This window comes from Peribacillus cavernae, assembly GCF_003989135.1.
In the GTDB taxonomy this organism is placed as follows: domain Bacteria; phylum Bacillota; class Bacilli; order Bacillales; family DSM-1321; genus Peribacillus; species Peribacillus cavernae.
In genome coordinates, this window is sequence record NZ_RYZZ01000007.1 from 515,464 (window position 1) to 573,134 (window position 57,671).

Genomic DNA, 57,671 nt, shown 5'->3' on the forward strand with positions numbered 1-57,671 from the left:
AACAGCAGATATTCTGAAAGAGCTTGGCTCCAAAAAAGACAAGCAGATTCTTGTCGGTTTTGCGGCAGAAACTGAAAACGTGGAGCAATATGCCATTGGCAAGCTTCAAAAGAAAAACATAGACATGATCGTTGCAAACAATGTAGCTGCTGAAGGAGCCGGATTTGGCACCGATACAAATATTGTAACGCTTTTTAAGCGGGATGGCAGCAAGACCGAGCTGCCGAAAATGAGCAAGACCGATGTTGCAAAAAATATTTTAAGGGAAGTAAGCAGGATGCTGAAAAAGGAATGATGGAGATCATGAATATTGCATCTGTAATCGTAGATGTTCCAGCGAAACAAACGGACAGGGAATTTGACTATTCCATTCCTGATAAATGGATAAATGTCGTCAAGCCGGGAATGAGAGTAATTGTGCCGTTTGGACCAAGAATGGTCCAGGGCTTCGTTACAGGGCTGAAAAATGAAACAGAACTTAAAAAGCTCCGGGAAATCAAGGAAATTCTCGATTTGGAACCAGTCCTGAATGAGGAATTGCTAAGGCTAGGGAACTGGCTTACCGACGAGACGATGTGTTTCAGAATCACCGCGCTCCAAGCAATGCTGCCAGCTGCGCTGAAGGCAAAATATGAAAAGGTGCTGCGGATTCATGAAGGCAGGAAAGAACTCGTCGACGAAAGGGTACGGGCGGCTTTCCGGGACAGAAAGTTCATTTCGTGGAAGGATGTCCTGCAGGAAGACAATGCAGCCCTTTTTCAAAAGCAAGTCCAAAAAGGGAATCTCGAAGTTATATATTATGTCAAAGACAAGCTGAATAAAAAAACAGTCCGTTTCGTCGAACCGCTCTTAACAAGTGAAGAATTGGCCCAATATGCGGGCACTCTTGCTGCAAGTGCGAAAAAACAATATGAAGTGCTTCAATTTTTCATCGAAAATCCGGGTAAAATCCAGCTCCGCACTTTGCTTGAAGCAGTAAAGGCCTCGAACGGAACGATAAAAGCACTGGCCAAAAAGAATATATTGGCAGAAAGAGATGAAGAAATATACCGTGACCCTTATGAAAACAGGGTATTTGATAAGACATCCCCTTTCAAGCTGACAGAAGAGCAGTCAGCGGCCTTAAGGCCGATTCAAAAAAGTATAAAAGAAAATAGCCATGACGTTTTTTTATTATACGGTGTGACAGGGAGCGGGAAAACGGAAATCTATTTGCAGGCGATTGATGCAGTCATTAAAAAAGGCGAAGAAGCGATCATGCTTGTCCCGGAAATCTCGTTAACGCCGCAAACGGTCAAAAGATTCAAAGAAAGATTCGGCGAACAGGTCGCTGTGATGCACAGCGGCTTGTCCATAGGGGAAAAATATGATGAATGGCGCAAAATCCACCGTAAAGAAGTGAAAGTGGTAGTCGGCGCAAGATCTGCGATTTTTGCCCCTTTTGAAAACCTTGGGGTCATCATCATCGACGAAGAGCACGAATCAAGCTATAAACAGGAAGAAACTCCGCGTTATCATGCTCGGGATGTAGCGATACAGCGGGCAAATCAGCATAACTGCCCGGTTATCCTTGGAAGTGCGACACCGGCTTTAGAATCTTTTGCAAGGGCAAAAAAAGAGATCTATCAGCTTTTGACCTTAAGTAAAAGAATGAACAACAGCCAGCTTCCTCAGGTTGAGATCGTCGATATGAGGGAGGAACTGCGTGCGGGCAATCGTTCGATGTTCTCTGAAAATTTGTTTGCTAAGCTAAAGGACAGGCTGCAAAAAGGGGAACAAACCGTCCTGTTATTGAATAAGCGAGGACATTCATCTTTTGTGATGTGCCGAAGCTGCGGCCTGGTGATCAATTGCCCGAATTGTGATATATCATTAACATATCATCGTTTCAATGACTCCTTGAAATGCCATTATTGCGGTCATGAAGAAGATATACCCAAGACGTGCCCCGAATGCGGAAGCGATCATATTCGTTTCTTTGGGACCGGTACACAAAAAGTGGAGGAAGAGCTGGTCAAGATTCTTCCTGAAGCAAGGGTAATCCGGATGGATGTTGACACCACTAGCAGAAAAGGGTCGCACGAACGGCTGCTGAATCGTTTTCAGGAAGGCCATGCCGATATTCTGCTCGGCACCCAGATGATTGCCAAAGGCTTGGATTTCCCGAATATTACGCTTGTCGGCGTGCTTTCGGCTGATACGATGCTGCATCTTCCTGATTTTCGCTCATCGGAAAAAACATTCCAGCTTTTAACCCAAGTGAGCGGACGTGCAGGACGCCATAAATTGGCGGGGGAAGTGGTGATCCAAACCTATACCCCTGAACATTACAGCATCGAGCTTTCAGGCATGCAGGACTTTGATGCCTTTTATGAGCGGGAAATGCATATAAGAAGGCAAAGCCTTTATCCGCCTTATTACTATGTTGCCCTTATTAACATTTCCCATGAAGACTTAATGAAGACAGCAGCAACGACTGAAAAAATCGCAAAATATGTAAGCGCCGGACTAAGTCCGGAAGCAATGGTATTAGGGCCGGTTGCGTCACCGATCAGCCGGATCAAAAATAGATATCGTTACCAATGTTTGATAAAATACAAACGTGAGCCGCAATTAAAACAACTGCTGCGGACGCTTCTTGAGCACTATCAGCAGGAAACAGCGCAAAATCATTTGCAAATTTCCATCGATTTGAACCCGCAAATTATGATGTAAAAATATATAATGTTTTAGTTAGCTCCCTTTAATAGGCGCTTGCGCTTTTCGTGTAGGAGGATTAAGTATTTTGGCTATTTTACCGATTGTTTTGTTTCCGGATAAGATTTTGAAACAAAAATGTGCGAAAGTAACAAGTTTTGATAAAAATTTGGCTAAGCTGTTAAATAACATGCATGAAACGATGCTTGAGGCAGATGGGGTCGGTCTTGCTGCGCCGCAGATTGGCGTGAAAAAGCAGATTGCCGTTGTCGATATTGGTGAGGATGAGAATATCATCGAAATGATCAATCCTGAAATCCTCGAAAGTTCTGGGGAACAGACAGATGTGGAAGGCTGCCTTAGTTTCCCCGGCGTTTACGGGGAGGTCACCCGTCCGTATAAAGTGAGAATCCGTGCCCAGGATCGCAAAGGGGGAACCTTTGAACTTGAATCCGAGGATTTTCTTGCACGAGCGATCCAGCATGAAATAGACCATTTGAACGGTGTGTTATTCACAAGCAAAGTTTCGAAGTATTTGACCGAAGAAGAAGTAGAAGGGTATGAAGACCAATGACAAAAATAGTCTTTATGGGTACACCGGATTTTTCTGTTTCGGTGCTGCAACGAATCATTTCAGAGGGCTATGACGTGATCGGAGTGGTTACGCAGCCTGATAGACCGGTAGGGAGAAAAAAGGTATTGACTCCGCCGCCTGTAAAGGTCGAGGCTGTAAGGCATGGAATTCCGGTATACCAGCCTGAAAAAATAAAAGAAAAAAAAGAGATGGACAAGATTATTTCTTTACAGGCAGATTTGATTGTCACGGCTGCTTTCGGACAAATTCTTCCGAACGAACTGCTCGCTGCTCCCAAATTCGGCTGCATCAATGTCCACGCTTCCCTGCTGCCGGAGCTTCGCGGCGGAGCACCGATTCATTATTCGCTCTTGCAGGGGAAAGACAAAACAGGCATCACGATTATGTATATGGTTGAGAAACTGGATGCCGGCGATATATTGACACAGGTGGAAGTAACGATTGGGGAAGACGATAATGTGGGGACCCTGCATGACAAACTAAGTGAGGCCGGTTCCGATCTACTATCAGAAACGATTCCGAAGCTGTTAAATGGAGAGCTTGTGCCTGTTGAGCAAATTCACGAAGAAGCAACGTTTGCGCCCAATATTAAACGTGAACAGGAAAAAGTCGACTGGAAACGGAACGGCGAAGACATTTACAACCATGTCCGCGGCTTAAATCCGTGGCCCGTTTCTTACACATTGCTGAACGAAGATATCGTAAAAATATGGACAGTCAAAAAGTATATACAGGATAAAACCGGCGATCCCGGGGAAATACTGGCTGTCGAAGGGGACGGGCTTCTTGTCGCAACCGGCAATGAGACGTCGATTTTGATTACCGAGCTGCAGCCTTCGGGAAAGAAACGGATGAAAGCAACGGACTATTTGCACGGCGCGGGCTCTTTTATCCAGCCAGGTATGAAGTTAGGAGAAAGTAATGAAGCAAAATAAAAAGACCGTTCGGGAAATAGCACTCGATGTTCTTGAGTCGGTAGAGAAAAACCAGTCTTACAGTAACTTACTGTTGAATGCAATGATTCAGAAGCATCAATTAAAGGGATCGGACAGCGGTTTGCTGACCGAAATCACTTATGGTACGATCCAAAGAAAGATGACATTGGATTATTATTTGCAGCCCTATATTAAGAATCAGAAAAAAACGCTTCCCTGGGTGGTAAATCTTCTTCGTCTTTCCCTTTATCAAATGGTGTTTTTAGATAAAGTGCCAGACCATGCGATTCTTTTTGAAGCCGTCGAGATCGCTAAAAAGCGCGGGCATAAAGGAATTTCATCGATGGTCAATGGCGTATTGCGGAATATCCAGCGAAAAGGGGTTCCTTCCCTCGATGCAATCGAAGATGAAGTGGAGCGGCTTTCAATTGGAACCAGCCATCCTTTATGGCTGGTAGAAAGATGGATCGCACAATTCGGTTTTGAAAAAACAAAGCAAATGTGTGAAACCAATCTAACGGCTCCTTCGCAAACAGCCCGGGTGAACCTTAGAAAAATTTCACGTGATCAACTTGTCGGTGCGTTAACAGAAGAAGGCTACCAGGTTGAGAAAAGCATGGTGGTCCCCGAAGCGATTCACTGCTTCAGAGGGAATTTGGCCCACTCTGAAAGTTATCAATTAGGCTTTTTAACGATTCAGGATGAAAGCTCGATGCTTGTTGCACATGCAATAGCCGCCAGCGGCAACGATATGGTATTAGACTGTTGCGCCGCTCCCGGCGGCAAAACGACCCATATAGCGGAAGGCTTAACAACCGGACAGGTAACAGCCCTTGATCTTCATGAACATAAAGTAAAATTAATCAAGGAGCAAGCTGAGCGTCTTGGTTTACGAAATATTAAAACCCATGTTTCCGACAGCAGGAAGGTACAAGAAATTTTTCATAAAGAAGGCTTTGACCGGATCCTTATCGATGCCCCGTGCTCCGGACTCGGAGTGATGAGAAGAAAACCGGATGTGAAATATACCAAGTCGGAAGAAGATATCATAAGGCTCTCCAGTATACAGGAACAGCTTTTGGATGCCGCGGCGCCCCTTTTAAAAAAAGGGGAGACATTGATTTACAGTACTTGTACCGTTGATAAGCAAGAAAATGACCGCGTTGCCGCTTCATTCTTGGCAAAACATCTTGATTTTGAACCCGATGCTTCTTTGGGGTCGAGAATGCCTGATGAGGTTAAGCCATTCGTGCAGGAAAACGCAATCCAGGTGTTACCGCAATATTTTGGCAGTGATGGATTTTTCATCGCCAGCTTTAGGAAGAAGGTGCAATAATGGCAGAGATTACAGCAACAAAGAAAAACAAAGCAATAGCGCAGCAAAAGCCATCGATTTATTCACTTGAATTACATGAGTTAAAGCAATGGTTGACAGAAAATGGGGATAAAGCTTTCCGGGCGGACCAGGTTTTTAACTGGCTTTATAAAAAGCGGGTAACTAGCTTTGAAGATATGTCCAACCTGTCTAAATCATTACGTGATAAGTTAGAAAGTCAATTTACAATCACTACCTTGAAAACATTAATACAGCAAACATCAAAAGACGGAACGATGAAATTTTTATTTGAACTTCATGATGGGTTTTCCATCGAAACGGTTTTAATGCGCCATGAATATGGAAATTCCATCTGTGTAACCACCCAAGTGGGCTGCCGGATAGGCTGTACATTCTGTGCCTCAACTCTTGGCGGCTTAAAACGTAATTTAGAAGCAGGAGAAATCGTTGCCCAGGTCGTAAAAGTACAACAGGCACTTGATGAAACGGATGAAAGGGTCAGTTCGGTCGTCATAATGGGGATAGGGGAGCCTTTTGATAATTATGATGAAATGCTTTCATTCCTGAAAAACATCAATCACGAAAAAGGACTGAATATCGGCGCCCGCCATATTACCGTTTCCACAAGTGGAATCATCCCAAAAATCTATAAATTTGCCGATGAAAATTTGCAAATCAATTTTGCCGTGTCACTCCATGCTCCAACAACTGAATTGAGAAGCAAGCTTATGCCGATCAACCGGGCATACAAGCTTCCTGACCTAATTGAAGCCGTGAAATATTATACGAATAAAACCGGACGGCGCGTCAGCTTTGAATATGGGTTATTCGGCGGTGAAAATGATCAGGTGGAACATGCGGAGCAGCTTGCAGAGCTCATTAAAGATATCAAATGCCATGTTAACTTAATACCGGTTAACTACGTGCCTGAACGCAACTATGTAAGAACACCTCGTGAGCAAATCTTTGAATTTGAAAAAACGCTAAAAAACCACGGAATCAATGTAACAATTAGAAGGGAACAGGGTCATGACATTGATGCAGCATGCGGCCAGTTGCGTGCGAAGGAGCGTAAAGAAGAAACGAGGTGAGCCTATTGAAAGCAGTATTTAGAACAGACCGCGGGAAGATCCGCCAGCATAATGAGGATAATGGCGGGATATTTATCAATCCGGAAGGTGTCCGCTTTGCCGTTGTTGCAGATGGCATGGGCGGACACCGTGCCGGGGATGTCGCAAGCTCGATGACTGTTGAACATATACACAATACTTGGAATGAGACCGTATCGGTTAACACGCCGCAGGAGGCAGAAAGCTGGCTGAGGGAGAAAATCGAACACGTAAACAGGAAGATTTTCGAGCATTCCGAACAAAATTCTGAATACCAGGGCATGGGGACGACCATCGTCGCAGCGATTTGCACCGATAAATTCGCCACGATAGCCAATATCGGCGACAGCCGCTGTTACTTGAATAATGAAAGCGGATTTAAGCAGGTGACCGAAGACCATTCTTTGGTGAATGAGCTCGTCCGTTCCGGTCAAATCACCAGGGAGGACGCTGAACACCACCCGCGGAAAAATGTTTTAGTGCGTGCGTTAGGTACCGAAAAAAATGTGGATATGGATATATCGACCATCGTTTTTGAAGAAGGCGACGTGCTGCTTCTTTGCTCAGATGGCCTGTCTAATAAAGTATCAGAAAAAGAAATGGTCGAAATTATTACAGCGGAAACAAATTTGGAAGAAAAGGCGGATTCTTTCATTGAACTGGCAAATCTATATGGTGGTGAAGACAATATCACCCTTGTCCTTGTCCAATTTTATGACGAAAGTGAAAGCGGGTGAAGCCGATGTTAATTGGAAGAAGAATTAACGGCCGATACAAGCTTTTAGACATGGTAGGCGGCGGTGGTATGGCCAATGTTTATCTTGCGATGGACATGATTCTTGAGCGGGAGGTTGCATTGAAAATCCTTAGGATGGATTTTTCGAATGATGAGGAATTCATCAAGCGTTTCAATCGGGAAGCCCAGTCTGCAACCAGTCTTGCCCACTCGAATATTGTCAGCATTTATGATGTCGGGGAAGAAGACGATATCTATTATATTGTCATGGAATATGTGAAGGGACTGACCCTGAAACAATACATACAGAAGTACTATCCGATACCTGTTGAAAAAGCGCTCGATATTATGAAGCAAATAACCGATGCTATTTCGCATGCCCATCACAATGGGATTATTCACAGGGATATCAAGCCGCAGAATATTTTAATAGATGACAGCGGAAATGTGAAAATAACAGATTTTGGCATTGCGATGGCTCTAAGTGCGACAAACATCACACAGACAAACGCGGTGCTTGGGTCTGTCCATTATTTATCCCCGGAACAGGCGAGGGGAGGCATGGCCAATAAAAAATCAGACATTTACTCGCTCGGTATCGTGATGTTCGAGCTAATGACCGGACGGTTGCCCTTTTCTGGAGAATCTGCCGTATCAATAGCCCTAAAACATCTGCAAACGGAAACTCCATCCCCGAAACGATGGAATCCCGACATACCGCAGACTGTCGAAAATATTATTCTAAAAGCAACGGCAAAGGATTCGTTTTATCGATATGACAGTGTTGACGATATGCAGGATGATATCAGGACAGCTCTTGATCCTGAGAGAAATAACGAAAAACCGTTTGTCATTCCTGAAGATGCTGAAGCAACAAAAGCAATTCCAATCATTACGAACGATGATTCAATCTCAGGCATTGATGAAACAATCACACGCAGACCCTTGGACGAAGAAGATACACAGCAGGCGATAAAAACGAGTAAGAAGAAAAAAGATAAAAAGCAAAAATCTAAGGACGGCAAGAAAAAAAGCAGACTGCCTGCTATTTTGGTTTCTACCTTTTTATTATTAATCATTCTTGGAATTTTGGCGATTACCGTTTTCCCTAATGTGTTCGCTTCCAATGAAATCACCGTACCGGACGTGAAAGGCGAAGAATTGGATGATGCCATTTCACTGCTGGTGGAGGCAAAATTAAATCTGGGAGATACACTTGAACTCGAAGACGAGGAAATTGCAGAGGGAAAAGTAATCAAAACTGATCCTGAAAAAGGAGATGTAGTTAAAGAAGGGACAGAAATCAATATTTACCAGAGTATTGGCAAAGAGAAACTGGAAGTTACCGATTATACCGGTAGAAATATAGAAGATGTAAAACCGCTGCTGACAGGGATGGGATTCAAAGAGGTCATTGTTACAGAACAATTTGACAACAGCGGCAAGGGGACGATTCTTTCCCAGAATAACCCGACACCTGGCACTGATGTGGTTGTTTCAGAAACCGTTTTTGATGTCACTGTCAGCAAAGGCCCCGATAAAATCACCTTGAAGGATTTAACGAAATTCAACAAAGAAAGCCTGCAAGTCTACGCAAACGAAGTCGGGATTATCATCAGGGAAAAAGAGGAATACAATGATTCGATAAAAGAAGGCATGGTGATTTCCCAAATTCCCGGGGCCTATACGAGGATTGACAAAGGCAGCACGGTAGAAGCGGTGATATCGAAAGGGAAAGAGGAAATCCCTCCAAAAGTGGTAACAAAGGAGATCGTGATTGAATATGTTCCCGAGGTCCCGGAGAAGCCGCAGGAAATTCAGATTTTCATAGAGGATATGACTCGGGACATGACCGAGCCGATTGAAACATTAAATATAACGGAATCAACTAAAAAAACGCTGGAATTTACCGTTACCCATGATCGAAAAGCAGGCTTCAAGGTGATGCGCGATAACAATGTGATCATGGATGAAGTGGTTCCATATCCTGAGTGACTATAAAGTAGAAGGAGTGAAGCTATGCCTGAAGGCAAAATCATAAAAGCACTTAGCGGTTTTTACTACGTCCTTGACGGTGAACAAACAATCCAGTGCCGCGGCCGCGGCCTGTTTCGTAAAAACAAGGTAAACCCCCTTGTAGGTGACTATGTCGTCTATCAGGCTGAGAATCCGGCAGAGGGATATATTTTGGAAATTAAGGAACGCAAAAACGAGCTTGTCAGGCCGCCGATTGCGAATGTGGATCAGGCCATCCTTGTATTTTCAGCGGTTGAACCAGACTTTAGCTCAAACCTGCTTGACCGATTTTTAGTGCTGATCGAAGATAATGAAATCGAACCGGTCATCTGCATAAGCAAAATGGATATCGTCCCGGATTCGAAACGTCCCGGGTTAGAAGAATATGTGAAGGATTATGCAGCCATGGGGTACCCAATATTGACAACATCCTCGGTCACGACTGACGGGACCCTGCTGCTCATGCCCTATTTGCAGAATAAAACGAGCGTATTTGCCGGCCAATCAGGCGTCGGAAAATCTTCCTTGCTTAATGCGATCAATCCGGAGCTTGGATTAAAGACGAATGATATTTCCTCTCATCTTGGGAGAGGTAAGCATACGACAAGGCATGTAGAGCTAATCCATATCGGGGCAGGCCTTGTGGCAGATACTCCTGGCTTCAGTTCACTTGAGTTTTTGGAAATCGAAGCCGAGCGGCTCTCCTACTGCTTTCCGGACATATATAAAACAGGTGAGAAATGTAAATTCCGCGGCTGCCTTCACGATAAGGAACCGAAATGCGCCGTGAAAAAAGCAGTAGAGACGAGTGAAATCAGGCCATACCGTTATGAACATTACCTGCAGTTTCTAGAGGAAATCAAAGAGAGAAAGCCGAGGTATTAATTATGGTTAAAATAGCGCCATCTATTTTATCCGCTGATTTTTCAAAACTTGCTGAAGAAATACTCGATGTCGAAAGAGGCGGAGCTGATTATATCCATATTGACGTCATGGACGGTCATTTCGTACCGAATATAACGATCGGGCCACTAATCGTCGAAGCAATACGCCCGGTTACCAAGCTGCCCCTCGATGTCCATTTAATGATTGAGAATCCGGACTCTTATATAGAAGCATTTGCAAAAGCTGGAGCGGATTATATTACGGTGCATGTCGAAGCGTGTTCCCATCTTCACCGTACGATCCAATTAATCAGCTCATTTGGAATCAAGGCAGGAGTGGTACTGAATCCAGCAACCCCAGTATCAGCCATCCAGCATATCGTTACAGACATTGACATGGTTCTCTTAATGTCTGTAAACCCAGGGTTTGGCGGCCAAAAATTTATCACTTCGGTCTTACCGAAAATTGCCGAAGTCAAACAACTCGCAAAGAAAAATGGAGTCAGCATCGAAATTGAAGTCGATGGCGGCGTGAATGAAGAAACAGCAAGGCTATGCGTTAATCATGGAGCGAATGTTCTCGTTGCAGGATCCGCTATTTATAATCAGCCTGATCGAAAAAAAGCGATAGAAGCAATCAGGGGGTAGACTCTGCCAGAGGAAGCTTGCGAGCTTCCTTTTAATTACAGATAAAGTATAACTTTTTCAATGTGGAATGATGCATGGATGTGGCGGGTGTTAGTTAACGTGCCTTAAAACAAGGCGCTTCTGCTTTTTTTTTTTAGCAAAATGGAAGGTGATAAATAATGAGGATCTGCATATTAGCTGGCGGACCGACGGAATCTTTACCAGATCTATCTACATATAATGATAATGATATAGAATCCCTATGGGTTGGCGTGGATAGAGGTGTACACACATTGCTGGAAAACGGTATCACCCCCCACGCAGCTTTCGGCGATTTTGATTCGGTCTCTGAAGTCGAGCTGCAGACAATCAGGGAGGCAATGGAGGAGGTTCATCTTTATCCTTCCGAAAAGGATGAAACCGATCTTGAAATTGCCTTTGATTGGGCTGCCCGCCAAGCTGCTGATGAACTTTACATTTTTGGGGCAACCGGCGGGCGTTTGGATCATTTATTAGGGAACATTCAGCTCTTGCTCAGAGAGGAAATAGTAAAAAAACATGCCCGCACAGAAATATGTATTGTTGATAAGACAAATATATTAACGGCCAAACTGCCGGGTGTCTATAAACTCGAAGTGATCCCCGATAAAAAATATGTTTCCTTTGTCCCGGTGACTGGGGAAGTGAAAGGCATTACCCTGCATGGTTTCAAATATCCGCTGGAAAATTGCCAAATTAAGATCGGGTCGACCTTATGCATAAGCAACGAACTAATTTCTGAATCTGGTACTTTTTCATTTACGGACGGCATATTATTGGTGATAAGAAGCAGTGATTAGAAATCACGCTCACGGCTATCATCAAATATAATATTTCACGGAATCAGCTAATAAGCTTGTCTCGTATGAAAAAGTTTCACTAATAGGGAAGAGTGGGATATACAGAGGAGGGGCACTATGAAATTTTATACAATCAAACTGCCAAAAGTGCTGGGAGGCCTTGTTCGGGCGATGCTTGGCGCATTCAAAAAAGGTTGAAAAAAAGCTTACTTTAACGTAACACCCTATCCAGGGTGTTATTTTTATGCTCTTTACAAGGCGCTTGCGCTTTTCTACCTAGATAAGAAAGTATAATTTTTTCAATATGAACGGGTGTCTAGCTCCAGCGCCTAGCCCCTCGAGGTCATAAGTCAATCACAGCAAGAAGGAAAGAACACCTTCTTTCTGTGCTTGCCTTATGCTTGTCGGGGCTGAACAAGGCGCTTGCGCTTTTCTAAATAAAAAGGCATCCTTATATAAGGATGCCTTGAACATTATACGCGTTCTACTTTGCCGGATTTAAGGGCTCTTGCAGAAACGTATACACGCTTAGGTTTACCGTCAACTAAAATACGAACTTTTTGAAGGTTAGCGCCCCATGTACGCTTGTTTGCATTCATAGCGTGGGAGCGTTTGTTACCAGAACGGGTTCTTCTTCCTGTAATCACACATTGACGTGCCATGTTTAAATTCCCTCCTTACTACCGCAAGCTTAAGTTTCACTTTATCTTAAGTCTTTTTAGAAATACCTTAATAATTTATCATATCTATTTTCATATTGCAATACTCGTGCCAAATAGTTTCAAGAAAAAAACCTTTACATACTCCATGGAGAACTGATTTATTAGTATACTGTGCGACTATTTCTTTTAATACAAGGGACGATATAGTAAAATATGTGTAACCAAGGAGATTTTCAGGAGGGGGAACGTATTATGTCCATCGAATTACAAACGAAATTCGGGCAAATTGATATATCCAATGATGTTATTGCGACCATTGCCGGAGGAGCGGCTGTTGATTGCTACGGTATAGTAGGAATGGCTTCCAAAAAGCAATTAAAAGACGGCATTGCCGAAATATTGAGAAGAGAAAACTTCACTAAGGGTGTGATCGTTCGCCAGGAAAACGATGAAGTACATATTGATATGTTCATTATCGTGAGCTATGGAACGAAAATTTCCGAGGTTGCACATAATGTCCAATCAAAGGTAAAATACACCCTGGACAAAACGGTCGGATTAGCTGTGGAATCAGTAAACATCTTTGTACAGGGAGTCCGTGTGACGAACCCTTAGGACTAGGAGGAAAGTTTTGTGTCGATTACAAGCTTGAATGGAAAACGATTTGCAGAAATGATCATACAGGGTGCCAACCATTTGGCAGCCAATGCTAAGATGGTTGATGCATTGAACGTTTTTCCAGTGCCGGATGGTGATACCGGGACAAACATGAATTTGTCGATGACTTCCGGAGCAAAGGAAGTTCAACATAATGTTCAGGAACATATCGGGAAAGTAGGAATATCATTGTCACGGGGGCTGCTGATGGGCGCCCGCGGAAATTCTGGTGTCATCCTGTCACAATTGTTCCGGGGATTTTCAAAATCGATTGAAAGTAAGGCTGAAATCAATAGCCACGAATTTGCGAGTGCGCTTGAAGCTGGAGTTGAAACCGCCTATAAAGCAGTCATGAAGCCCGTTGAAGGGACAATTCTTACTGTCGCCAAGGACGCGGCTAAACAGGCTGTTACATCCGCGAAGAAACAAACGGATATCATTTTAGTGATGGAGGAAGTCGTAAAGGAAGCAAAAGCCTCACTTAGCCGGACGCCTGATCTTCTTCCTGTCCTGAAGGAAGTGGGCGTCGTTGACAGCGGAGGCCAGGGGCTCGTGCTTGTATATGAAGGTTTCCTTGCTGAGTTAAAAGGAGAGCATCTCCCTGGATCGCCTTCAAACATCCCGACCATGGACGAACTTGTCAGCGCAGAACATCATATGAATGTCCAGGGCCACATCAATACAGAAGATATCGTCTATGGATATTGTACGGAATTCATGGTCAGGCTGGAAGCTGACAAGCTTGCCGTGAAATCTTTTAATGAAGAAGCGTTTCGCAATGATTTAAGTGAGTACGGCGATTCTTTATTGGTTATTTCAGATGATGATATCGTAAAAGTACATATTCACTCTGAACACCCGGGGGACTGCTTGAATTATGGACAGCAATACGGCAGCCTGATTAAGCTGAAGATTGATAACATGCGTGAACAGCACTCCAGCATTGTCGGCGAAATGCATGCCCCGCTTGAGACCGGCGTTAGCCCGGCGCCTAAGGAAAAAAATGAATACAGCGTCGTTTCCGTAGTGATGGGCTCCGGATTGAGCGATCTTTTCAAAAGCATTGGTTCAAAATCCGTGATTGAAGGCGGACAAACGATGAATCCGAGTACGGAAGATATCGTCAGGGCTGCTCGTGAAGCAAATGCGAAAAATATTATCATTTTGCCAAATAATAAGAATATCATTATGGCAGCCGAGCAGGCAGCCGATGTGGTGGAGGCGAATGTAATCGTCATTCCTTCCCGAACCGTGCCTCAGGGAATGGCAGCACTTTTGGCTTTCAACCCTGCTGCAAGTCCAAAGGATAATGAAACCGCAATGAAAGATGCACTTTCACATGTGAAGACAGGACAAATCACTTATGCTGTACGCGATACAAGCATTGAAGGACTTGAAATTGAAACAGGAGATTTCATGGGTCTTGCCGATGGAAAAATAAAGGTAAAAAATAAGAACAGGCTTCTTGCCGCAAAGGATCTCCTTGCACAAATGATCGATGGAGATTCAGAAATTCTCACCATTCTCTATGGAGAAGATGCAGCCCGTGAAGAGGTTGACGAGCTGGCTGCATTCTGTAACGAGACCTTTAAGGATCTTGAAATAGAAATTTATAACGGAAAACAACCATTATATTCTTATATTTTCTCGATTGAATAAGGCGGAAAAACCTGCTGCACGCGTCATTAGACCGTGCAGTTTCTTTTTTTATTGTGTATGATAGATTAGGGGAATACTTTCCCTCTATTTCTATGCTAGTAATTCGGTTGAATTTCTATTGAGCTATAATTTAGGGGGCAAGAGACCATGAAATATAAAAGTGTATTCGACATTATCGGCCCTGTAATGATCGGTCCTTCCAGCTCGCATACAGCTGGTGCAGCAAGGATCGGGAGGGTTGCGCGTAATTTATTTGGAAGAGAGCCAAAATGGGCGACCATCTCTTTCTATGGTTCGTTCGCCAAAACATATAAAGGGCATGGAACAGATGTAGCTATCGTAGGCGGTTTGCTCGATTTTGACACATTCGACGAGAGAATCAAAGAATCGCTTACAATAGCAAGACAGAAAAAAATTAGAATCAAGTTTATAGAAGAGGAAGCAGTTACCGATCATCCCAATACCGCGAAAATAATGATGGGTGATGAAAAAGGAGAAATGGAATTAGCCGGTATATCCATAGGTGGTGGAAAGATCGAAATTATTGAGCTGAATGGCTTTGTACTGAGGCTTTCCGGCCATCATCCAGCCATACTTGTCGTTCACAACGACCGCTTTGGAACGATTGCCAATGTTTCGAACGTGTTGGCTAAACACCAAGTAAATATTGGCCAAATGGACGTTTCCCGTAAAGAAATGGGGAAGATGGCTCTAATGACAATCGAGGTAGACCAAAATATCGAAGAGTCTGTACTAGAGGAAATTTCAGCTCTTCCAAACATTGTCCAGGTAACAAGAATCGTCGAATGATGAAGTGTAAAGATATGAAAACGTTTACCTTTGAAAACGAAGCACAAGGAGGGAGGAAAATAAATGTTCCGCAATGTTGCTGAACTAGTTGAATTGGCAGAATCAAAAAACCAAAAGATATCCCAAATCATGATCGAGCAGGAAATGGAAGTTACAGGTAAAACCGGTGAGGAAATTTTGCGTCAAATGGAAGTGAATCTTGATGTAATGGAACAGGCGGTTGAACGCGGCCTTAAAGGCGTAAAGTCGCATTCCGGCCTGACAGGCGGAGATGCTGTGCTGCTTCAGGAATATATTAAAAAAGGGAACTTTCTGTCGGGAGAGCTGTTACTGGACGCAGTCAGTAAAGCTGTTGCTACAAATGAAGTAAACGCAGCAATGGGTACCATTTGCGCCACCCCGACTGCCGGTTCAGCGGGGGTCGTGCCCGGGACATTATTTGCCGTGCAGCGGAAGCTGAATCCGACCCGTGAACAAAAGATAGAATTTTTATTTACGTCAGGCGCTTTTGGGTTTGTCATCGCAAACAATGCGTCTATTTCCGGAGCTGCTGGCGGATGCCAGGCCGAGGTTGGCTCTGCTGCAGGGATGGCATCGGCAGCAATTGTTGAAATGGCTGGCGGCACTCCCGCGCAAAGCGCAGAAGCAATGGCAATCACCCTTAAGAATATGCTTGGCCTAGTTTGCGATCCTGTAGCAGGACTGGTTGAGGTTCCATGTGTGAAACGGAATGCAATGGGTGCAGCCAATGCGATGGTTGCCGCGGATATGGCTTTAGCGGGAATAACGAGCCGGATTCCGTGTGATGAAGTGATTGGAGCCATGTTCAAGATTGGTCAATCCATGCCGTCAGCTTTAAGAGAAACTGCACAGGGAGGGTTAGCGGCAACACCGACGGGCCGGGAATTAGAGGCGAAAATCTTTGGGCTGCCGCTTATGAAAAAGTGATTTCACATCTAGAGGATCCGATAACTGCAATAAAAGGAATAGGCGGTGAAACAGAAACTTCACTTAATGAAATAAATATTTATACGGTATCCGACCTTATGGAACATCTTCCCTACCGCTATGAAGATTATCGGTTGAAAGATTTAGAGACAACCAAGCATGAGGAGAAGGTCACCGTTGAAGGAAAAATTCACAGCCAGCCAACATTAGGGTATTTTGGCCGGAAAAAATCGCGGCTCACCTTTAAATTGCTTGTTGGCCGTTATTTAATTACCGTTACCTATTTCAATCAGCCATACTTGAAAAATAAATTGAACATAAATGATATCGTAACTGTGACAGGCAAATGGGACCGTCACCGCCAGTCGATCAGCGGCAGTGAATGCCAACTCGGCCCTTATCGGAAAGAAAAAGAATTTGAACCGGTCTATTCAACGCGGGGCAGCCTGACAGTTAAAGGGCTGCGCCGTTTTATAGCCAAAGCTTTTTCGCAGTACGGAGAGCATATTGAAGAAAACCTGCCTCAGCAAGTGTTGGATAAATACAAGCTGCCGCTGCGTAAAGATGCACTGCGCCGAATGCATTTTCCTCTCTCTGCAAATGATGTGAAACAGGCGCGGAGACGTTTTGTTTACGAGGAGTTTTTATTCTTTCAGCTCAAAATGCAGGCAATACGAAAAGTCCAAAGAGAACAGTCAAGGGGAATTCAGCAGTCATACAAGCTTGATCGTTTGAAGGGATTTATCGAGTCCTTGCCATTTCCATTAACAAATGCCCAGAAAAGGGTGGTTAATGAAATCCTGGCTGATATGAAATCACCATACCGTATGAACAGGCTGCTTCAGGGGGATGTAGGCTCCGGGAAAACTGCAGTGGCCGTGATCGCACTGTTCGCATCTATTTCAGCGGGTTATCAGGGTGCCTTCATGGTACCGACAGAAATCCTCGCAGAGCAGCATGGCGCTTCCCTTCAAGCCATGCTCGACCCTGCTGGACTCAAAACAGCGCTTCTTACCAGTTCGGTCAAAGGGAAAAAACGCCGTGAATTACTGCATGCTTTACAAGATGGGGAAATTGATATTTTGATTGGGACGCATGCGTTAATCCAGGCTGAGGTCAATTTCAACAATTTAGGTCTGGTGATAACCGATGAACAGCACCGCTTTGGCGTGGAACAGCGAAGGGTGCTCCGTGAAAAAGGGGAAAGTCCCGATGTTCTGTTTATGACTGCGACACCGATTCCCCGTACGCTCGCGATTACAGTATTTGGGGAAATGGATGTTTCCGTAATCGATGAAATGCCTGCAGGGAGAAAAACGATCGAAACATTTTGGGCAAAGCATGAGATGCTTGATCGGATCTTAGGATTCGTGGAAAAGGAACTTCGCCAGGGAAGGCAGGCATATGTCATCTGCCCATTAATCGAAGAATCAGAGAAACTCGATTTACAAAACGTGCTCGATGTCCATGCTGCGATGACCCAGTATTTTGACGGGCGTTTCCGAGTAGGGTTGATGCATGGCCGGCTTCCCTCTGACGAGAAAGATGTGGTGATGAAGGAATTCAGTCAAAATGATTTGCAGGTCCTTGTTTCAACGACTGTTGTCGAGGTAGGCGTAAATGTACCGAACGCAACCGTAATGGTTATTTATGACGCGGAGCGTTTTGGATTGGCCCAGCTCCATCAGCTTCGCGGCCGCGTAGGAAGAGGAAGTGAACAATCTTACTGTATAATGCTTGCAGACCCAAAATCCGAGCTCGGCAAAGAACGGATGAAGATCATGACCGAAACGAACGATGGTTTTGTTTTATCTGAAAAAGACCTGGAATTGCGTGGTCCTGGTGACTTCTTCGGCAAAAAGCAGAGCGGCGTTCCCGAATTCAAGGTTGCCGACATGGTCCATGATTATCGGGCGCTTGAAGTGGCAAGAGATGATGCAGCAAAGCTGATTGCCTCGGAAAGCTTCTGGAAGGATCCCGAATATCTTTCATTACGGAATTATCTCGAACAAACAGGCGTATTGAACGGCGATAAGCTGGACTGATGTGTATTCCAAGATTTATGAGCCATTATTGAAATTTATGAGCTATTCCGTTTACTTATGAGCTATGAAAGGATTCTAGCAACCTTCGCTGCTTCTTTTCATAAAAGTAGGCCTTCAATTATGCATCCATAGTTGTCATTTTCACACTTATGAGCGATTATCCGGATTTGTGAGCGATTTCTAAGATTTATGAGCCATTATTGAAATTTATGAGCTATTCCGTTTACTTATGAGCTATGAAAGGATTCTAGCAACCTTCACTGCTTCTTTTCATAAAAAGTAGGCCTTCCATAGCAGTCATTTTCGCATTTATGAGCTATTATCCGGATTTATGAGCGATTATCGAAGTTTTAGAGCTATTACCAGAGTTTATGAGCTTTGGCCATGATTTTTATGAGTGATGCCTGAGATGTATGAACGGTTATAGGAAATGTCGGCTATCCTACCCAATTTGCATGGAAGAAGCCTACATTTTAGCGTACATGTACATTCCTTTTTACAAGGCGCCTTAGCTTTTCTATTGTCAAGCTCCAGCGCCTAGCTCCTTTGAGGTCATAAGACAATCACAGAAAGAATGCATAGAACGCCTTCTTTCTGCGCTTGGCTTATGCTTGTCGGGGCTGAACCAGGCGCTTCCGCTTTTCTAGCAGATTGCGAGATTTTTTCATTCTTGCAATCTGCTTTTGTTATATATATACTACTATTAGTACCTAGTCATAATAGTACGGATGGTGACCTTCAGATGCGAAGAAATAAGAAGGAGCGCCAGCACCTGTTGATGGAAACGATTAAGGAAAATCCGTTCATAACAGATGATGAGCTGGCTGGAAGATTCTCGGTGAGTGTTCAGACAGTCCGGCTTGACCGCCTGGAGCTTTCGATTCCGGAGCTGCGTGAACGTATCAAGAATGTTGCGGAAAAAAAGTTCAGCGATGAAATTCGAGCGCTTCCGCTCGATGAAGTAATTGGGGAAGTAATTGACATAAATTTAGATGAGAATGCAATCTCTATTTTAGACATAAAAAAGGAACATGTGTTCAAACGGAACGGCATTGCCCGGGGGCATCATTTGTTTGCCCAGGCTAACTCTTTAGCTGTTGCCGTCATTAATGATGAGCTGGCGTTGACGGCGAAGGCCCAGATAATATTCTCCCGTTCGGTGAAGGAGAATGAAAGGGTTATCGCTAAAGCAAAAGTATTGCAAACCGGCATACATTCGGACCGTACGTTAGTGGAAGTAAACAGCTTTGTCGGGAATGAACTGGTTTTTAAGGGAGAGTTTGTAATGTTCCGATCCAACCAATAAGAAAAGCGGAAGCAAAAAGGATGATGCTAAATAATGAAACTAGCAATTGATGCGATGGGCGGGGATCACGCGCCAAAGGAAGTCGTGCTTGGGGCAATGAAGGCTGTCAAGGAATTCCCCGACCTCGAGATTTTATTGGTCGGAAAAGAAAATGAAATTAGCAATCATATGACAAACCGTGAAAAAATCTCCGTGCTGCATACAGAAGAAAAGATCCTGGCAACTGACGAACCGGTTCGTGCCGTCCGCCGGAAACAGACAGCCTCAATGGTGCTGGCGGCCCAGCAGGTGGCTGATGGCACTGCAGATGCCTGTATTTCTGCCGGAAACACGGGAGCGTTGATGGCATCTGGGTTATTCGTGATTGGACGGATCGAAGGAATTGAGCGTCCGGCACTTGCACCGACGCTCCCGACTATTGATGGAAACGGTTTTGTATTATTGGATGTCGGAGCTAATGCAGACGCTAAGCCTGAACACTTGCTGCAATTCGCCATTATGGGCTCGATTTATGCCCAAAAGGTAAGAGGGATTGCCAAACCCCGTGTCGGGCTGTTAAATATCGGCACTGAAGAAAAGAAAGGCAATGAGCTGACAAGACTTGCCTTCGATCTTCTGAGAGAAGCTGACATCCATTTTGTCGGAAACGTCGAAGCAAGGGATCTGCTCGAAGGCTCTGCAGATGTAGTCGTCACGGACGGGTTTACCGGAAATATGGTGTTAAAGACGATAGAAGGGACTGCCATGTCCGTTTTCACCATGCTGAAAACGGCATTGATGAGCAATATGAAAAGCAAGCTCGCTGCCGGGATCTTGAAACCGGAGTTAAGAGGCATTAAGAACCAAATGGATTATTCCGAGTATGGCGGCGCTGGATTATTCGGTTTGAAGGCACCTGTCATTAAAGCTCATGGTTCCTCGGATACAAATGCATATTTCAATGCAATCAGGCAGACGAGGGAAATGGTTCAGCATGATGTTATAAAAAATATTAGTTCGATGATCAAAAATTGATAACTATCGTTAAGGGAGTGTGCAAATGGGGAAAGTAGCTTTCGTATTTCCGGGACAGGGTTCGCAAACGACAGGAATGGGCAAAGATTTATACGATAAATCTGAAGCGGCAAAAAAGGCTTTTCGGGCCGCGGATCAGAAAATTGGCTTTTCGTTATCGGAATTGATCTTTAACGGGCCACAGGAGACACTTACGTTGACAACGAATGCACAGCCTGCCTTATTGACGACAAGTTATGTGTTTTTCCAAGCGCTGGAAACCGCAGGCATCAAGCCCGATTATACGGCCGGCCATAGCCTGGGAGAATACTCGGCGTTGGTTGCAGCGGGTGCGATAAGCTTTGAAGATACTGTCTATACAGTCCGGAAGCGCGGTGAGTTCATGGAAGAAGCCGTGCCAAATGGTCAGGGCTCGATGGCGGCCATCCTGGGGATGGAGCGCAATCGGTTGAACGAAATTACAAAAGCAGTTACCTCCGGAGGAAACACCGTTCAACTTGCGAATATCAATTGTCCTGGGCAGATTGTCATTTCCGGAAGTACTGAAGGCGTAAAGGCGGCAAGTGAGCTAGCCCGGGAGAATGGCGCAAAACGCGCGATCCCGCTCGAGGTCAGCGGTCCTTTCCATTCCGCGCTAATGAAGCCTGCAGCTTCGCGTCTCCAAGAAGTATTGGAGGAGATTACCATTGTGAAAGCCGGTATTCCTGTCATTTCGAATGTGACCGCTAAGCCGATGCAAAAACCTGAAGAAATCAAAGAAAAACTCTTGCAGCAGCTTTACTCGCCGGTTTTGTGGGAAGACAGTGTAAAAACGATGTTAACACTTGGAGTGGACACTTTTGTCGAAGTGGGACCCGGAAAAGTGTTAAGCGGATTGATTAAAAAGATCGATCGTTCGGCTTCTTTATTTTCCGTTGCGGATGCGGAAAGCCTGACAAAAACCATTGAATCATTAAGGGGGACTGAAGTATGATACTTAATGGGAAAGCCGCCCTTGTTACTGGCGCATCAAGAGGAATCGGCAGAGAAATTGCCCTGGAGCTGGCCAGGCAGGGAGCAAATATTGCCGTCAACTATTCCGGGAGTGAAGCGAAGGCCAATGAGGTTGTTACTGAAATCAAAGCCCTGGGAAGAGAGGCATTCGCCGTTCAATGTAATGTTTCAAATGCAGAATCTGTTACAAATATGGTGAAAAGCGTAATCGAGGAATTCGGATCACTCCAAATTCTCGTGAATAACGCCGGTATTACACGTGACAACCTCCTGATGCGAATGAAGGAAGAAGAATGGGATGATGTCATCAACACGAACCTAAAAGGTGTTTTCCTTTGTACGAAAGCCGTTTCCCGGCAAATGATGAAGCAAAGAAGCGGCCGAATCATTAACATTGCTTCGATAGTAGGCATCAGCGGCAATCCGGGACAGGCCAACTATGTAGCAGCCAAAGCCGGTGTAATCGGCCTCACGAAAACAACAGCGAAGGAACTCGCTTCAAGGGGAATAACCGTAAATGCCGTTGCTCCAGGGTTTATTTCGACTGATATGACTGACAAGCTTACAGAGGAAGTCAGGGAGGCAATGCTGCAGCAAATTCCGCTTGCCAGATTCGGCGATCCTGCGGATGTTGCCGGAGTGACTGCATTCCTGGCCTCTGATACAAGCGCCTATATGACCGGCCAAACGCTTCACGTCGACGGCGGAATGGTCATGTAGTCCTTTACTTGCTGAAACTTTAAAGGCATAATAAAGTCTTCTGTTAACAAAATATTTATTAATTCAGCGAAATACACTATAATGGCTTGAGGGGAGGTGAATGCAGTGGCAGATGTAGTGGAACGTGTAACAAAAATTGTCGTTGACAGATTAGGTGTTGAAGAATCAGAAGTGAAACTTGAAGCTTCATTCAAAGAAGATCTAGGTGCTGATTCCCTTGATGTAGTGGAACTTGTTATGGAACTGGAAGACGAGTTCGGAATGGAAATTTCAGATGATGATGCTGAGAAAATCGTCACAGTTGGAGATGCTGTGAATTACATAAAGAGCACTATGTAATTATATGCATTCAAGGATCAAAGCTCCGTTTATTTAAGCGGGGCTTTCTCTTATGCCGCGATTTGGGTATGATAAAACTAGGGAAAAACCTTATTGAGATTGATTTTTTTAAGACGTACGGAGGGTACTATGCGGAAGAACGGTAATAATTGCAGACAGGGAAACATGGAGCATAAATTTAGACAATTTCAGGAAAAGACAGGCTTTCAGTTTCGGAATGAAAAGCTGTTAAAGCAAGCATTTACCCATTCATCTTATGTGAATGAGCATCGCCGCAAGCCGAATGAGGATAATGAAAGGCTTGAATTTTTAGGAGACGCCGTTTTAGAGCTTACCATTTCTAACTTTTTATTCAGCAAATATCCGATGATGTCGGAAGGCGAACTGACAAAACTAAGGGCGGCAATCGTCTGCGAGCCTTCGCTTGTTTTCTTTGCAAACTCGCTTTCTTTCGGAGAATTGGTCTTGCTTGGAAAAGGGGAGGAAATGACAGGCGGAAGAGAACGCCCTGCGTTGCTTGCTGACGTATTCGAAGCTTTCATCGGTGCTTTATATCTAGACTTGGGGCTGGAGACAGTCCTTCAGTTTTTAGAAAATGTCGTTTTTCCTAAAATAAACGAGGGTGCTTTTTCTCATGTGATGGATTATAAGAGCCAACTGCAGGAATTGGTTCAAAGGAATGGCGTTGGTGTTCTTGAGTATCGGGTTCTCCAGGAAAAAGGGCCAGCCCATAACCGTGAATTTGTTTTGATTGTTTCTTTAGACGGTAAAATAATGGGAACCGGTACCGGAAAATCGAAAAAAGAAGCTGAGCAGCTAGCGGCCCGCCATGCGCTGACTGTGATAAAAGAAAAATAAAAGCTTATGGAAGTTTGAAGAAGGGGGAAATGAAGTGTGTTCCTCAAACGCTTGGACGTTGTAGGATTTAAATCATTTGCAGAAAAGACTTCTGTTGACTTTGTCCCGGGTGTCACGGCTGTGGTAGGTCCGAATGGAAGCGGTAAAAGCAATATTACCGATGCAATTCGCTGGGTACTCGGTGAGCAGTCGGCCAAATCGCTGCGCGGAGCCAAGATGGAAGATATCATTTTTGCGGGCAGCGATTCGCGCAAGGCCTTAAATTTTGCCGAAGTTTCGCTGACGCTTGATAACGAGACCAATTCTTTACCGATAGATTTTCATGAAGTAAGTGTAACCCGCCGCGTTTACCGATCCGGGGAAAGTGAATTCTTTATTAATAATCAGGCGTGCAGGCTGAAGGATATCGTTGATCTATTCATAGATTCGGGCCTCGGGCGTGAAGCATTCTCCATCATCAGCCAGGGGAAAGTGGAAGAAATCCTGAGCAGCAAATCCGAAGAAAGGCGGGTCATCTTCGAAGAAGCGGCTGGCGTCTTAAAATATAAAACGCGGAAGAAAAAGGCGGAAAGCAAGCTCTCGGAAACACAGGAAAATTTAAACCGTGTAAATGACATTCTTTACGAACTGGAAGGACAGGTTGAACCACTTAAGATTCAATCTTCGCTCGCGAAAGAATTCCTTGAAAAAAAAGATGAGCTTGAGAAAGTTGAAGTGGCACTCACGGTCCATGAAATTGAAACCCTTCATGAAAAGTGGGAAGCCTTAACAGCAGAATTAGAAAGGCATAGCCTGCAGGAAGAAAAGATGGCTGCTGATCTGCAAAAAAAAGAAGTCATCGTAGAAGAAATCCGCGACAAAACCGCGGCGCTCGATAAATCGCTCAGCAAGCTTCAGGAAGTATTGCTTCAGGCCAGTGAAGAGCTTGAGAAACTGGAAGGGCGTAAAGGAGTTTTAAAAGAGAGGAAGAAAAACGCCAGTCAAAATAAACAACAGCTTGAAAGGTCGATTGAAGAAGCTGAAAAGCGGATTATCCTTTTAACAGAACAAAAAGAGCAGGAAAAGAGTTCGCTTCTGCTGCTGGAAGCGGAAGTGAAAAAGTGCCAGGAAAGCCTGTCAGCAAAACAAAAAAGCCTCTCCCTGCTCAATAGGGATCTTGATGAAACAATCGAGACAATGAAAAGCGAATATATTGAATGGCTGAATAAGCAGGCTGCTGCAAAAAATGAACTTCAATATTTACAACAGCAGCAAAATCTTCAGGAAAACCGGAATACCAGGCTTGATTTGGATAACGCAAAGTTTCTCGCTGAAAGGCAGCAAACAGAAGAAAAGAAAGCAGACCTGCATGCAGCTCTCGCAGCTGTCAACCATGGATTAGAACAGCAGGTTCAGCTTTATCGAGATGAACAAAAAAAGTTTGATCATATAAAAACATCTTATCAAAAACAGGAAACGACCCTCTATCAGGCCTATCAGTTTTTGCAGCAGGCTAAGTCGCGCAAGGAAATGCTTGCGGAAATGGAAGATGATTATGCCGGGTTTTTCCAGGGGGTAAAAGAAGTTTTAAAAGCAAAAAACCGCCTCCTACCCGGGGTGGAAGGCGCTATAGCCGAGTTGATTTCAGTGTCGAAAGAATACCAGACCGCAATTGAGACTGCCCTTGGCGGATCAATGCAGCATATTGTCATGGATAATGAAGAACACGCGAGACAGGCAATTGCTTTTTTGAAGAAAAATGGATATGGCCGGGCCACCTTCCTGCCTCTGACTGTGATCAAAGGCCGTGAACTGCCCAGGGCGCATCTTAACTTGATGAAAAGCCACCCTTCATTTATTGGAAGTGCTGCGGATTTAATTACATACGATGATAAATTTCAGACAATCGCCGCAAGTCTCCTGGGCACGGTAGCCATTACGAAGGATTTAAAAGGAGCAAATGAACTCGCGAAACTTGTCCAGCATAAATACAGGTTTGTGACTCTCGGCGGAGATATCGTCAATCCTGGAGGTTCGATGACTGGCGGTGCCCTGAAACAGAAGACTTCATCATTGCTATCGAGAAAAGGCGAGCTGGAGGATTTGAAAAAAAAGCTCAGCGGGATGGAAGACAAGACAAGCATGCTTGAGCAGCATGTAAAACAGCTCAAAAGCGACATGGCAAAGCAGGAGGATAAACTCGAAGAAGCGAGAAAGTCCGGAGAGGCACTTCGCCTGAAGGAACAATCGATCAAAGGCGATATCCGCGAAGTTGAAATCGAAGAGAGAAACATCAATGATAGACTTCACCTTTATGATTTAGATAAAAAGTCGCTCGTTGAAGAACAGCTGGAGAAGAAAGTCCGGATTGATAACCTTCAAGAACTTCTCGCAGCCTGCGAAACGGAAATAAAAAAACTTGACCAAGAAATAGAAGAACTTACCAAACAAAAACTTTCGCAGCAGTCATCAAGAGAAACGCTTACCGAAGAAACAAATGAGCTGAGAGTAAATTTAGCTTCAAAGCGTGAACAGTTGCAAAACCAGAAAGATAATTATCACAGACTGGAACGAGAGCAAACTTTTGAATCAGAGAAGGCGTCGGAGTTCAAAGAAGACCTTTCATTGCTTTCGAACGAAATGTCCGATAGTTCTAGCGGTGAAGAAAAGCTGGAGGAAGCCGCAAAGAAAAAGCTTGAGAGTAAAACAGCGGCAGTGGATTTAATAGCTTCCAAAAGAAAGGAACGGATGGAGTTCCAGACAGGATTGGAGGCTCTCGAGCTGGAACTTAAAGAATTAAAACGGCAACATAAAGGGATTGCAGGGATTGTAAAAGATGAGGAAGTAAAATTAAATCGGCTGGATGTCGAACTGGAAAACCGTCTTGACCATTTAAGGGGAGCATACTTTCTGACCTTTGAAGGGGCAAAAGAAAAGCACCCGTTGAAGATTCCAGGTGAAGAAGCAAGGAAGAAAGTAAAACTCATCAAGCTTGCTATGGAAGAGCTTGGGACAGTCAACCTCGGAGCAATTGAGGAATATGAGCGTGTTTCTGAGCGCTTTTATTTTCTTATTGAGCAAAAGGACGACCTTCAACAGGCAAAAGACACACTGTTCCAGGTGATTGAAGAAATGGATGATGAGATGAAGCGGCGCTTTGCCGATACCTTCTTTGCGATACGAGGGCAATTTGAACAGGTGTTCAAAGCGCTATTTGGCGGCGGCAGGGCGGAATTAAGGCTGACAAATCCTGATGACCTGCTGTATACAGGAGTAGATATCATTGCACAGCCGCCAGGGAAAAAACTGCAAAATCTTGGGCTTTTATCAGGCGGTGAGCGTGCGTTAACTGCCATTGCACTGTTATTTTCGATTCTGAAGATCCGGCCTGTCCCGTTCTGTATCCTCGATGAAGTCGAAGCTGCACTTGATGAGGCGAATGTGATCCGTTTCAGCCAATATTTAAAACGATTCAGTACCGAGACGCAATTTATCGTCATTACCCATCGAAAAGGGACGATGGAGGAAGCGGATGTCCTATATGGCGTAACGATGCAGGAGTCCGGTGTTTCAAAATTGGTTTCGGTCAGGATGGAAGAAACAAAGGAACTTGCGGAGGTATAGAAGAGGATTTTCTGTTGGGTCGTTTTTAGTGTCCCAGCTGGTATAATCAGTAAAGGAAGTGAGTACATGAGTTTTTTTAAAAAGTTGAAAGAAAAGTTTACGGACCAGTCCGATTCTGTTTCGGAAAAATTTAAACAGGGTCTGACAAAAACACGCGACTCCTTTGCTGGCAGGGTAAACGATCTCGTCGCCCGTTACCGCAAAGTGGACGAAGATTTTTTCGAGGAACTCGAAGAAATCCTGATCCAGGCAGACGTCGGTTTCGGAACTGTCATCGAATTGATTGATGAACTGAAAACCGAAGTGAAGCGCCGCAATATATCTGATACGAAAGAAGTGCAATCCGTCATTTCAGAAAAGCTGGTCGAAATCTACCAAGGTGATGATGGTGCGGACTCGGAGTTGAATATCCAGGAAGATGGACCGACAGTAATCTTGTTCGTCGGTGTCAACGGTGTCGGGAAAACCACAACAATTGGGAAAATGGCCCATAAGTTTAAATCAGAAGGGAAATCGGTCATTCTTGCCGCCGGGGACACCTTCCGTGCCGGGGCGATTGAACAGCTTGAAGTATGGGGGAGCCGTGTCGGAGTCGAAGTTATTAAGCAGGCGGAAGGATCGGATCCGGCTGCGGTGATGTTTGATGCCATCCAATCTGCAAAAGCACGCAAAGCCGATATCCTCATTTGCGATACGGCAGGACGGCTGCAGAACAAGGTCAATTTAATGAAGGAGCTTGAAAAAGTAAAACGTGTGATTGAACGCGAAATTCCCGGGGCTCCGCATGAAGTTCTGCTTGTCCTTGACGCAACGACAGGCCAGAATGCTTTAATTCAGGCAAAAACGTTCAAGGAAGCAACCAATGTTTCCGGCATTGTGCTGACTAAGCTTGACGGTACCGCAAAAGGGGGGATTGTCTTGGCAATCCGCAATGAATTATCCATTCCGGTAAAGTTTGTCGGCCTCGGCGAGCAGATGGATGATCTACAGGAATTTGACGCTGAAAAATATGTATACGGCTTATTTGCCAATTTAGTCGAAGTTGAAGAAGACTGACTTTTAAAACCGCTGCAGACCACCGGTTATTGTCAATACTCAGCGCTTCCGCTTTTCGGTGTAAAGGTTTCATCTTGACATTCATTCTCAAACTGTATACACTATTAAGTTGTAAAGGGCTTTCACTTAACACTGAAGGGGGTTTGGCGATATGCTTGAGAAAACAACGCGCATCAACTATTTGTATGATTTTTACCAATCGTTGTTGACAGAAAAGCAGAAGAGCTATATGTCCCTTTACTATCTGGATGATTATTCTCTTGGCGAGATTGCCGAAGAATACGAAATAAGCAGGCAGGCAGTCTATGACAATATAAAGCGAACGGAAGCAATGCTTGAGGAATACGAGGCAAAGCTTTTCTTATTCCAAAAGTTTCAAGAGCGAAATAAATGGCTTTCGGATATGAAGGGACTCGTTGAGAAGGAAAACGTTTCAAAGAAAGAACTTTTATCCGTAGTCACAGAGCTTGAGAAATTAGATTAGGAGGCGGCAAGAATGGCATTTGAAGGATTGGCCGACCGACTGCAGGGCACGATGCAAAAGATTCGCGGCAAAGGCAAGGTTAATGAAGCAGACGTTAAAGAAATGATGCGTGATGTGCGGTTAGCGCTTTTGGAAGCGGACGTTAACTTTAAAGTTGTGAAGGATTTTGTCAAGCGAGTAAATGAACGCGCGGTAGGCCAGGAAGTGCTGAAAAGCTTAACCCCCGGTCAACAGGTAATTAAGGTTGTAAAAGAAGAACTGACGGAGCTTATGGGTGGAGAACAGAGCAAGATTGCCGCATCCAGCAGGCCTCCAACCGTAATCATGATGGTAGGTCTTCAAGGTGCCGGTAAAACGACGACAACTGGAAAGCTTGCCAATCTTCTCAGAAAGAAATACAATCGAAAACCAGTGCTTGTTGCAGCTGATATTTATCGTCCGGCTGCAATTAAACAGCTTGAAACACTCGGAAACCAACTAAGTATGCCTGTGTTTTCATTAGGTGATCAGGTAAGCCCTGTTGAGATTGCCAGACAGGCGATTGAAAAAGCGAAAGAAGAACATAACGATTATGTATTGATCGATACGGCAGGCCGCCTGCATGTGGATGAAAATCTGATGGGCGAGCTCAAAAACATTAAGGAATTAACGAAGCCGGATGAAATCTTCCTGGTAGTCGATGCGATGACAGGACAGGACGCAGTGAACGTTGCCCAAAGCTTTAATGAACAGCTCGGTTTAACCGGTGTCGTTTTAACCAAGCTTGACGGCGACACACGCGGCGGTGCAGCGCTTTCTATCCGCGCCGTAACCGATACCCCGATCAAGTTTGTCGGGATGGGCGAGAAGTTGGATGCTATTGAAGCTTTCCATCCAGAAAGAATGGCTTCGCGAATCCTCGGGATGGGTGATGTTCTGACGCTCATCGAAAAAGCCCAGGCAAATGTCGATGAAGAAAAAGCCAAAGAGCTTGAGAAGAAAATGCGTACCGCCACGTTCACCTTTGATGATTTCCTCGATCAGCTTGGACAGGTTCGGAATATGGGCCCACTTGATGACATTATCAAGATGCTTCCCGGGGCAAATAAAATCAAAGGCATCGATAACATGTCAATTGATGAAAAGCAAATCGGCCATGTTGAGGCGATTATCCGTTCCATGAATAAGCATGAGAAGGAAAATCCTGAAATTATCAACGCCGGCCGCAGAAAACGGATTGCGAAAGGCAGCGGCACTTCCATCCAGGAAGTGAACCGTCTGTTAAAGCAATTCGACGAAATGAAAAAAATGATGAAGCAAGTCACAAACATGCAAAAAGGGAAGAAAAAAGGTGGCATGAAATTCCCTTTCATGTAAGGTTTTTAACGGTGTCTAATTTCGACGTACAGGACGTACTAGTGACGGCGAAGACATAAGGACGTGGCGGTTCTTAGTCGTCGGTCCTAAACTCAAGGGCTTACACTTTTCTTGTCTGTTAAGAAAAAAACCTTTACAAACATATATGACATTTGGTATTATACTATCTTGTGTGAAACTATTCGGAGGTGCTTATTTAAAATGGCAGTAAAAATTCGTTTAAAACGTATGGGAACTAAAAGGTCCCCTTTCTATCGTATCGTAGTTGCAGATTCCCGTTCACCGCGTGACGGCCGTTACATTGAAATCGTTGGAACTTACAATCCTGTTACCCAACCGGCTAAAGTTGAAATCAACGAAGAATTGGTTCTTAAATGGATGCAAGACGGAGCAAAACCGTCTGATACGGTTCGTAACTTATTCTCTAAAGAAGGCATTATGGAAAAATTCCACAATGCTAAAAACAGCAAGTAATCGTTCATAATCGATGAAAGAATTAATTGAAACAATTGTTTCCGCTCTTGTTGAATATCCTGAAGAAGTCCGGGTGATTTCGAGGGAAGAAGATGATAAAATCACATTCATCCTTTCTGTAAACAAGGAAGATATGGGGAAGGTCATCGGAAAGCAGGGGCGTGTTGCCAAGGCGATTCGTACTGTGGTTTATGCAGCAGGATCCTCACAGCATAAGAAGATCTATTTGGAGATTTCCGAATAAGGGAGGGCTGACACCCTTCCTTTTTTGATATATAAGAAACTAAACTTATTTATAATAGGAAGATACTGATGGATTGCTGTAAGGTTTATATCTCAGAAAACTTTAAGTGAACATACATAATCTGTTTCGTCATTTTACAAAACATAAATAAAGGAGGCCGCTGGAATGAAAATTCTCCAAAATATAATTGTAAATCAAGTGTTGACGGACTCCAGCAAGAATCAGCTCCTTGAGAAATATAAGTCTAAAAAGTCACAGCTGCAAAAGGAAGGGGATCAGCTGCGTTTTGAATTAAAGAAGCTGGAGAAAACGAAAAAGTTTCAGCCGGCAAGCTTACGTTCCCATTTTGAAAAAGAAATCAGCGTCAGACAAGAAAAAATTAAGCTCCTTGATTTCCAGATTGAACAATTGGACATCCTACCGGTTGGCAGTGAGTTGAAAGAAAAAGAAGTTCAAGGTATTGTCGATGTGGAAATAGGTGACAATTGGGATGAACTCATTCAAACGAAGATAATCGTTATCAAAGATGGCATCGTCTCAGAAATTCGTTAGAGGTGAAATAATGGAGAAATGGTTTAATGTAGGGAAAATCGTTAATACGCATGGAATCATGGGGGAAGTCCGTGTTATTTCAAGAACAGATTTTCAGGAAGAACGTTACAAAGAAGGCAATACGCTGTTTTTATTTATCGAAAATGAAAATGAGCCGATTGAGCTGAAAATAACATCACATCGCACGCATAAAAATTTTGACTTGTTGACGTTTGAAAATTACACAAATGTGAACATGTCAGAATCGCTTAAAGGCGGCCTATTAAAAGTTCCTGAATCACAGTTGGGGAAACTGGATGAAGGAGAGTACTATTTCCATGAAATCATCGGCTGCACCGTTTACACGGATGAAGGCGGGGAAATAGGGAAGGTAAGAGAAGTATTAACACCGGGCGCCAACGATGTGTGGGTCATTAAAGGAATGGGCGGAAAAGATATACTGATTCCCTATATCGATGGTATTGTTTCCGAAGTTGATATTGAATCTAAGAAGATCATCATTACCCCGATGGAAGGACTGCTCGACTAATGAAAATTGATGTTTTGTCTATCTTTCCGGAAATGTTCGAAAACGTCTTTGGGTCTTCTATCTTAAAAAAAGCTGCCGAGAAGGAAGCGGTTGCATATAATGTAACCAATTTCCGTGATTTTGCCGACAATAAGCATCAGACAGTCGATGACTACCCATATGGCGGGGGGGCCGGGATGGTTTTAAAGCCGCAGCCAATTTTTGATGCCGTGACATTCTTGAGTGAAAGGGCTGAGAAAAAGCCCAGAGTCATTCTCTTATGCCCCCAGGGGGAAAGATACAGCCAGAAGAAAGCGGAAGAGCTGGCGACAGAAGACCATTTGATTTTCATATGCGGCCACTATGAGGGCTATGATGAAAGAATACGGGAACATCTTGTAACCGACGAAATCTCGATTGGCGATTATGTGCTGACAGGCGGAGAGTTGGGGGCTATGGTGATTATCGACAGTGTGGTCCGATTGCTGCCCGGAGTACTGGGTAATCAGGATTCACCTGTGCTTGATTCCTATTCTTCAGGCCTGCTTGAGCATCCGCATTATACCCGTCCCGCTGATTTCCGCGGCATGCAGGTGCCAGATACGCTTGTATCAGGCAATCATAAGAAAATAGAAGAGTGGCGGATGAAGGAATCTCTCAGGCGGACATGGACGCGGCGCCCGGATCTGCTGGGAGAATATCCGTTGAGCGAGACAGAGAGAAAACTCCTTGAACAAGTGAAAAAAGAGCGTTGAGGTCTATTGCAACCGTGATCTGATTATGTTAAAATATTGTTTGTGACTTGGGCAAAGCTTCAAGTCTTATAACGATGTTCCGCTGCAAAGATTATCGATTTGTAAGAGCATCCGGGAGGAGTAGAAAATAATGCAGCAACTTATTCATGATATTACAAAAGAACAACTTCGCACTGATCTTCCTTCATTCCGCCCTGGTGACACTGTACGTGTACACGTAAAGGTTGTCGAGGGTACCCGCGAACGTATTCAGGTATACGAAGGTGTTGTAATCAAGCGCCGCGGCGGTGGAATCAGCGAAACTTTCACAGTCCGTAAGATATCTTATGGCGTTGGAGTTGAACGTGCGTTCCCTGTACACACACCAAAAATCGCGAACCTTGAAATAGTGCGCCACGGTAAAGTACGCCGTGCGAAGCTTTACTATCTTCGTGAACTACGCGGTAAAAAAGCACGTATCAAAGAGATCCGCCGCTAATTGCCTTCTCATTTGGATGCGTATAATGCTTTTGACCAATAATCAAACAGCAGTTTATTTTAAGAAAGGAGCTTGTTCATCAGGCTCCTTTTTTGATGCTGATTTCTACATGAGCGCGAACTCTTTGTCAGGGGAAAAGCTTAAGGATATCTACCCTAATTAAGCTGGCTCGGTCTATTTTCCTTCCTATTTATAAAATTAAATTGTAAGATGTTACTATGATTTCTTTAAAGGGTGATAAAAATGGCGAAAAAGAAAAATGAAATTTGGGAATGGACGAAAGCACTGATCATTGCAGTTATCCTCGCAGCGGTCATCCGTTATTTCTTGTTTGCGCCGATCGTGGTTGACGGCTTATCGATGATGCCGACACTGCACGACCAGGATCGAATGATTGTCAATAAAATAGGCTATACTCTGGGTAATCCGGACAGATTTGATATTATAGTATTCCATGCACCGGAGGAAAAGGATTATATAAAACGGGTAATCGGCCTGCCTGGCGATAGAATTGAGTATAAGGATGATACTTTATATGTGAACGGCAAGGCTTATGATGAGCCTTACCTTGATGAATATAAAGACCAGGCCATGGATGGGCCATTAACAGAACCATTTACTTTAAAGGACACTCCAGTCGGACAGGAAACCGTCCCTGAAGGCACCCTGTTCGTAATGGGCGATAACAGGCGCTTCAGCAAGGACAGCCGCCATATCGGTGCTGTGCCGTTAGAAGAGGTATTGGGGCAAACCAATATGGTCTATTGGCCGATTGAAGATTTCCGGATGGTAGACTAATAACGAGAAAGGTGAACTCGATTGACAATACAGTGGTTTCCAGGCCATATGGCCAAAGCGAGAAGGCAAGTAACAGAGAAATTAAAGCTCATCGATATCGTTTATGAGCTTGTTGATGCACGGATTCCTTCATCATCACGGAATCCGATGATCGATGAAATCATCCAGCATAAACCGAGAATTATTTTATTGAATAAATCGGATATGGCAGATTCAGCGAAAACGAAACAGTGGCTGGATTATTATAAAGCACAAGGAAAAACAGCAATCGCGATTAACTCCCAGGCCGGAAGCGGACTTCATCAAATTACGGCTGGTGCCAAGGAGTTGCTTAAAGAAAAATTCGACCGCATGAAGGCAAAAGGAATCAAACCGAGGGCAATCCGGGCGATGATTGTCGGTATTCCGAATGCAGGAAAATCGACGCTGATCAACCGTCTGGCGAAAAAGAATATTGCCAGGACCGGAAATACCCCGGGCGTAACGAAAGCGCAGCAATGGATTAAGGTCGGCAAAGAGCTTGAGCTATTGGATACCCCGGGAATACTCTGGCCAAAGTTTGAGGACCAGGAAGTGGGCATGAAGCTTGCATTAACAGGCGCTATTAAAGATACATTGCTGAACCTTCATGATATTTCTCTGTATGGTCTGAGGTACCTTGAGAAAGAATATCCGGACCGTCTAAAGGAACGGTATAACCTTGAGGCCATCCCGGAAGAGACAGTGGAGCTTTTTGATGCCATCGGTTCATTCAGAGGGTGTTTAAGGGGCGGCGGACTGATCGATTATGATAAAACGGCGGAATTGATTGTCAGGGAAATCCGATCTGAAAAGTTTGGCCCTTTGACGTTTGAATCGCCCGACGATGAAACGAAACAATAACAGTTTTGATTTGCGGATGCCGAAGCTCTTCGATAAAACATTTGAGCCCTTGAAGGGGTTTACCTTTTATCCGGGAGCTTTTGCTCCGCTTTTTGTTATTTATGAAAAATAAAGCTGATCGACCGATAATAACAATGAAGATGGTGAGATGAAGTGAAACAAACGAGGAGCATTAACGAAATCGCCAGGGCTTTAAAAGCGGTCAGTGATCCGGACGATCCTTTCTTAACAGCATGCAAGGAAGACACGAGAAGCGGGGTTATCGAGCTTGTAAGCAAGTGGAATCGCCACCGTGAAAATCAGCTGAAGGCAAAGGAACATTTTAAGCAGATGTCCATACATGAACAATCACTGCGGAGCCAGGGATTTCAGTATATTGCCGGGATCGATGAGGTGGGGCGAGGGCCGCTTGCCGGGCCTGTCATTGCCAGCGCCGTGATACTGCCGGAAGGGTTTTATCTGGAGGGGTTGAACGACTCAAAAAAAGTCGCTGAATCAAGGCGAGAGACTTTTTATGAGGTTATCCAGAAGGAAGCAGTAGCGATAGGAATAGGAATTTTACATAGTGAAGAGATTGACCGCTGGAACATCTATGAATCAACAAAAAAAGCAATGCTTGCGGCAATTGCCGATCTTGGCATCACTCCTGATTATCTGCTGATTGATGCGATGAAGCTAGTCGTACCGATGCCTTCGCTTTCAATTATTAAAGGGGATGCAAAGAGTATTTCGATTGCAGCCGCTTCAATAATCGCGAAAGTCACAAGGGACAGAATGATGAAGGAATACGCGGCAAAGTATCCGTATTATGGATTCGATACAAATATGGGGTATGGAACCTCAGAACATTTAGGAGCCCTACATAAATATGGTCTGACCCCCTGGCATCGGAAAAGCTTTGCACCTGTCAGGGAAAAAGCCAATGACAGTGAATAAGCATAAGGATGTGAATCGATGCAGTCAGCAAATACGATACGACCACAATTCCAAAGCTATCAATCGCAAACAGAAAAATTGCTAACGGGCCAGATCATCCACGGAAAGATAAATAAAATATACCCGAATCAAACCGCTGAAGTCCAAATCGGGAACCAAAAAATATTCGCAGTGCTCGATGCACCCCTTAAAACCGGGGAAAGATATTGGCTGCAGGTCCAGCCAGGAGAAGGAAAGCTGCATTTAAAGGTGCTGGACCCCGTTGCAGGAAACGGAAGTTATCCCCTAAAGGGTGCATCTGAACAGTTGCTGGCCCATTTGACTGTGACTCCTGGAAGGGAATCGATCGAATTGGCAAATTTTTTACTGAAAAATCAGTTGCCGATTACGAAAGAAAGCTTTGAATCGTCACTTCATTGGCTTAGAACATCGAACAGCTTAGGCAGCAGCCTCGCGAGTATCAAGACCATGCATGACATGAACCTTCCTTTTGTGGATGACGTCTTCCAGGCTTTGCACTCATTAGAGCAAGACGAAACATTTTATTCCAAGCTAGCGAGACTTTACAGTCAGATGAACGGCTATGGCACTGACACGAAACTTTCACAGCAGTTGAAAGGTCTTTTAAAAATAATCGTTCCAGGACAGCATCTCGCTTCAACAGCAGTTGATCAACTGCTTATTAGCTGGCTCAGTCCGAAAACGCCCGCGGAAACCCAAAAGGCCGCTTTCAGCATACTCCAAAAAGCAGGTTTCATACCGGAAGGCATTAGTGAAGCAGAGTTTTTCGAGAAAATACTCATTGCCTCTCAACAAGTTAAAAATCAATTTCCGCCTCCCCTCAAGGATGGCCTTTCCCTTATTCTTGGGTATACTGCTGCAAAACAGACAGGAAGTCCTGCTGCAGATACATTTTTGACTTTATATAACCGGTTCATTAGCGATTTTGGAACTATCACTGAAGAATCATTACAACCGCCAAAGATTATCGATAAACTTGTGCTCTCGGGAGCTTTAAAAGGGCAGGAAACCGTGACACTTACAAAAAATCTACTAGAAACACTCTTCGTTTTTTCGAGTGAACAAGGAGATATAGAACGAAGGCTGCTACATAAAGATAGCTTTTTTTCGGCGCTCAACGAAAGCAACTTTAGACCGGAACAAGCGAGCGAAAAAGTGGCCCGATATTTTGCGGAAAGACCTGAGGCTGCTGGTCTGTTAAGCGATCTTGAAAAAATCGAACGCCAATTATTGAAGGACATCACGGCTGCAGTCGAGAAGCCTGTCGATTTTACAAAAGGCCCTCCTGTCGCTGGATTTGTGAAGGAGCTGATAAAAATGCTGGGGGTTAACATGGAACATCTTTTAGCAAATGCCGGAGGATTGGAAGCTGGAGTGGCAAACGAAGAGCTCTTAGCCTTGAAACCCCTGCTCTTGAAGCTGCTTGCTGAAAACCAGCACCAATCAATCAGGGATGCAGCCGAGCAAGTAATAAACCGGATAACAGCACAGCAGTTATTGTCGCAGGACAATGGGCCGCTTCAAAATGTCTTCATGCAAATTCCATTGGCATTATCGGGGTTTCAAACCGATTTAACCTTACAATGGAGCGGAAGAAAGAAAAGCGACGGGACCATTGACCCGGAATTTTGCAGGGTATTATTTTACTTGGATCTGGAGCAAATGCAGCAAACGGTGATTGATATGCAGATTCAAAATAGGGTCCTGAAGATTAGCGTTATTAATGATGACCACGCGAAACTCGAACAGCTTTCCCATCCTTTAACAGGGTTATTAAAAAGTAATCTCGAAAATATGAATTACAAGCTATCCAGCCTTGTTTTTGAAAGCGAAGCAAACATTGCAGCAAAACAGACACGCCCAACGCAAAACCCAGCGTTTCAAGCTGGCAATAAACCCTATCGTGGAGTCGATATCAGGATATGAAAGAAAAGAAACGTATTGAAGCAGTAGCACTTAAATATGAAGGCGAGACAGATGGTGCGCCGAAAGTGATCGCGAAAGGCAAAGGCAAGATCGCCGAACATATCCTTGAAGCAGCAGGTGCTCATGATATTCCTGTCAGGGAAGACCCATCCCTGGCTGCACTTCTCGGCCAGCTTGACATCAGCCAGGCGATCCCGGAAGAACTGTACCAGGCTGTTGCTGAAGTATTTGCGTTTGTGTATCAATTGGATAACAAGTTGAAAAACCGCCCCTGATAAGTGTTAAAATAAGTTATCACTGATAGGAGAAATGTCTGATATAACCTCTTTTTTAACCAACTATATATTTAACGGGTTTACTGGTTTCTAACGCATCTAAATGATTGGCAGCGGTTCATATATTTAAGGATAAAATGGTGAAAATCAAGAGATAGTCTTAGGTAGGAAAATCCATTGTATAGTTTTAAGGGAGTGTTGCGATGTGAATGAATTACGGATCTTGACCAAGATAAAAAATAATATTTCACAATTTACGGAGGCTGAAAAAAAAGTTGGCTTATACATATTGGACCATCCGGATTTTATTCCCACAATGACGACCAGGGAACTCGCGCAGCAGGCAGAAGCAAGTGAAGCAAGCGTCGTACGTTTCTGTAAATCGATAGGAGTCGGCAGCTTTAAAATGCTGAAAGTAGTCCTAGCGAAAGAGAATACCGTCTCTGAAGCAAATATTAACAATTTTTCACTTTTACAAACAAACGACACTCCGTCAAGCCTTTTTCATAAGGTGACATATTTCAATAAATCGGCGATTGAACTGACGTTGAATACATTGGATCAAAAAGACTTCGAGCTCGCCGTTGAAAAGATAAAAACTGCAGAAAAAATTGCATTGTTCGGTGTAGGCGGCTCGTATCCTCCTGCTATAGATGTACAATATAAACTAATGAAACTTGGGTTCAACGCCATCGCTTCGGCTGATTTTCATTATACCGTTTCCCTGCTTTCGATGATGAAAGAGAGTGATGTCTTATTTGTGATCAGTACTTCGGGAAAAACAAAGGAGGTTCTTGAGCTCGCGGCTTTTGCAAAGGACCAGAAAGTGACAGTAATTGCATTAACTGCTTTGAAAAAATCGCCGCTCTATAAAACAGCTGATTTCAAACTTTGCATTCCGGATGTCGAAGAAGAACATCGTGTAGGCAGCATTGCCTCACGAATGGCTCAATTAAATATAATTGATGCCCTCTATTTAAGTCTTTTTCATCAGATCGGCAGAAAAATATTGGGCCCGCTTAATAAGTCAAGGGAACAGCTAACAAAAAAGAAGAAAAATTAGTAGACAATTCGAATATGTGAAATTTTAATTCATACAATTTATTAGATGTATTGATTTAAAATTTCCTATATCATATAATGAAAGCGTATTCAAAGTGAAATGGCCAATTTCATGTTTAGATGTTTAATGGAGGTAATTGCATGCTGGAGAAGTTATCAACAGAGAATCGAAATGCTAGAACAATGAACTTGGATGAGATGAGCACGACTGAGATTCTTAAGATCATGAATGAGGAAGATAGAACGGTGCCTCTTGCTATTCAAAAAGAAATAAAAGCAATTGAAAAACTTGTCCAACAAGCCATCCATACTCTTAAGCGTGGCGGAAGGATCATCTATTTAGGTGCGGGTACAAGCGGAAGATTAGGGATTCTCGATGCAGTAGAATGTGTGCCGACATTTGGGATATCCCCGGATATGGTTAGAGGCCTTATTGCCGGCGGTGAGAAAGCGATGATGATCGCAGTTGAAGGAGCTGAAGACTCAGAAGAATTGGCCTCGAGGGATTTAACGGAGGTCAGCCTGACTGAGAAAGACCTGGTAATTGGCATCGCGGCAAGCGGAAGAACTCCCTATGTAATCGGCGGGTTAAAAAAGGCAAGGCAAGTGGGGGCCTATACAGGCAGCATTGCCTGTAATAAAGATTCAGAGATTAGTAATTATGCTGAGATTGCCATTGAAATAAAAACCGGCAGTGAAATTTTGACCGGATCTACACGCCTAAAGGCAGGAACTGCGCAAAAGTTGGTGCTGAACATGATTTCAACTGCAACGATGATCGGTATTGGAAAAGTATATAAAAATCTAATGGTTGATGTACAGCCAACCAATTTGAAGCTGATTGAACGTTCAAAAAGGATTATCATGCAGGCATCAGAAACTGATTATCAAACAGCCGGGAAGTTTTACAATGCTGCAAATGGAAATGTCAAAACAGCGATTGTGATGATACTGACTAAATGTTCGATCGAAGAAGCTCAAAACCGGCTGAAACAATCAGAAGGATTCGTCAAAAAGGCATTGTAGGGTTTGTGGATAGAGTGAAACTTCCATCAGTGGGGGATTCTTCATCCCCCACTTAGACTTCATGGTTTCTTCTAAGCCTTTGAAGTGGGGGTCAAAATGTCCGTTCATCCAGATAAAAAAGAAGCGGGGGAGAAGCATGAAACAAGAGGAGCGTTTGGCACAAGAGATAAGTGAAAAAGTCGGCGGAGCTTCTAATATCATCCGGGTTGCCCATTGTATGACCAGGCTGCGTCTTCAATTCAAAAATGACGCATTGGTCAATCTGGCAGATTTGAAGGCAATCGATGGTGTAATGGGCGTAATCGAAGATGAAACCTTGCAGATTGTAATCGGGCCGGGGATGGTCACAAAGGTAGCTGCCGAAATGAGCAAGTTGACTGGTTTGTCTGTAGGGGAAGTAGCTGAAAACGAAGATCTGGCTGAAGATCTTGCATCAATGAAGCATAACGAGATCAGGGCTAAAAATAATACACCCTTCAAGAACTTACTCCGCAAGGTCGGCAATATTTTTATTCCTTTGATTCCTGCCCTTGTTGCGTCAGGCATTATCAATGGAGTAGCTAACTTTGCGAAGAATGCAGGAGTCGATCCCGCAGAAACTTGGATGCAGCTGCTCTTATTCATGGGGAGCGGGATTTTTGCTTACTTAGGGGTGCTGGTGGGATGGAATACCGCAAAGGAATTTGGAGGAACACCTGCTCTTGGGGCAATTGCTGGAATTTTTGTGTTTAACCCTGCCCTAGCGGATGTGAAATTGTTCGACGAAGCACTGGTACCAGGACGGGGTGGCTTATTTGCCGTAATATTTGCGGCATGGCTGATGGCTGCAACCGAAAAACGGGTTCGTAAGTTTGTTCCGAATGCAATTGATATTATCATTACTCCTTTAATTACCGTATTGTTCGTTGGCCTATTAACGTTAATTGTCATTCAGCCGGTAGGTGGTTATTTATCTGAGGGTATTACCAGTGGAATTAATGCTATCCTTAATTTTGGAGGGGTCGTGGCAGGTGCGCTATTGGCGGGAACATTCCTTCCGCTTGTCATGGTTGGCTTGCATCATGGTTTAACACCCATTCATTTGGAGTTTATCTCCTCGACGGATGTAACACCGCTATTGACAATCCTCGCAATGGCAGGAGCAGGCCAGGTCGGTGCAGCAATCGCCATATACGTTAAAACAAAAAATAAGCGGTTGAGAAACATTATTAAAGGAGCCCTGCCTGTCGGCTTTTTAGGGATAGGAGAGCCATTATTATACGGGGTAACCCTGCCGCTTGGACGCCCATTTATTACTGCCTGTCTCGGCGGGGCAATGGGCGGAGCTTTTCAGGCACTGGTGAAAACGGCATCGACAGGTATCGGCGTATCCGGTTTATCCCTTATTCCACTGATCGCAGATAATAAATACTTCTTTTATTTTCTTGGATTGGTTGTCGCGTATGCCTTTGGGTTTATCTTTACTTATTTTTTCGGATTTAAAGAAGAAATGTCGGCCAATATGAATTAAGTCTGCAAAAGGAGAGAGGTCTCTCTCCTTTTTGCTATTTTCATAGAAAGGGTGTGTTCCTTTTGTTGGGATTATCTATTTATCTTGGAAAACTTGGGCTTTCAGAACAAGAGCAGTATTTAAAAACGATGTCTTCGGCCGGTTTCAAATCGGTTTTTACTTCGCTCCATATTCCTGAAGATGATCCGTCTCAATTCAAAGAACTGTTACAATCTCTGGGGATACAAGCAAAAAAGTATAATATGGAAGTAATGGCTGATATATCTCCGGCCACATTAACCAATTTAGGATATTCGTATGAAACCATTCCTGAAATTAATTCTTGGGGAGTTACCGGATTGAGAATGGATTATGGCATCCCCCCGGAAATTATTGCAGAATTATCAAATATAATGAAAATCTCTCTGAACGCAAGCACGCTTGAAGAAGCTTTTATAGATCGATTGGTGCAATATGGGATTAACTTCTCCCAGACGGAAGCCTGGCATAACTTTTATCCGCGTCCGGAAACAGGATTGGAAAAGATAAGCTTCATCCGGCGTAATAATTGGTTGCGTGATAGGGGACTAACTGTCCAGGCATTTATTCCCGGCAATAAAGTCTTGAGAGGGCCGCTTTTTCAAGGGCTGCCTACACTGGAAGATCACAGGCATCTGTCTCCATTTTCGGCTTATTTAGATTTAAAGAAAACTTGTTTTGTTGATAAAATCCTGATCGGTGACCTCTCGATTACCAATGCTACTTTATCACAGTTTTTAGCTAGCCATAAGGGGCTCATCCCTATCAGATACAGCCTGTTTCATACGGATGGAAATACCAATACAATTCTTCAGATTGAACATCGAAACCGACTGGATCAAGCAAGGGACGTTATCCGGTCTGAACCCGCCAGGTTCGCGGCCATGAAGAAGGGATTAACTTTTGAACCTGTAAACACCGTTACCCGATCTAAAGGCAGCATCACCATAGACAATAAACACTACGGAAGATATCAGGGAGAACTGCAAATTACTCTTAAAGACCTTGAGCAAGATGATAAAGTAAACGTGATTGGCAGGGTCATCAATGAAGATTTGCCTCTGCTTCAATATGTCAGTGGCGGAGTAAGGTTCCAATTAATTGAAATCTAGCTCTTTCGACTGCGTTTTTTTAAAAAGGAATAATAAGTTAACTTCTTTTTAAAAGGTAATAGTGGACAAGTATTTTTACTTTTTATACAATTGAAAGGCAGTCAAATAAATATTGTTCGACATAATTTAGCAAATAAATGATGCTCGGGCACGAAAAATGGTGTATAAAGAGATGAAGTGACTGAAAATACGCTTGTTTTTCAAAATCGCTATAGTTGACAAGGAGGATGGGAAATGAATATCCATGAGTATCAAGGGAAAGAAATCCTCAGAAAATACGGGGTATCCGTTCCGAATGGCCGTGTGGCATTTACTGTTGACGAAGCAGTAGAGGCCGCCAAGGAACTGGGTTCGGAAGTAGTTGTCGTAAAAGCGCAAATCCATGCGGGCGGCCGCGGCAAGGCCGGTGGAGTTAAGGTTGCGAAAAATCTTGACGAGGCACGTACATATGCAGAGGAAATCCTCGGAAAAACGCTTGTTACCCACCAAACAGGTCCAGAAGGCAAAGAAGTAAAACGCTTACTCATCGAAGAAGGCTGCGACATCAAAAAAGAATATTATGTTGGCCTGGTATTGGATCGCGTTACTTCACGTGTTGTCTTAATGGCGTCTGAAGAAGGCGGCACAGAAATCGAAGAGGTGGCCGATAAGACCCCGGAAAAGATTTTCAAGGAAGAAATCGATCCAGTCGTCGGTCTTACGGGTTATCAAGCAAGAAGGATCGCATTCAGCATCAACATTCCGAAAGAACTTATTAATAAAACAGTGAAATTCATGACCAGCCTTTATACGGCTTTTATTGAAAAGGACTGCTCAATTGCAGAGATCAATCCGCTTGTGGTAACGGGTGACGGCAATGTAATGGCATTGGATGCGAAGTTGAACTTCGATTCGAATGCGCTTTACCGTCATAAAGATATTCTCGAATATCGAGATCTTGAAGAAGAAGATGCGAAGGAAATCGAAGCTTCTAAATATGATTTAAGCTATATTTCATTAGATGGTAACATCGGCTGTATGGTTAACGGTGCCGGACTTGCAATGGCAACGATGGACATCATCAAACACTACAGCGGCGATCCTGCCAACTTCCTTGATGTCGGGGGCGGAGCTACAGCTGAAAAGGTAACAGAAGCATTCAAAATCATTCTTTCCGATGCAAAAGTTAAAGGGATCTTCGTTAACATTTTCGGAGGCATCATGAAATGTGATATCATCGCTGAAGGTGTAGTGGAAGCTGCCAAACAGCTTGGCTTACAGGTGCCGCTTGTTGTCCGTCTTGAAGGAACAAACGTGGACCTTGGTAAAAAGATCTTAAGAGAATCCGGTTTAAATATTACGCCTGCTGAATCTATGGCAGACGGTGCACAAAAAATCGTAGAGCTTGTAGGATAATAGGCAGGGGGGACCAAAATGAGCGTATTTATTAATAAAGATACTAAAGTCATTGTTCAGGGTATTACTGGTTCAACGGCTTTATTTCATACCAAACAAATGCTTGAATACGGCACAAAGATTGTTGCAGGCGTAACGCCGGGCAAAGGCGGTACAGAAGTGGAAGGTGTGCCTGTATACAACACAGTCAGCGAAGCGACAAAGGCTACAGGTGCCAATGCATCAGTCATTTATGTTCCGGCTCCTTTTGCAGCCGACGCAATCCTCGAGGCAGTAGATGCTGAATTGGATATGGCTATCTGTATCACAGAACATATCCCTGTTCTGGATATGGTCAAAGTCAAGCGCTATATGGAAGGCAAACAGACCCGTCTAATCGGGCCAAACTGCCCAGGAGTTATCACACCGGATGAATGCAAGATCGGCATCATGCCTGGCTACATCCATACAAAAGGCCATGTAGGCGTTGTTTCCCGTTCCGGAACATTAACTTACGAAGCGGTCCATCAGTTATCGCAGGAAGGGATTGGACAGTCTACAGCTGTTGGTATCGGCGGCGATCCGGTAAACGGAACAGATTTCATTGATGTCTTAAAAGCCTTCAATGAAGACCCTGAAACATATGCAGTCATCATGATCGGCGAAATCGGCGGCACTGCTGAAGAAGAAGCGGCAGAATGGGTAAAGGCTAACATGACTAAGCCTGTAGTCGGCTTTATCGGCGGGCGTACGGCACCTCCCGGGAAGCGCATGGGCCATGCCGGTGCGATTATTTCAGGCGGAAAAGGGACTGCCGATGAGAAAATCCGCGTCATGAATGAATGCGGCATTAAAGTGGCAGATACTCCGTCTGTAATGGGAGTGACTTTAATTTCTGCACTTAAAGAAAACGGTATATACGACAAATGTAAAACTCATTAACATGTAATAATGATCGTCCCCCCATTTTTTTTTGGAGGGGCGATTTTATTAAAACAGCTGCGGACCATATTCTTCCAAACCCCTCGTTTTTTCTTCATTTAAATCTCTTTTAAGGAGTGACTTTTCTTGAATATCCGGGAAAAATTAATTCACTTGCACCACTGCCGCGGTATTGGCTGGAAGGCGATCAGAAAGGTATTAAAGCATGATCCCGCACTCACGTCTCTATACGATTGGCCTATGAATACATGGCAGGAAGTTCTTCCGCTTACCCTTCCAAAACTCCAATTATTTCTCGAAGACCTCCACTCTATTGACATCGAAAAATTGATTCGTCAGTATTCCGCAAACCAAATTGACTGCATGACGATCATGGACGACGATTATCCATTCTTGTTGAAACAAATATTCGACCCACCCTGGGTTCTGTATGTAAAAGGACAGAGGGACTTATTGGCAGAAGCACCCGCATTGGGGGTAGTAGGCGCAAGGAAGCCGTCTTCATACGGGATTGAAGCGCTGAAAATGATACTGCCGCCGCTGGTTCAAAAAGGCTATGTCATTATTAGCGGCGCAGCAACCGGTATTGACGCCCTTTCACATAAACTTTCGCTTTATCAAAAAGGCAAAACGATCGGAGTGTTGGGTGGAGGCCACTTTTATATTTACCCAAAGGAGAACATCCCCCTGGCAATCGCGATAATGAAAGAAGGGCTGTTGATTTCAGAGGTCCCGCCTGGAAGGCGTCCGGAGCCATGGATGTTTCCGATGCGGAACCGGATTATAAGCGGCTTGTCTCAAGGTGTGTTTATAATAGAAGCAAAGCAAAACAGCGGGTCTTTAATTACCGCCCAATATGCTCTTGAGCATGGCAGGGAGGTATTTGCGCTTCCGGGGAATGTGACAAGCGAATTATCGTTAGGCTCCAATTTATTGATTCAGGACGGGGCAAAGCCTGTACTTCAGGCTAACGATATCGAAACCGAAATGAGCAGCGGAATTCATTAGTAAGCCTCTTTCTTTTGGCTTTTCCCCAAAAACGTGTATGATTTAAAAACAGCCGGTTATATAATGCTTAAAAATGAATTATTTTTTTAATAACTTTGCGAAATAGTTGAAATTAATGAAAAAAAGTGTTGAAATAATCGGTAATTAAAAATAAAGAGCATTGACAAAAGAAATTTTTATGATTAATAATAGTGAAGATTTATATTACCTCTTCGAGGAGGATTTTTTGAATGTCAGAGTACCTAGTGATTGTAGAATCGCCTGCCAAGGCGAAAACAATAGAGCGCTATCTTGGTAAAAAGTATAAAGTGAAGGCATCGATGGGCCATATCCGTGATTTGCCAAAGAGCCAGATGGGCGTTGACACCGAACATGACTTTGAACCAAAATATATTACGATTCGCGGCAAAGGCCCTGTACTAAAAGAATTGAAATCTGCGGCAAAGAAAGCAAAAAAGATTTATCTCGCGGCTGACCCCGACAGGGAAGGGGAAGCGATCGCCTGGCATCTGGCACATAGCCTTGATGTTGATATTACATCTGATTGCCGGGTCGTTTTCAACGAAATTACGAAAGACGCAATAACAGAATCCTTTAAAACTCCAAGGCCGATTAACATGAACCTTGTGGACGCACAACAGGCAAGAAGGATTTTGGATCGCCTGGTTGGATACAATATCTCTCCTCTGTTGTGGAAAAAAGTGAAAAAAGGACTGAGTGCCGGCCGCGTGCAATCAGTGGCTGTACGGATGATCATTGACCGAGAAAAGGAAATTAAGGATTTCGTGCCTGAAGAATACTGGACAATCAAGGCCGACTTTATCAAAGGCAGGGAACAGTTCGAAGGTTCGTTTTTCAGCCTTAACGGAGAGCGTGCCGAACTCCATTCGGAAGACGATGTGAAAACGGTTATTGGGTCGTTAAGCGGCAGTGATTTTGAAATCGCAGCCGTTTCAAAAAAAGAAAGAAAACGCCATCCGGCAGCTCCGTTTACGACTTCCTCCCTCCAGCAGGAAGCGGCAAGGAAATTAAACTTCCGTGCGAAGAAGACGATGATGCTTGCGCAGCAGCTTTATGAAGGCATTGAGCTCGGCAAGGAAGGTACAGTCGGTTTAATTACCTATATGAGAACCGATTCAACCCGTATTTCCAATGTGGCAAAAGCGGAAGCAGCAGGCTATATTGAGCAAACATACGGCAAGGAATTCGTGCAGACTGATGAAAGAAAAGAAAAAAAACAAAGCAATGCACAGGATGCCCATGAGGCTGTCCGGCCGACCAGCACGATGAAAGAGCCAAACACTGTGAAGGAATTCCTTTCAAGGGACCAACTGAGGCTGTATAAGTTAATCTGGGAACGGTTTGTCGCAAGCCAAATGGCTTCGGCTGTCATGGACACGATGAGCATCGATCTGAAAAACGGTGAGGTCATTTTCCGTGCAACCGGTTCAAAGGTGAAATTCCCCGGTTTTATGAAAGTTTACGTTGAAGGATCGGACGATGCGGTTGAAGAAAAGGAGAATATGCTGCCGGAAGTATCTAAAGGAGACAAGGTCACCTCTAAGGATATCGACCCCAAACAGCATTTCACGCAGCCGCCTCCCCGCTTTACAGAAGCCCGTCTTGTAAGGACCCTTGAAGAACTCGGGATAGGCCGTCCATCCACCTATGCCCCCACATTGGATACTATCCAGAAAAGGGGCTATGTGACGCTTGATAATAAGCGCTTTATTCCGACAGAGCTTGGTGAGATTGTACTTGATTTGATCCTTGAATTCTTTCCGGACATCCTGGACATGGAGTTTACGGCCAAAATGGAACAGGAATTTGATAATGTTGAAGAAGGAAATGTGGAATGGATCAAGGTGATTGATGGGTTTTACAGGGAATTCGAAACTCATCTCGAGAAAGCTGAGTCCGAAATGGAAAAGGTCGAGATCAAAGATGAACCGGCCGGCGAGGATTGTGAGAACTGCGGCAGCCCGATGGTATTTAAAATGGGACGCTACGGTAAATTCATGGCCTGCAGCAATTTCCCCGACTGCCGGAATACAAAAGCAATCGTCAAGGCTATCGGCGTTAAATGTCCTCACTGTAAAGAAGGCAACATCATTGAAAGAAAAAGCAAAAAACGGCGGATTTTTTACGGTTGTGACCGCTACCCAAACTGTGAGTTTATTTCATGGGATAAGCCCCTGCCGCGTTCCTGCCCTAAATGTGAAGGAACCCTGGTCGAGAAAAAACTGAAAAAAGGCATCCAGGTACAATGTATGAATTGTGATTATAAAGAAACACCGCAAAGTTGAAGGAAGGTGAGCATCCGCTCGCCTTTTTTTCAGGCATGAAACTTTTCTCTTTTTGATTCGTATTGTAAAATGCAGTGGACAAACGGCTTGTTTTAGCTATATAATTTTTAATTGCGATAAAATGATACTCTTTTACATATGAATTTTTTGGAACATTAAAGAGAGTGAAATAAATTTGTAAACAATTAAGTTTTATCATATGTTTACAGGGAGGTTCGTAAAATGAAAGAAACCACAGTTAACGTAATCGGCGCAGGGCTTGCAGGCAGTGAAGCAGCATGGCAGCTTGCGAAGCGCGGTTTGAAGGTAAAGCTGTATGAAATGCGTCCGGTGAAGCAAACACCGGCACATCATACCGAAAAATTTGCCGAACTGGTGTGCAGCAATTCACTTCGGGCCAATGAACTTACGAATGCAGTAGGTGTGTTAAAGGAAGAAATGCGCCTGCTTGACTCAGTGATCCTATCTTCTGCGGACGCAAGTTCCGTGCCGGCTGGAGGGGCGCTGGCTGTGGACCGTCATGAGTTTTCAGGCAGGGTGACAGATTTGGTGAAAAATCATCCAAACGTGACAGTTGTCAATGAAGAGGTTACCGGGATTCCGGAAGGTCCGACAGTAATTGCAACCGGACCACTGACAAGTGAGGCCTTATCCCAGAAATTACAGGAAATCATGGAGGAAGAGTATCTATATTTTTATGATGCTGCAGCTCCAATCATTGAAAAAGACAGTGTTGATATGGATAAAGTTTACTTGAAATCCCGTTATGACAAGGGAGAAGCCGCTTATTTAAATTGCCCGATGACCGAAGAGGAATTCAACCGTTTCTATGAAGCGCTCATTTCCGCTGAGACCGTACCATTAAAAGAATTTGAAAAAGAAATTTTCTTTGAGGGCTGCATGCCGATTGAAGTCATGGCCTCACGCGGCAGAAAGACGATGCTGTTTGGCCCGCTTAAACCTGTTGGTCTTGAAGATCCGAAAACGGGGAAAAGGCCTTTCGCAGTCGTGCAATTAAGGCAGGATGATGCAGCCGGGACTCTATACAATATTGTTGGCTTCCAAACCCACTTAAAATGGGGCCCGCAAAAAAAGGTCCTACAGTTGATTCCCGGTCTGGAAAATGCAGAAGTCGTCCGATATGGGGTCATGCATCGCAATACGTTTATCAATTCGCCAAAAGTTTTGCAGCCGACTTACCAATTCAGAAATCGCAATGATTTATTCTTTGCAGGCCAAATGACCGGTGTGGAAGGATATGTTGAATCTGCAGCTTCGGGTTTGATTGCAGGCATAAACGCTGCAAAGGTGGCACAGGGCCAGGAACCAGTCGTTTTCCCGGGGGAAACGGCAATGGGAAGCATGGCGCGATATATCACTTCAACGAATGCGAAAACCTTCCAGCCTATGAATGCCAATTTTGGCCTGTTTCCTGATTTGGAAGTGAAAATTAAGGGAAAAAATGAACGTAATCAAAAACACGCTGACCGGGCTTTAGAAACAATTCGGAATTTTGTGAAGAGTTTGTAAAATGATTTGCTTGCACTTTTAAAATGTGATATTATTTTATAAGCCTTTGTGGGGTGTACACTATGGCAATTGAAAACCCATCCTTACTGTCATTTATTGAATACTTACAAATTGAGAAAAACTGTTCGCGGTATACCATCGAGCATTATACACAGGATATAAATGAATTTCTCTTGTTCATGTCTGAACAAGGAATCAAGAATCTGCAGGTGGTTGAGTATTTTGACGCAAGGCTATTCTTAACAAAGCTGTATGAAAAGAACCTTTCTAAACGATCTGTTGCTCGAAAAACTTCCTGTCTGAGAAGCTTTTATAAGTTTATGATGCGTGAAGAAATCGTTGCGGAAAATCCGTTTGCGCTAGTATCGCTGCCGAAAAAGGATCAAATGCTTCCACGTTTTATGTATGAGGAGGAACTAAATAAGCTTTTCTCTTCGCTTGACAAGGATACACCACTCGGTTTAAGGGATTCTGCCATCTTGGAGCTCCTTTATGCCACAGGAATTCGTGTCAGCGAGTGCTGTGAAATAAAAATGCAGGATATCGATTTTTCCATGGGCACGATTTTAATTCACGGCAAGGGAAAAAAAGATCGTTACGCTCCTCTAGGCGGTTTTGCCAAAGATGCAGTACAGAGTTACATAAAAGAAGCCAGGGAAGTGCTGCATAAGGCCCGGAACAAGACGCATTCTTATTTATTTGTCAACTTCCGCGGAGATCCGCTGACTCCAAGAGGGGTCCGTTATATCTTAAGCGGATTGATAAAAAGAGCAACGACTGACGGCAGCCTGCATCCACATATGCTCCGGCATTCGTTTGCCACTCATTTGCTCAATAATGGCGCGGATATACGCACTGTCCAGGAACTTTTGGGGCATTCCAAAATTTCTTCAACGCAAATTTATACACACGTGACGAAAGATCAGCTGCGAAAGGTATACAATGCTTCTCATCCGCGGGCATAATCGCTTTGAAAGGAGACTATTATGGGTAATTTTCATGCAACGACCATTTTTGCTGTACAACATAACGGGGAATGCGCCATGTCCGGAGACGGACAGGTGACTTTAGGAAACGCTGTTGTGATGAAACACACAGCAAGGAAGGTAAGACGGATATTTAACGGAAATGTACTGGCTGGTTTTGCGGGATCTGTAGCCGATGCATTTACATTATTCGAACTTTTTGAATCCAAATTGGAAGAATACAATGGGAATTTGCAGCGTGCAGCTGTGGAACTGGCGAAACAATGGCGAAGTGACAACGTGCTCCGTAAGCTTGAAGCGATGCTCATCGTCATGAATAAAGATGATTTATTGCTCGTTTCGGGGACCGGCGAAGTAATCCAACCGGATGACGGGATCCTGGCGATAGGTTCGGGTGGCAACTATGCCCTTTCAGCCGGCAGGGCCCTGAAACGTTTTTCAGGCGGCAATTTGAACGCAAAGGAAATTGCCCAGGCTGCACTTGAAATTGCAGCTGAGATCTGTGTCTATACAAATACGAATATAATCGTGGAAGAATTATAATCGAAAGGAGTGGCTGGCATGCAAGGGAACAGAGCTAATTTAACTCCAAGACAGATTGTCGAGAAACTGGATCAATATATTGTAGGCCAAAAGGATGCGAAACGTGCGGTAGCTGTTGCGCTTCGTAACCGCCATAGACGCAGTCTGTTAAGTGAACAGCTTCGCGACGAAGTGGTGCCAAAGAATATTCTGATGATCGGGCCGACAGGTGTTGGTAAAACCGAAATCGCAAGACGGATGGCTAAATTGGTAGGAGCTCCTTTTGTTAAAGTGGAGGCTACGAAATTTACCGAGGTCGGGTATGTTGGAAGAGATGTGGAATCGATGGTACGTGACCTCGTGGAAACATCCGTCCGTTTAGTTAAAGAAGAAAAGAAGGTAAGCGTCCAGGAACGTGCAGAGCAAAATGCCAATAAAAGACTTGTAGAGCTTCTGGCTCCCTCTGCCAAAAAACAGAATAACTTTAAAAATCCGCTTGAGGTATTTTTTGGCGGTGGAAACAACGAACAGCAGGAGCCTGATAACAGCAATGATGAAGATTTAAGTCTGCAGCAGAAGAGGCGGATTGTGGAAGACAAGCTAGCAAACGGCGAGTTGGAGAACGAGATTGTCACTGTAGAAGTTGAGGAGCAGCAGCCATCAATGTTTGATATGCTCCAGGGTTCAGGGATGGAGCAGATGGGCATGAATATGCAGGATGCTCTCGGCAGCCTGATGCCTAAGAAACGGAAAAAGCGCAAGCTGAAGGTGAGTGAAGCGCGGATTGCTCTTACAAATGAAGAAGCAAGCAAACTAATCGACATGGATGAAGTTACCCAGGAAGCGGTATTCCGGGCAGAACAGTCAGGAATCATTTTTATCGATGAAATCGATAAAATTGCCAGTAAACAGTCAGGCGGTTCTTCCGCTGATGTTTCAAGAGAAGGGGTCCAACGTGACATTCTTCCAATCGTAGAAGGGTCGACGGTAGTAACGAAATACGGTTCTGTGAAAACAGATCATGTGCTGTTTATGGCAGCCGGAGCTTTCCATATTGCGAAGCCATCTGATTTAATCCCGGAATTGCAAGGAAGACTTCCGATCAGGGTGGAACTGAAAAAACTGACAGTGGATGATTTTGTCCGCATTCTTCATGAACCGGATAATGCATTGCTAAAACAATATATTGCATTATTGGAAACGGAAGGTATAGAAATTGAATTTTCTGACGATGCTATTCGTAAGATTGCAGAAGTGGCCTTTGAAGTCAATCAAAATACGGATAACATCGGAGCAAGAAGACTGCATACCATCATGGAAAGGCTGCTGGAGGACTTATCCTTTGAGGCACCCGAAATAACAATGGAAAAAATCACGATTACCCCGAAGTATGTAGAAGACAAACTAGGGTCGATAGCAAAAAACAAAGACTTGAGCCAGTTTATACTGTAGGCATCCCAAGAGGTAAGTCAGTCCGGCGTTTGAATCAGGTTGCAAGGGGTAGTAGGTATCTACAGGAGTACAGCCTATTGTCCGGTTGCCAAATATGTAATCCGGCATGAAATGATAAATGCTGAAATAAAATAGTCAAGGTCTTATTAGGAGGAAGTTTTGTAATGAATTTATTAGGAAAAACGAGAAAGATTAACGCCATGCTTCAAAATACAGCCGGCAAGCCGGTTAATTTTAAAGAAATGGCGGAGAGCCTTAGTGAAGTAATCGAAGCAAATGTCTTTGTTGTCTCAAGACGCGGGAAGCTTCTCGGGTTTGCCATCAACCAACAAATCGAAAACGAACGCATGGTACAAATGCTGGAGGACAGACAATTCCCTGAAGAATATACGAAAAGATTATTCAATCTCCAGGAAACATCTTCCAATTTGGACATTAACAGCGAGTACACTGCGTTTCCCGTTGAAAATAAGGAATTGTTCGGAAGCGGTCTGACCACGGTAGTGCCGATTATTGGCGGCGGAGAGCGCTTAGGTACATTAATATTGGCGCGTCTTGAGGAAAAATTCCATGATGATGATTTAATCTTAGCTGAATATGGCGCAACAGTAGTGGGAATGGAAATCCTTCGTGAAAAAGCGGAAGAGATTGAAGAAGAAGCAAGAAGCAAGGCTGTTGTGCAAATGGCGATCAGTTCGCTTTCTTACAGTGAGCTTGAGGCCATCGAACACATCTTTGAAGAATTAAAAGGCAATGAAGGCTTGTTGGTCGCTTCCAAGATCGCTGACCGCGTCGGCATTACCCGCTCGGTAATCGTCAATGCGTTAAGAAAACTGGAAAGTGCCGGTGTCATTGAATCCCGTTCATTGGGAATGAAAGGGACATACATTAAGGTGTTAAATGGAAAGTTCCTCTTTGAATTAGAAAAGTTAAAAAACCATTAAAACAGAAGAAAAGCACAAGCGCTACTTATTTTTTAAGATAAAGGCGGCTCCTAACATAGCGGGGCTGCCTTTTTGCGTTTCATGGATTCCAAACTATTTCTCGCTCTCCCCGGTTTTTGAAGGTTCTTATCGAAAAAGGAAGATAGAGGTTTGTGGAATGTCACCCTTTTAGGGCTAAAGTGCCTGTTGGACGGATTATATTTCCCTGTGATTTAAGAATTTGTCTGGTTTCAATTTTGCCCTCTAATGAAGAAGGCCTAATTTTAAGAAGCTTTTTTCAGGTTTTCTTGTGGAGATTGTATCATTTATAAGAATTATATGACATAAGCCGACAAAAATAGGACTTTTGCACTGAAAGTTTTGTCGATACTTGATAGACAGGGAGTATGTTATTCTTTACAATAGTTACTAGATTATGTTTATTATGTTACAAGTATGGGTATATGTAATATTTTTCTTGCGCAAAAAGGGGTGAACGCTTTATGAAATTGTTTTCGAATACATTTCAAACACTTGAGAATGCTTTGAATTATTCGGGTACAAAGCAAAAAGTTATCTCGCAAAACATTGCGAATGCAGATACACCAAATTATAAAGCAAAAGATGTCCAATTTACAGCTTCTTTTCAGAATGAGCTGCAGGCATCCATTCATGCTTTCCGGACGGAAAGCAGACATTATGATTTTCAGATGAAACCTCCAATTCAATCTGGAATTGTGACGAAAAACAGCCTTCAATACAACAATAATGGCAACAGTGTTGATATGGATCAGGAAATGAGTGACCTGGCTACAAACCAAATCTATTATAATGCGGTAGCTGATAGGCTGAACGGTAAATTTCAATCCATGCAGAATGTAATAAGGGGTGGCAAGTGATGGGCATGTTTACCAGTATGAACGGGACAGCTTCCGCTTTAACAGCGCAACGCTTAAGGATGGATGTCATTTCTTCAAACATGGCGAACGCCGATTCAACGCGGGCGAGGAAGATTGGCCCGGACACGTGGGAGCCATACCGGCGAAAAACGGTCGCTTTACAGCCGAACGAAACCAGTTTCTCCAGCTTCTTACATACAGCAATCGGCAGCAAAGGAGCAAACACGGCAGGCGAAGGTGTCAGGGTATCGAAGATCGACGAAGACAGGGACACACCATTTAAGCTTATATACGACCCGGAACATCCCGATGCAAATGAAGATGGTTATCTGCAAATACCCAATGTCGATCCTTTGAGGGAAATGGTCGATCTGATGAGTGCGACTCGTTCCTATGAAGCCAATGTCACCGTTTTTAACGCTTCAAAGGGCATGATGATGAAGGCGCTTGAAATAGGCAAATAGATAGGAGCTGGATGATATGCAGGGAATTACTTTTACTCCTGAAAACAAAGTGTTTAAGACAAATAGTGAGAGCATGCAAGCCAAGCCATTTACACCATACGAAGCTCAACAAAGTTTTGCATCCTTCCTAAAAAATTCTATAGAAAAAGTAAATGAAGCTCAAGGAGTCTCTGACAAAATAACGGAAAAGATGGCCAGAGGGGATAATATCGACTTGCATCAGGTAATGATTGCTTCCCAAAAAGCGAGCATAACCATGCAGGCAACAATCGAGATGCGAAATAAAGTCGTCGAAGCTTATCAAGAAGTAATGAGAATGAGTATTTAGGTTTCCCGGGGGATTAAAATGAATGAAGCGTTAGTGAACATAAAGAACAAAATGACAGGTTTTTGGGGAAGCAGAAGCAGAACCCAAAGGTTTCTAATGATTGGATCGGCCGTTCTTGCTGCCTTAATAATTGCCGTTGTTTCCTTCCTCGTTACCAGAACGACAATGGTTCCTCTGTACAGCGATTTATCACCATCGGAAACCGGCGGTATTAAGGAGAACCTTGATGGCAGGGGAATACAATCTGAAATAACCGATGGCGGGAAAACGATAAAAGTTCCCGAGGAAAGCGTTGATACTCTTAAGGTGGAGCTCGCGGCAGAGGGAATCCCGAAATCGGGAAGCATAGATTATTCTTTCTTTGGCCAGAATGCCGGGATTGGCATGACGGAAAATGAGTTCAATGTGCTTAAATTGGATGCGATGCAAACAGAATTGGCGGAACTTATCAAAGGGATAGATGGTGTAAACGATGCAAATGTGATGATCACCCTTCCTGAAAAAGGGGTTTTCGTCAGTGATGATCCGGAAGAAGCATCGGCATCCATCGTTTTGAATACGAAACCTGGCTATCAATTCGAAAGCGGCCAGATAAAGTCCCTGTATCACCTTGTATCAAAAAGCGTACCCAATCTTCCTACTGATAATATCGTCATTATGAATCAGGATTTTGAGTATTTTGATTTAAAAAATGAAAACAATTCTGAACCCGGTGCCTCCTTTGCATCACAGCATGAAATTAAAAAGGAAATCGAACGCGATATTCAAAGACAGGTCCAGAATATGCTCGGCACACTGATGGGCAGAGAAAAAGTTGTCGTTTCGGTTACCGCAGATGTCGATTTTACGCAGGAAAACCGGGAGGAAAACCTGGTAACTCCTGTCGACCAGGAAAACATGGAAGGCATAGCCATTTCTGCTCAAAGAATAAATGAAACATACACCGGAACCGGTAAACCTCCCGGCGGGACTCCCCAGGCGGAAGATCCTGCGGATTCGCAGGGATATACGTACCAGGCTGGAACAGATGGCAACGGGGATTATGAACGGGTGGAAGAAACCATCAATAATGAAGTGAACAGAATTAAAAAGCAGGTTGTTGAAAGTCCGTATAAAGTCAATGATCTGGGAATACAGGTCATGGTGGAACCGCCAAAGCCAAATGATCCGGCCTCGCTTCCACAGGAAAGCATTGATGACATAACCAAAGTGTTAAGTACCATTGTCCGCACCACGATAGATAAAGATAATGGTGCCACGGAATTGACTGATCAGGATATCTTTCAGAAGGTTGCGGTTTCCGTACAGCCCTTTAACGGCAAGATCAAATTCGACCAGCCAAAGGATAAGTCCCTGCCGATTTGGGTTTACATTGTCGGAGGTGTAGGCTTGCTCGCAGCGATCATTTTCCTGATTTTATTTATCCGTTCCAGAAAAAGGGATCAATATGAAGAAGAGGTCATGGAAGAACAAATCGTTTTTGAAGTTCCCGATTTGAATGAAGAACAAGAAACGGAATCCACCCAGAAACGAAAGCAGCTGGAAAAGTTAGCGAGAGAAAAGCCGGAGGAATTTGCAAAACTGTTGAGAAGCTGGATAGCGGAAGACTAGGAGGAAATGAAGTTGACAGATAGAAAGAAAAAAGGCGGACATACCGGAAAGCAAAAAGCGGCCATCCTGCTCATTTCCCTTGGTCCCGACGTTTCGGCTTCCGTTTATAAGCATCTCTCAGAAGAAGAGATTGAAAGGCTCACGCTGGAAATCTCGGGAGTAAGAAAAGTGGATTCACACGATAAAGAAGAGATTTTAGAAGAATTCCATAACATAGCGCTTGCCCAGGACTATATTTCACAGGGGGGGATTGGTTACGCCAAACAGGTGTTGGAAAAGGCGCTCGGAACTGATCAGGCTGCAGCGATCATCAATCGGCTGACCTCATCCCTGCAGGTTAGGCCTTTCGATTTTGCCCGTAAAGCTGATCCTGGTCAAATCCTGAATTTTATCCAAAATGAACACCCACAGACGATTGCCTTGATTTTGTCTTACCTTGATCCAGCCCAGGCAGGACAAATACTG

General features: G+C 44.0%; 57 protein-coding genes (2 of these 57 only partly in view). 56 read left to right on the top strand and 1 reads right to left on the bottom strand.

Going from position 1 to position 57,671, the window contains the following annotated elements; all coding sequences use genetic code 11:
• From coaBC to spoVM, 12 genes are all read left to right on the top strand, one after another.
• A protein-coding gene (gene coaBC / locus ELQ35_RS08620) for a bifunctional phosphopantothenoylcysteine decarboxylase/phosphopantothenate--cysteine ligase CoaBC (RefSeq protein WP_126864414.1) crosses the window boundary here: on the top strand, nt 1-295 show its 3' portion. Its footprint begins 911 nt before the window's first position; 295 of the gene's 1,206 nt are visible here — the last part of the coding sequence; the start codon falls outside the window, past its left edge; the stop codon is at nt 293-295.
• Nucleotides 296-303: 8 nt separating this feature from the next.
• Nucleotides 304-2,715: a primosomal protein N' gene (priA, locus tag ELQ35_RS08625; RefSeq protein ID WP_126864641.1), complete on the top strand. Its 2,412-nt coding sequence runs from the start codon at nt 304-306 to the stop codon at nt 2,713-2,715.
• 70 nt (nt 2,716-2,785) lie between these two features.
• Nucleotides 2,786-3,271 carry a peptide deformylase gene (def, locus tag ELQ35_RS08630; RefSeq protein ID WP_126864415.1) on the top strand — a complete coding sequence of 162 codons (486 nt, stop codon included), beginning with the start codon at nt 2,786-2,788 and terminating at the stop codon, nt 3,269-3,271.
• A complete protein-coding gene (fmt, locus tag ELQ35_RS08635; protein ID WP_126864416.1) occupies nt 3,268-4,227 on the top strand; it encodes a methionyl-tRNA formyltransferase in 960 nt (319 codons plus the stop codon). The genes def and fmt overlap by 4 nt, the downstream gene beginning before the upstream one ends.
• Nucleotides 4,214-5,563, top strand: a complete 1,350-nt coding sequence (rsmB, locus tag ELQ35_RS08640) for a 16S rRNA (cytosine(967)-C(5))-methyltransferase RsmB (RefSeq protein WP_126864417.1) — start codon at nt 4,214-4,216, stop codon at nt 5,561-5,563. Before fmt ends, rsmB begins: the two co-directional genes overlap by 14 nt.
• Nucleotides 5,563-6,654 carry a dual-specificity RNA methyltransferase RlmN gene (rlmN, locus tag ELQ35_RS08645; protein ID WP_126864418.1) on the top strand — a complete coding sequence of 364 codons (1,092 nt, stop codon included), beginning with the start codon at nt 5,563-5,565 and terminating at the stop codon, nt 6,652-6,654. The genes rsmB and rlmN overlap by 1 nt, the downstream gene beginning before the upstream one ends.
• A 5-nt stretch (nt 6,655-6,659) precedes the next feature.
• Nucleotides 6,660-7,409: a Stp1/IreP family PP2C-type Ser/Thr phosphatase gene (locus ELQ35_RS08650; RefSeq protein WP_126864419.1), complete on the top strand. Its 750-nt coding sequence runs from the start codon at nt 6,660-6,662 to the stop codon at nt 7,407-7,409.
• A 5-nt stretch (nt 7,410-7,414) separates the two neighbouring features.
• Entirely contained in the window at nt 7,415-9,403 is a 1,989-nt protein-coding gene (gene pknB, locus ELQ35_RS08655; protein ID WP_126864420.1) for a Stk1 family PASTA domain-containing Ser/Thr kinase, read from the top strand.
• A 24-nt stretch (nt 9,404-9,427) separates the two neighbouring features.
• The gene (rsgA, locus tag ELQ35_RS08660; RefSeq protein WP_126864421.1) at nt 9,428-10,309 is read left to right on the top strand and encodes a ribosome small subunit-dependent GTPase A; all 882 of its coding nucleotides are present in this window, start codon (nt 9,428-9,430) and stop codon (nt 10,307-10,309) included.
• Between the two features lie 2 nt (nt 10,310-10,311).
• Entirely contained in the window at nt 10,312-10,956 is a 645-nt protein-coding gene (gene rpe / locus ELQ35_RS08665) for a ribulose-phosphate 3-epimerase (RefSeq protein WP_126864422.1), read from the top strand.
• Between the two features lie 158 nt (nt 10,957-11,114).
• The gene (locus tag ELQ35_RS08670) at nt 11,115-11,774 is read left to right on the top strand and encodes a thiamine diphosphokinase (RefSeq protein ID WP_126864423.1); all 660 of its coding nucleotides are present in this window, start codon (nt 11,115-11,117) and stop codon (nt 11,772-11,774) included.
• A 117-nt stretch (nt 11,775-11,891) separates the two neighbouring features.
• Complete coding sequence (gene spoVM / locus ELQ35_RS08675) at nt 11,892-11,972, top strand: stage V sporulation protein SpoVM (protein ID WP_046522178.1); 81 nt, start codon at nt 11,892-11,894, stop codon at nt 11,970-11,972.
• A gap of 275 nt (nt 11,973-12,247) precedes the next feature.
• Here spoVM and rpmB read toward each other — a convergent pair whose 3' ends face one another.
• Entirely contained in the window at nt 12,248-12,436 is a 189-nt protein-coding gene (gene rpmB, locus ELQ35_RS08680) for a 50S ribosomal protein L28 (protein WP_126864424.1), read from the bottom strand.
• Between the two features lie 252 nt (nt 12,437-12,688).
• Between rpmB and ELQ35_RS08685 the strand changes: the two genes are divergently transcribed.
• The 44 genes from ELQ35_RS08685 to fliG form a co-directional block, all read left to right on the top strand.
• Entirely contained in the window at nt 12,689-13,051 is a 363-nt protein-coding gene (locus ELQ35_RS08685; RefSeq protein WP_126864425.1) for an Asp23/Gls24 family envelope stress response protein, read from the top strand.
• 18 nt (nt 13,052-13,069) lie between these two features.
• Nucleotides 13,070-14,752, top strand: a complete 1,683-nt coding sequence (locus tag ELQ35_RS08690; protein ID WP_126864426.1) for a DAK2 domain-containing protein — start codon at nt 13,070-13,072, stop codon at nt 14,750-14,752.
• A gap of 147 nt (nt 14,753-14,899) precedes the next feature.
• Entirely contained in the window at nt 14,900-15,562 is a 663-nt protein-coding gene (sdaAB, locus tag ELQ35_RS08695) for an L-serine ammonia-lyase, iron-sulfur-dependent subunit beta (protein WP_126864427.1), read from the top strand.
• A gap of 63 nt (nt 15,563-15,625) precedes the next feature.
• A complete protein-coding gene (sdaAA, locus tag ELQ35_RS08700; protein ID WP_126864428.1) occupies nt 15,626-16,510 on the top strand; it encodes an L-serine ammonia-lyase, iron-sulfur-dependent, subunit alpha in 885 nt (294 codons plus the stop codon).
• Entirely contained in the window at nt 16,507-18,555 is a 2,049-nt protein-coding gene (gene recG / locus ELQ35_RS08705) for an ATP-dependent DNA helicase RecG (protein WP_126864429.1), read from the top strand. Before sdaAA ends, recG begins: the two co-directional genes overlap by 4 nt.
• Before the next feature lie 742 nt (nt 18,556-19,297).
• Nucleotides 19,298-19,861, top strand: coding sequence for a transcription factor FapR (fapR, locus tag ELQ35_RS08710; RefSeq protein WP_126864430.1), 564 nt, complete (start codon nt 19,298-19,300; stop codon nt 19,859-19,861).
• 33 nt (nt 19,862-19,894) lie between these two features.
• The gene (plsX, locus tag ELQ35_RS08715) at nt 19,895-20,875 is read left to right on the top strand and encodes a phosphate acyltransferase PlsX (protein WP_126864431.1); all 981 of its coding nucleotides are present in this window, start codon (nt 19,895-19,897) and stop codon (nt 20,873-20,875) included.
• A gap of 25 nt (nt 20,876-20,900) precedes the next feature.
• Nucleotides 20,901-21,848 carry an ACP S-malonyltransferase gene (gene fabD, locus ELQ35_RS08720; protein ID WP_126864432.1) on the top strand — a complete coding sequence of 316 codons (948 nt, stop codon included), beginning with the start codon at nt 20,901-20,903 and terminating at the stop codon, nt 21,846-21,848.
• Complete coding sequence (gene fabG, locus ELQ35_RS08725) at nt 21,845-22,588, top strand: 3-oxoacyl-[acyl-carrier-protein] reductase (protein WP_126864433.1); 744 nt, start codon at nt 21,845-21,847, stop codon at nt 22,586-22,588. Before fabD ends, fabG begins: the two co-directional genes overlap by 4 nt.
• A gap of 105 nt (nt 22,589-22,693) precedes the next feature.
• Nucleotides 22,694-22,927 (top strand): acyl carrier protein, encoded by a 234-nt coding sequence (locus ELQ35_RS08730; RefSeq protein WP_126864434.1) that lies wholly within the window; start codon nt 22,694-22,696, stop codon nt 22,925-22,927.
• Between the two features lie 129 nt (nt 22,928-23,056).
• Nucleotides 23,057-23,785, top strand: coding sequence for a ribonuclease III (gene rnc, locus ELQ35_RS08735; RefSeq protein ID WP_126864435.1), 729 nt, complete (start codon nt 23,057-23,059; stop codon nt 23,783-23,785).
• Between the two features lie 36 nt (nt 23,786-23,821).
• Nucleotides 23,822-27,388, top strand: a complete 3,567-nt coding sequence (smc, locus tag ELQ35_RS08740) for a chromosome segregation protein SMC (protein ID WP_126864436.1) — start codon at nt 23,822-23,824, stop codon at nt 27,386-27,388.
• 66 nt (nt 27,389-27,454) lie between these two features.
• Nucleotides 27,455-28,444: a signal recognition particle-docking protein FtsY gene (gene ftsY / locus ELQ35_RS08745; protein ID WP_126864437.1), complete on the top strand. Its 990-nt coding sequence runs from the start codon at nt 27,455-27,457 to the stop codon at nt 28,442-28,444.
• Nucleotides 28,445-28,595: 151 nt separating this feature from the next.
• Nucleotides 28,596-28,928, top strand: a complete 333-nt coding sequence (locus tag ELQ35_RS08750; protein WP_126864438.1) for a putative DNA-binding protein — start codon at nt 28,596-28,598, stop codon at nt 28,926-28,928.
• A 12-nt stretch (nt 28,929-28,940) separates the two neighbouring features.
• Nucleotides 28,941-30,284, top strand: a complete 1,344-nt coding sequence (gene ffh / locus ELQ35_RS08755; protein ID WP_126864439.1) for a signal recognition particle protein — start codon at nt 28,941-28,943, stop codon at nt 30,282-30,284.
• 201 nt (nt 30,285-30,485) lie between these two features.
• A complete protein-coding gene (rpsP, locus tag ELQ35_RS08760) occupies nt 30,486-30,758 on the top strand; it encodes a 30S ribosomal protein S16 (protein WP_126864440.1) in 273 nt (90 codons plus the stop codon).
• Nucleotides 30,759-30,771: 13 nt separating this feature from the next.
• Nucleotides 30,772-31,002 (top strand): KH domain-containing protein, encoded by a 231-nt coding sequence (locus ELQ35_RS08765; RefSeq protein WP_126864441.1) that lies wholly within the window; start codon nt 30,772-30,774, stop codon nt 31,000-31,002.
• Between the two features lie 165 nt (nt 31,003-31,167).
• Nucleotides 31,168-31,554 carry a YlqD family protein gene (locus tag ELQ35_RS08770; RefSeq protein WP_126864442.1) on the top strand — a complete coding sequence of 129 codons (387 nt, stop codon included), beginning with the start codon at nt 31,168-31,170 and terminating at the stop codon, nt 31,552-31,554.
• Nucleotides 31,555-31,564: 10 nt separating this feature from the next.
• Nucleotides 31,565-32,083 (top strand): ribosome maturation factor RimM, encoded by a 519-nt coding sequence (gene rimM, locus ELQ35_RS08775; RefSeq protein WP_126864443.1) that lies wholly within the window; start codon nt 31,565-31,567, stop codon nt 32,081-32,083.
• Nucleotides 32,083-32,817, top strand: a complete 735-nt coding sequence (trmD, locus tag ELQ35_RS08780) for a tRNA (guanosine(37)-N1)-methyltransferase TrmD (protein WP_126864444.1) — start codon at nt 32,083-32,085, stop codon at nt 32,815-32,817. Before rimM ends, trmD begins: the two co-directional genes overlap by 1 nt.
• 130 nt (nt 32,818-32,947) lie before the next feature.
• Nucleotides 32,948-33,295, top strand: a complete 348-nt coding sequence (gene rplS, locus ELQ35_RS08785; protein ID WP_126864445.1) for a 50S ribosomal protein L19 — start codon at nt 32,948-32,950, stop codon at nt 33,293-33,295.
• 243 nt (nt 33,296-33,538) lie between these two features.
• Nucleotides 33,539-34,093: a signal peptidase I gene (gene lepB / locus ELQ35_RS08790; RefSeq protein ID WP_126864446.1), complete on the top strand. Its 555-nt coding sequence runs from the start codon at nt 33,539-33,541 to the stop codon at nt 34,091-34,093.
• Nucleotides 34,094-34,114: 21 nt separating this feature from the next.
• The gene (gene ylqF, locus ELQ35_RS08795) at nt 34,115-34,975 is read left to right on the top strand and encodes a ribosome biogenesis GTPase YlqF (protein ID WP_126864447.1); all 861 of its coding nucleotides are present in this window, start codon (nt 34,115-34,117) and stop codon (nt 34,973-34,975) included.
• A 153-nt stretch (nt 34,976-35,128) separates the two neighbouring features.
• Nucleotides 35,129-35,911, top strand: coding sequence for a ribonuclease HII (locus ELQ35_RS08800; protein WP_126864448.1), 783 nt, complete (start codon nt 35,129-35,131; stop codon nt 35,909-35,911).
• 18 nt (nt 35,912-35,929) lie between these two features.
• Complete coding sequence (locus ELQ35_RS08805; RefSeq protein WP_126864449.1) at nt 35,930-37,858, top strand: hypothetical protein; 1,929 nt, start codon at nt 35,930-35,932, stop codon at nt 37,856-37,858.
• Complete coding sequence (locus tag ELQ35_RS08810) at nt 37,855-38,133, top strand: EscU/YscU/HrcU family type III secretion system export apparatus switch protein (RefSeq protein ID WP_126864450.1); 279 nt, start codon at nt 37,855-37,857, stop codon at nt 38,131-38,133. Before ELQ35_RS08805 ends, ELQ35_RS08810 begins: the two co-directional genes overlap by 4 nt.
• 205 nt (nt 38,134-38,338) lie before the next feature.
• On the top strand, nt 38,339-39,196 hold the full coding sequence (locus tag ELQ35_RS08815) for a MurR/RpiR family transcriptional regulator (protein ID WP_126864451.1): 858 nt from the start codon (nt 38,339-38,341) through the stop codon (nt 39,194-39,196).
• Between the two features lie 140 nt (nt 39,197-39,336).
• Complete coding sequence (gene murQ / locus ELQ35_RS08820) at nt 39,337-40,221, top strand: N-acetylmuramic acid 6-phosphate etherase (RefSeq protein WP_126864452.1); 885 nt, start codon at nt 39,337-39,339, stop codon at nt 40,219-40,221.
• 136 nt (nt 40,222-40,357) lie between these two features.
• Nucleotides 40,358-41,731, top strand: a complete 1,374-nt coding sequence (locus ELQ35_RS08825) for a PTS transporter subunit EIIC (protein ID WP_126864453.1) — start codon at nt 40,358-40,360, stop codon at nt 41,729-41,731.
• 62 nt (nt 41,732-41,793) lie between these two features.
• Nucleotides 41,794-42,861, top strand: coding sequence for a DUF871 domain-containing protein (locus ELQ35_RS08830; protein WP_126864454.1), 1,068 nt, complete (start codon nt 41,794-41,796; stop codon nt 42,859-42,861).
• 234 nt (nt 42,862-43,095) lie between these two features.
• A complete protein-coding gene (gene sucC / locus ELQ35_RS08835; protein WP_126864455.1) occupies nt 43,096-44,256 on the top strand; it encodes an ADP-forming succinate--CoA ligase subunit beta in 1,161 nt (386 codons plus the stop codon).
• 18 nt (nt 44,257-44,274) lie between these two features.
• Entirely contained in the window at nt 44,275-45,177 is a 903-nt protein-coding gene (gene sucD, locus ELQ35_RS08840) for a succinate--CoA ligase subunit alpha (protein ID WP_126864456.1), read from the top strand.
• A 126-nt stretch (nt 45,178-45,303) separates the two neighbouring features.
• Complete coding sequence (gene dprA / locus ELQ35_RS08845) at nt 45,304-46,185, top strand: DNA-processing protein DprA (RefSeq protein WP_126864457.1); 882 nt, start codon at nt 45,304-45,306, stop codon at nt 46,183-46,185.
• 230 nt (nt 46,186-46,415) lie between these two features.
• A complete protein-coding gene (gene topA / locus ELQ35_RS08850; RefSeq protein WP_126864458.1) occupies nt 46,416-48,491 on the top strand; it encodes a type I DNA topoisomerase in 2,076 nt (691 codons plus the stop codon).
• A gap of 222 nt (nt 48,492-48,713) precedes the next feature.
• Nucleotides 48,714-50,021 (top strand): FADH(2)-oxidizing methylenetetrahydrofolate--tRNA-(uracil(54)-C(5))-methyltransferase TrmFO, encoded by a 1,308-nt coding sequence (trmFO, locus tag ELQ35_RS08855; protein ID WP_126864459.1) that lies wholly within the window; start codon nt 48,714-48,716, stop codon nt 50,019-50,021.
• A 62-nt stretch (nt 50,022-50,083) separates the two neighbouring features.
• Nucleotides 50,084-50,986, top strand: a complete 903-nt coding sequence (xerC, locus tag ELQ35_RS08860) for a tyrosine recombinase XerC (protein ID WP_185861706.1) — start codon at nt 50,084-50,086, stop codon at nt 50,984-50,986.
• Nucleotides 50,987-51,007: 21 nt separating this feature from the next.
• Entirely contained in the window at nt 51,008-51,550 is a 543-nt protein-coding gene (hslV, locus tag ELQ35_RS08865; RefSeq protein WP_126864460.1) for an ATP-dependent protease subunit HslV, read from the top strand.
• Between the two features lie 18 nt (nt 51,551-51,568).
• Complete coding sequence (gene hslU, locus ELQ35_RS08870) at nt 51,569-52,981, top strand: ATP-dependent protease ATPase subunit HslU (protein ID WP_126864461.1); 1,413 nt, start codon at nt 51,569-51,571, stop codon at nt 52,979-52,981.
• A gap of 164 nt (nt 52,982-53,145) precedes the next feature.
• Entirely contained in the window at nt 53,146-53,925 is a 780-nt protein-coding gene (gene codY, locus ELQ35_RS08875; RefSeq protein ID WP_126864462.1) for a GTP-sensing pleiotropic transcriptional regulator CodY, read from the top strand.
• Between the two features lie 482 nt (nt 53,926-54,407).
• Nucleotides 54,408-54,803 (top strand): flagellar basal body rod protein FlgB, encoded by a 396-nt coding sequence (gene flgB / locus ELQ35_RS08880; protein ID WP_126864463.1) that lies wholly within the window; start codon nt 54,408-54,410, stop codon nt 54,801-54,803.
• On the top strand, nt 54,803-55,267 hold the full coding sequence (gene flgC / locus ELQ35_RS08885) for a flagellar basal body rod protein FlgC (RefSeq protein WP_126864464.1): 465 nt from the start codon (nt 54,803-54,805) through the stop codon (nt 55,265-55,267). Before flgB ends, flgC begins: the two co-directional genes overlap by 1 nt.
• Before the next feature lie 73 nt (nt 55,268-55,340).
• Entirely contained in the window at nt 55,341-55,595 is a 255-nt protein-coding gene (gene fliE / locus ELQ35_RS08890) for a flagellar hook-basal body complex protein FliE (RefSeq protein WP_246026026.1), read from the top strand.
• An 18-nt stretch (nt 55,596-55,613) separates the two neighbouring features.
• Nucleotides 55,614-57,206 carry a flagellar basal-body MS-ring/collar protein FliF gene (gene fliF / locus ELQ35_RS08895; protein WP_126864466.1) on the top strand — a complete coding sequence of 531 codons (1,593 nt, stop codon included), beginning with the start codon at nt 55,614-55,616 and terminating at the stop codon, nt 57,204-57,206.
• Between the two features lie 6 nt (nt 57,207-57,212).
• Nucleotides 57,213-57,671, top strand: the start of a protein-coding gene (gene fliG / locus ELQ35_RS08900) for a flagellar motor switch protein FliG (protein WP_126864467.1). It continues 567 nt past the right edge of the window; the window shows 459 of its 1,026 coding nt (coding positions 1-459); it begins with the start codon at nt 57,213-57,215; the stop codon falls past the right edge of the window.

Coding starts and splice junctions, on each gene's coding strand:
- rsgA (WP_126864421.1), top strand. CDS start 9,428: ATGCCTGAAGGCAAAATCATAAAAGCACTTAGCGGTTTTTACTACGTC.
- hslU (WP_126864461.1), top strand. CDS start 51,569: ATGCAAGGGAACAGAGCTAATTTAACTCCAAGACAGATTGTCGAGAAA.
- pknB (WP_126864420.1), top strand. CDS start 7,415: ATGTTAATTGGAAGAAGAATTAACGGCCGATACAAGCTTTTAGACATG.
- fliF (WP_126864466.1), top strand. CDS start 55,614: ATGAATGAAGCGTTAGTGAACATAAAGAACAAAATGACAGGTTTTTGG.
- ELQ35_RS08750 (WP_126864438.1), top strand. CDS start 28,596: ATGCTTGAGAAAACAACGCGCATCAACTATTTGTATGATTTTTACCAA.
- fabG (WP_126864433.1), top strand. CDS start 21,845: ATGATACTTAATGGGAAAGCCGCCCTTGTTACTGGCGCATCAAGAGGA.
- rlmN (WP_126864418.1), top strand. CDS start 5,563: ATGGCAGAGATTACAGCAACAAAGAAAAACAAAGCAATAGCGCAGCAA.
- xerC (WP_185861706.1), top strand. CDS start 50,084: ATGGCAATTGAAAACCCATCCTTACTGTCATTTATTGAATACTTACAA.
- spoVM (WP_046522178.1), top strand. CDS start 11,892: ATGAAATTTTATACAATCAAACTGCCAAAAGTGCTGGGAGGCCTTGTT.
- fliE (WP_246026026.1), top strand. CDS start 55,341: ATGCAAGCCAAGCCATTTACACCATACGAAGCTCAACAAAGTTTTGCA.
- rimM (WP_126864443.1), top strand. CDS start 31,565: ATGGAGAAATGGTTTAATGTAGGGAAAATCGTTAATACGCATGGAATC.
- fapR (WP_126864430.1), top strand. CDS start 19,298: ATGCGAAGAAATAAGAAGGAGCGCCAGCACCTGTTGATGGAAACGATT.
- ELQ35_RS08670 (WP_126864423.1), top strand. CDS start 11,115: ATGAGGATCTGCATATTAGCTGGCGGACCGACGGAATCTTTACCAGAT.
- trmD (WP_126864444.1), top strand. CDS start 32,083: ATGAAAATTGATGTTTTGTCTATCTTTCCGGAAATGTTCGAAAACGTC.
- codY (WP_126864462.1), top strand. CDS start 53,146: ATGAATTTATTAGGAAAAACGAGAAAGATTAACGCCATGCTTCAAAAT.
- hslV (WP_126864460.1), top strand. CDS start 51,008: ATGGGTAATTTTCATGCAACGACCATTTTTGCTGTACAACATAACGGG.
- rpmB (WP_126864424.1), bottom strand. CDS start 12,436: ATGGCACGTCAATGTGTGATTACAGGAAGAAGAACCCGTTCTGGTAAC.
- sdaAB (WP_126864427.1), top strand. CDS start 14,900: ATGAAATATAAAAGTGTATTCGACATTATCGGCCCTGTAATGATCGGT.
- rplS (WP_126864445.1), top strand. CDS start 32,948: ATGCAGCAACTTATTCATGATATTACAAAAGAACAACTTCGCACTGAT.
- sucD (WP_126864456.1), top strand. CDS start 44,275: ATGAGCGTATTTATTAATAAAGATACTAAAGTCATTGTTCAGGGTATT.
- ELQ35_RS08805 (WP_126864449.1), top strand. CDS start 35,930: ATGCAGTCAGCAAATACGATACGACCACAATTCCAAAGCTATCAATCG.
- flgC (WP_126864464.1), top strand. CDS start 54,803: ATGGGCATGTTTACCAGTATGAACGGGACAGCTTCCGCTTTAACAGCG.
- trmFO (WP_126864459.1), top strand. CDS start 48,714: ATGAAAGAAACCACAGTTAACGTAATCGGCGCAGGGCTTGCAGGCAGT.
- rnc (WP_126864435.1), top strand. CDS start 23,057: ATGCGGAAGAACGGTAATAATTGCAGACAGGGAAACATGGAGCATAAA.
- sucC (WP_126864455.1), top strand. CDS start 43,096: ATGAATATCCATGAGTATCAAGGGAAAGAAATCCTCAGAAAATACGGG.
- lepB (WP_126864446.1), top strand. CDS start 33,539: ATGGCGAAAAAGAAAAATGAAATTTGGGAATGGACGAAAGCACTGATC.
- rpe (WP_126864422.1), top strand. CDS start 10,312: ATGGTTAAAATAGCGCCATCTATTTTATCCGCTGATTTTTCAAAACTT.
- ELQ35_RS08765 (WP_126864441.1), top strand. CDS start 30,772: ATGAAAGAATTAATTGAAACAATTGTTTCCGCTCTTGTTGAATATCCT.
- ELQ35_RS08810 (WP_126864450.1), top strand. CDS start 37,855: ATGAAAGAAAAGAAACGTATTGAAGCAGTAGCACTTAAATATGAAGGC.
- fabD (WP_126864432.1), top strand. CDS start 20,901: ATGGGGAAAGTAGCTTTCGTATTTCCGGGACAGGGTTCGCAAACGACA.
- murQ (WP_126864452.1), top strand. CDS start 39,337: ATGCTGGAGAAGTTATCAACAGAGAATCGAAATGCTAGAACAATGAAC.
- ELQ35_RS08825 (WP_126864453.1), top strand. CDS start 40,358: ATGAAACAAGAGGAGCGTTTGGCACAAGAGATAAGTGAAAAAGTCGGC.
- ELQ35_RS08770 (WP_126864442.1), top strand. CDS start 31,168: ATGAAAATTCTCCAAAATATAATTGTAAATCAAGTGTTGACGGACTCC.
- ftsY (WP_126864437.1), top strand. CDS start 27,455: ATGAGTTTTTTTAAAAAGTTGAAAGAAAAGTTTACGGACCAGTCCGAT.
- flgB (WP_126864463.1), top strand. CDS start 54,408: ATGAAATTGTTTTCGAATACATTTCAAACACTTGAGAATGCTTTGAAT.
- fmt (WP_126864416.1), top strand. CDS start 3,268: ATGACAAAAATAGTCTTTATGGGTACACCGGATTTTTCTGTTTCGGTG.
- topA (WP_126864458.1), top strand. CDS start 46,416: ATGTCAGAGTACCTAGTGATTGTAGAATCGCCTGCCAAGGCGAAAACA.
- plsX (WP_126864431.1), top strand. CDS start 19,895: ATGAAACTAGCAATTGATGCGATGGGCGGGGATCACGCGCCAAAGGAA.
- ELQ35_RS08685 (WP_126864425.1), top strand. CDS start 12,689: ATGTCCATCGAATTACAAACGAAATTCGGGCAAATTGATATATCCAAT.
- rpsP (WP_126864440.1), top strand. CDS start 30,486: ATGGCAGTAAAAATTCGTTTAAAACGTATGGGAACTAAAAGGTCCCCT.
- priA (WP_126864641.1), top strand. CDS start 304: ATGAATATTGCATCTGTAATCGTAGATGTTCCAGCGAAACAAACGGAC.
- sdaAA (WP_126864428.1), top strand. CDS start 15,626: ATGTTCCGCAATGTTGCTGAACTAGTTGAATTGGCAGAATCAAAAAAC.
- ffh (WP_126864439.1), top strand. CDS start 28,941: ATGGCATTTGAAGGATTGGCCGACCGACTGCAGGGCACGATGCAAAAG.
- rsmB (WP_126864417.1), top strand. CDS start 4,214: ATGAAGCAAAATAAAAAGACCGTTCGGGAAATAGCACTCGATGTTCTT.